Source organism: Bernardetia aquimarina (assembly GCF_042180575.1).
Classification (GTDB): Bacteria; Bacteroidota; Bacteroidia; order Cytophagales; family Bernardetiaceae; genus Bernardetia.
Genome location: NZ_CP170094.1, coordinates 3431371 through 3489041, shown reverse-complemented (window position 1 = coordinate 3489041; position 57671 = coordinate 3431371). Strand labels below are relative to the sequence as shown.

61 protein-coding genes (2 of these 61 only partly in view) are annotated in these 57671 nt (G+C 31.5%); 23 read left to right on the top strand and 38 right to left on the bottom strand.

What is annotated here, in order from left to right; all coding sequences use genetic code 11:
* A protein-coding gene (locus tag ACE193_RS14905) for a TraB/GumN family protein (protein WP_375559018.1) crosses the window boundary here: on the top strand, positions 1-1002 show its 3' portion. Its footprint begins 66 nt before the window's first position; only the last 1002 of its 1068 coding nucleotides appear in the window; the start codon falls outside the window, past its left edge; it ends in the stop codon at positions 1000-1002.
* A 22-nt stretch (positions 1003-1024) separates the two neighbouring features.
* On the opposite strand, the gene ACE193_RS14900 is transcribed toward ACE193_RS14905, so the two are convergent.
* The 4 genes from ACE193_RS14900 to ACE193_RS14885 form a co-directional block, all read right to left on the bottom strand.
* Entirely contained in the window at positions 1025-1369 is a 345-nt protein-coding gene (locus ACE193_RS14900; RefSeq protein WP_375559017.1) for a hypothetical protein, read from the bottom strand.
* 98 nt (positions 1370-1467) lie between these two features.
* The gene (locus ACE193_RS14895) at positions 1468-1848 is read right to left on the bottom strand and encodes an Hsp20 family protein (protein WP_375559016.1); all 381 of its coding nucleotides are present in this window, start codon (positions 1846-1848) and stop codon (positions 1468-1470) included.
* Positions 1849-2117: 269 nt separating this feature from the next.
* A complete protein-coding gene (locus ACE193_RS14890) occupies positions 2118-3944 on the bottom strand; it encodes a T9SS type A sorting domain-containing protein (RefSeq protein WP_375559015.1) in 1827 nt (608 codons plus the stop codon).
* A 185-nt stretch (positions 3945-4129) separates the two neighbouring features.
* Positions 4130-4843, bottom strand: a complete 714-nt coding sequence (locus ACE193_RS14885) for a M50 family metallopeptidase (protein WP_375559014.1) — start codon at positions 4841-4843, stop codon at positions 4130-4132.
* A gap of 304 nt (positions 4844-5147) precedes the next feature.
* Here ACE193_RS14885 and ACE193_RS14880 point away from each other — a divergent pair, with 304 nt between their 5' ends.
* From ACE193_RS14880 to ACE193_RS14870, 3 genes are all read left to right on the top strand, one after another.
* A complete protein-coding gene (locus ACE193_RS14880; RefSeq protein WP_375559013.1) occupies positions 5148-5705 on the top strand; it encodes an EF-hand domain-containing protein in 558 nt (185 codons plus the stop codon).
* A 112-nt stretch (positions 5706-5817) separates the two neighbouring features.
* The gene (locus ACE193_RS14875) at positions 5818-5991 is read left to right on the top strand and encodes a hypothetical protein (RefSeq protein WP_375559012.1); all 174 of its coding nucleotides are present in this window, start codon (positions 5818-5820) and stop codon (positions 5989-5991) included.
* Entirely contained in the window at positions 5943-6164 is a 222-nt protein-coding gene (locus tag ACE193_RS14870) for a hypothetical protein (protein WP_375559011.1), read from the top strand. Before ACE193_RS14875 ends, ACE193_RS14870 begins: the two co-directional genes overlap by 49 nt.
* 530 nt (positions 6165-6694) lie before the next feature.
* Here ACE193_RS14870 and ACE193_RS14865 read toward each other — a convergent pair.
* The 9 genes from ACE193_RS14865 to ACE193_RS14825 form a co-directional block, all read right to left on the bottom strand.
* Positions 6695-7192, bottom strand: coding sequence for a hypothetical protein (locus tag ACE193_RS14865; protein ID WP_375559010.1), 498 nt, complete (start codon positions 7190-7192; stop codon positions 6695-6697).
* Positions 7193-7209: 17 nt separating this feature from the next.
* Positions 7210-7527: an anthrone oxygenase family protein gene (locus ACE193_RS14860; RefSeq protein ID WP_375559009.1), complete on the bottom strand. Its 318-nt coding sequence runs from the start codon at positions 7525-7527 to the stop codon at positions 7210-7212.
* A gap of 8 nt (positions 7528-7535) precedes the next feature.
* A complete protein-coding gene (locus ACE193_RS14855; protein ID WP_375559008.1) occupies positions 7536-8657 on the bottom strand; it encodes a transposase in 1122 nt (373 codons plus the stop codon).
* A gap of 33 nt (positions 8658-8690) precedes the next feature.
* Complete coding sequence (locus ACE193_RS14850; RefSeq protein ID WP_375559007.1) at positions 8691-8888, bottom strand: hypothetical protein; 198 nt, start codon at positions 8886-8888, stop codon at positions 8691-8693.
* Between the two features lie 4 nt (positions 8889-8892).
* A complete protein-coding gene (locus ACE193_RS14845) occupies positions 8893-9363 on the bottom strand; it encodes a hypothetical protein (RefSeq protein WP_375559006.1) in 471 nt (156 codons plus the stop codon).
* Between the two features lie 11 nt (positions 9364-9374).
* The gene (locus ACE193_RS14840; RefSeq protein ID WP_375559005.1) at positions 9375-10139 is read right to left on the bottom strand and encodes an SDR family oxidoreductase; all 765 of its coding nucleotides are present in this window, start codon (positions 10137-10139) and stop codon (positions 9375-9377) included.
* 27 nt (positions 10140-10166) lie between these two features.
* Positions 10167-10430, bottom strand: coding sequence for a DUF4345 family protein (locus ACE193_RS14835; RefSeq protein ID WP_375559004.1), 264 nt, complete (start codon positions 10428-10430; stop codon positions 10167-10169).
* 101 nt (positions 10431-10531) lie between these two features.
* Positions 10532-10975, bottom strand: a complete 444-nt coding sequence (locus tag ACE193_RS14830) for a hypothetical protein (RefSeq protein ID WP_375559003.1) — start codon at positions 10973-10975, stop codon at positions 10532-10534.
* A gap of 125 nt (positions 10976-11100) precedes the next feature.
* Positions 11101-11976: an RNA polymerase sigma factor gene (locus tag ACE193_RS14825; RefSeq protein WP_375559002.1), complete on the bottom strand. Its 876-nt coding sequence runs from the start codon at positions 11974-11976 to the stop codon at positions 11101-11103.
* Between the two features lie 354 nt (positions 11977-12330).
* On the opposite strand from ACE193_RS14825, the gene ACE193_RS14820 reads away from it, so the two are divergent.
* From ACE193_RS14820 to ACE193_RS14790, 7 genes are all read left to right on the top strand, one after another.
* Positions 12331-13143: a sulfite exporter TauE/SafE family protein gene (locus tag ACE193_RS14820; protein ID WP_375559001.1), complete on the top strand. Its 813-nt coding sequence runs from the start codon at positions 12331-12333 to the stop codon at positions 13141-13143.
* Between the two features lie 102 nt (positions 13144-13245).
* Positions 13246-13647 carry a hypothetical protein gene (locus tag ACE193_RS14815; protein WP_375559000.1) on the top strand — a complete coding sequence of 134 codons (402 nt, stop codon included), beginning with the start codon at positions 13246-13248 and terminating at the stop codon, positions 13645-13647.
* Positions 13648-13806: 159 nt separating this feature from the next.
* Entirely contained in the window at positions 13807-14415 is a 609-nt protein-coding gene (locus tag ACE193_RS14810; protein WP_375558999.1) for a hypothetical protein, read from the top strand.
* 7 nt (positions 14416-14422) lie between these two features.
* Positions 14423-14692 carry a hypothetical protein gene (locus ACE193_RS14805; RefSeq protein ID WP_375563363.1) on the top strand — a complete coding sequence of 90 codons (270 nt, stop codon included), beginning with the start codon at positions 14423-14425 and terminating at the stop codon, positions 14690-14692.
* Positions 14693-14798: 106 nt separating this feature from the next.
* Positions 14799-15683, top strand: coding sequence for a gliding motility protein GldN (gene gldN, locus ACE193_RS14800; protein WP_375558998.1), 885 nt, complete (start codon positions 14799-14801; stop codon positions 15681-15683).
* Positions 15684-15759: 76 nt separating this feature from the next.
* Positions 15760-16677 (top strand): hypothetical protein, encoded by a 918-nt coding sequence (locus tag ACE193_RS14795; RefSeq protein WP_375558997.1) that lies wholly within the window; start codon positions 15760-15762, stop codon positions 16675-16677.
* A 143-nt stretch (positions 16678-16820) separates the two neighbouring features.
* Positions 16821-17075, top strand: coding sequence for a hypothetical protein (locus ACE193_RS14790; RefSeq protein WP_375558996.1), 255 nt, complete (start codon positions 16821-16823; stop codon positions 17073-17075).
* A gap of 84 nt (positions 17076-17159) precedes the next feature.
* Here ACE193_RS14790 and ACE193_RS14785 read toward each other — a convergent pair whose 3' ends face one another.
* Positions 17160-18575 (bottom strand): VWA domain-containing protein, encoded by a 1416-nt coding sequence (locus ACE193_RS14785; RefSeq protein ID WP_375558995.1) that lies wholly within the window; start codon positions 18573-18575, stop codon positions 17160-17162.
* Between the two features lie 84 nt (positions 18576-18659).
* On the bottom strand, positions 18660-18806 hold the full coding sequence (locus ACE193_RS14780; protein ID WP_375558994.1) for a hypothetical protein: 147 nt from the start codon (positions 18804-18806) through the stop codon (positions 18660-18662).
* 30 nt (positions 18807-18836) lie between these two features.
* On the opposite strand from ACE193_RS14780, the gene ACE193_RS14775 reads away from it, so the two are divergent.
* Positions 18837-19382: a GNAT family N-acetyltransferase gene (locus tag ACE193_RS14775; protein WP_375558993.1), complete on the top strand. Its 546-nt coding sequence runs from the start codon at positions 18837-18839 to the stop codon at positions 19380-19382.
* Between the two features lie 23 nt (positions 19383-19405).
* Here the strand turns inward: ACE193_RS14775 and ACE193_RS14770 are convergent, their stop codons facing one another.
* Complete coding sequence (locus tag ACE193_RS14770) at positions 19406-19828, bottom strand: hypothetical protein (RefSeq protein ID WP_375558992.1); 423 nt, start codon at positions 19826-19828, stop codon at positions 19406-19408.
* A 155-nt stretch (positions 19829-19983) separates the two neighbouring features.
* On the opposite strand from ACE193_RS14770, the gene kdsA reads away from it, so the two are divergent.
* The 4 genes from kdsA to ACE193_RS14750 all read left to right on the top strand — a co-directional run bounded on the left by kdsA (position 19984) and on the right by ACE193_RS14750 (position 22047).
* Positions 19984-20775 (top strand): 3-deoxy-8-phosphooctulonate synthase, encoded by a 792-nt coding sequence (gene kdsA, locus ACE193_RS14765; RefSeq protein WP_375558991.1) that lies wholly within the window; start codon positions 19984-19986, stop codon positions 20773-20775.
* Positions 20776-20844: 69 nt separating this feature from the next.
* The gene (locus ACE193_RS14760) at positions 20845-21303 is read left to right on the top strand and encodes a hypothetical protein (protein WP_375558990.1); all 459 of its coding nucleotides are present in this window, start codon (positions 20845-20847) and stop codon (positions 21301-21303) included.
* Positions 21300-21560, top strand: a complete 261-nt coding sequence (locus ACE193_RS14755) for a hypothetical protein (protein WP_375558989.1) — start codon at positions 21300-21302, stop codon at positions 21558-21560. Before ACE193_RS14760 ends, ACE193_RS14755 begins: the two co-directional genes overlap by 4 nt.
* Before the next feature lie 4 nt (positions 21561-21564).
* Positions 21565-22047: a GyrI-like domain-containing protein gene (locus ACE193_RS14750; RefSeq protein WP_375558988.1), complete on the top strand. Its 483-nt coding sequence runs from the start codon at positions 21565-21567 to the stop codon at positions 22045-22047.
* A 625-nt stretch (positions 22048-22672) separates the two neighbouring features.
* On the opposite strand, the gene ACE193_RS14745 is transcribed toward ACE193_RS14750, so the two are convergent.
* From ACE193_RS14745 to ACE193_RS14730, 4 genes are all read right to left on the bottom strand, one after another.
* Positions 22673-23140 (bottom strand): hypothetical protein, encoded by a 468-nt coding sequence (locus tag ACE193_RS14745; RefSeq protein ID WP_375558987.1) that lies wholly within the window; start codon positions 23138-23140, stop codon positions 22673-22675.
* Between the two features lie 39 nt (positions 23141-23179).
* Positions 23180-23788 (bottom strand): hypothetical protein, encoded by a 609-nt coding sequence (locus tag ACE193_RS14740; RefSeq protein ID WP_375558986.1) that lies wholly within the window; start codon positions 23786-23788, stop codon positions 23180-23182.
* A gap of 172 nt (positions 23789-23960) precedes the next feature.
* Entirely contained in the window at positions 23961-24350 is a 390-nt protein-coding gene (locus tag ACE193_RS14735) for a RidA family protein (RefSeq protein ID WP_375558985.1), read from the bottom strand.
* A gap of 117 nt (positions 24351-24467) precedes the next feature.
* A complete protein-coding gene (locus ACE193_RS14730; protein ID WP_375558984.1) occupies positions 24468-25661 on the bottom strand; it encodes an acetyl-CoA C-acyltransferase in 1194 nt (397 codons plus the stop codon).
* A gap of 268 nt (positions 25662-25929) precedes the next feature.
* Here ACE193_RS14730 and ACE193_RS14725 point away from each other — a divergent pair, with 268 nt between their 5' ends.
* On the top strand, positions 25930-26292 hold the full coding sequence (locus ACE193_RS14725) for a SnoaL-like domain-containing protein (protein ID WP_375558983.1): 363 nt from the start codon (positions 25930-25932) through the stop codon (positions 26290-26292).
* Positions 26293-26442: 150 nt separating this feature from the next.
* Here the strand turns inward: ACE193_RS14725 and pyrR are convergent, their stop codons facing one another.
* From pyrR to ACE193_RS14685, 8 genes are all read right to left on the bottom strand, one after another.
* Positions 26443-26976: a bifunctional pyr operon transcriptional regulator/uracil phosphoribosyltransferase PyrR gene (gene pyrR, locus ACE193_RS14720; RefSeq protein WP_375558982.1), complete on the bottom strand. Its 534-nt coding sequence runs from the start codon at positions 26974-26976 to the stop codon at positions 26443-26445.
* A gap of 47 nt (positions 26977-27023) precedes the next feature.
* Positions 27024-27551, bottom strand: coding sequence for a hypothetical protein (locus ACE193_RS14715; RefSeq protein WP_375558981.1), 528 nt, complete (start codon positions 27549-27551; stop codon positions 27024-27026).
* 55 nt (positions 27552-27606) lie between these two features.
* Positions 27607-28482, bottom strand: coding sequence for a glutamate racemase (gene murI / locus ACE193_RS14710; protein WP_375558980.1), 876 nt, complete (start codon positions 28480-28482; stop codon positions 27607-27609).
* 144 nt (positions 28483-28626) lie between these two features.
* Positions 28627-29025 (bottom strand): YraN family protein, encoded by a 399-nt coding sequence (locus ACE193_RS14705; protein WP_375558979.1) that lies wholly within the window; start codon positions 29023-29025, stop codon positions 28627-28629.
* 4 nt (positions 29026-29029) lie between these two features.
* A complete protein-coding gene (locus ACE193_RS14700; RefSeq protein ID WP_375558978.1) occupies positions 29030-29416 on the bottom strand; it encodes a hypothetical protein in 387 nt (128 codons plus the stop codon).
* 223 nt (positions 29417-29639) lie between these two features.
* On the bottom strand, positions 29640-30722 hold the full coding sequence (locus tag ACE193_RS14695) for a M42 family peptidase (RefSeq protein ID WP_375558977.1): 1083 nt from the start codon (positions 30720-30722) through the stop codon (positions 29640-29642).
* Between the two features lie 224 nt (positions 30723-30946).
* The gene (locus tag ACE193_RS14690; protein ID WP_375558976.1) at positions 30947-31537 is read right to left on the bottom strand and encodes a hypothetical protein; all 591 of its coding nucleotides are present in this window, start codon (positions 31535-31537) and stop codon (positions 30947-30949) included.
* A gap of 68 nt (positions 31538-31605) precedes the next feature.
* A complete protein-coding gene (locus ACE193_RS14685) occupies positions 31606-32097 on the bottom strand; it encodes an RNA polymerase sigma factor (protein WP_375558975.1) in 492 nt (163 codons plus the stop codon).
* Between the two features lie 312 nt (positions 32098-32409).
* On the opposite strand from ACE193_RS14685, the gene ACE193_RS14680 reads away from it, so the two are divergent.
* Positions 32410-32865, top strand: a complete 456-nt coding sequence (locus ACE193_RS14680) for a hypothetical protein (protein WP_375558974.1) — start codon at positions 32410-32412, stop codon at positions 32863-32865.
* A 148-nt stretch (positions 32866-33013) separates the two neighbouring features.
* On the opposite strand, the gene ACE193_RS14675 is transcribed toward ACE193_RS14680, so the two are convergent.
* The gene (locus tag ACE193_RS14675; protein WP_375558973.1) at positions 33014-33469 is read right to left on the bottom strand and encodes a DUF1569 domain-containing protein; all 456 of its coding nucleotides are present in this window, start codon (positions 33467-33469) and stop codon (positions 33014-33016) included.
* Between the two features lie 611 nt (positions 33470-34080).
* On the opposite strand from ACE193_RS14675, the gene ACE193_RS14670 reads away from it, so the two are divergent.
* On the top strand, positions 34081-36744 hold the full coding sequence (locus ACE193_RS14670) for a 7TM diverse intracellular signaling domain-containing protein (protein WP_375558972.1): 2664 nt from the start codon (positions 34081-34083) through the stop codon (positions 36742-36744).
* A gap of 80 nt (positions 36745-36824) precedes the next feature.
* On the opposite strand, the gene ACE193_RS14665 is transcribed toward ACE193_RS14670, so the two are convergent.
* From ACE193_RS14665 to ACE193_RS14655, 3 genes are all read right to left on the bottom strand, one after another.
* Entirely contained in the window at positions 36825-38087 is a 1263-nt protein-coding gene (locus ACE193_RS14665; protein ID WP_375558971.1) for an ABC transporter permease, read from the bottom strand.
* A gap of 120 nt (positions 38088-38207) precedes the next feature.
* The gene (locus ACE193_RS14660) at positions 38208-38519 is read right to left on the bottom strand and encodes a hypothetical protein (RefSeq protein WP_375558970.1); all 312 of its coding nucleotides are present in this window, start codon (positions 38517-38519) and stop codon (positions 38208-38210) included.
* Between the two features lie 354 nt (positions 38520-38873).
* Positions 38874-39989, bottom strand: coding sequence for a hypothetical protein (locus tag ACE193_RS14655; protein WP_375558969.1), 1116 nt, complete (start codon positions 39987-39989; stop codon positions 38874-38876).
* Positions 39990-40235: 246 nt separating this feature from the next.
* Between ACE193_RS14655 and ACE193_RS14650 the strand changes: the two genes are divergently transcribed.
* Positions 40236-41417 (top strand): DUF4126 family protein, encoded by a 1182-nt coding sequence (locus ACE193_RS14650; RefSeq protein ID WP_375558968.1) that lies wholly within the window; start codon positions 40236-40238, stop codon positions 41415-41417.
* 76 nt (positions 41418-41493) lie between these two features.
* Here ACE193_RS14650 and ACE193_RS14645 read toward each other — a convergent pair whose 3' ends face one another.
* The 4 genes from ACE193_RS14645 to ACE193_RS14630 form a co-directional block, all read right to left on the bottom strand.
* A complete protein-coding gene (locus ACE193_RS14645; protein ID WP_375558967.1) occupies positions 41494-43398 on the bottom strand; it encodes a M23 family metallopeptidase in 1905 nt (634 codons plus the stop codon).
* Between the two features lie 385 nt (positions 43399-43783).
* The gene (locus tag ACE193_RS14640; protein ID WP_375558966.1) at positions 43784-46060 is read right to left on the bottom strand and encodes a 7TM diverse intracellular signaling domain-containing protein; all 2277 of its coding nucleotides are present in this window, start codon (positions 46058-46060) and stop codon (positions 43784-43786) included.
* A 19-nt stretch (positions 46061-46079) separates the two neighbouring features.
* Positions 46080-47624: an FAD-binding oxidoreductase gene (locus ACE193_RS14635; RefSeq protein ID WP_375558965.1), complete on the bottom strand. Its 1545-nt coding sequence runs from the start codon at positions 47622-47624 to the stop codon at positions 46080-46082.
* A gap of 83 nt (positions 47625-47707) precedes the next feature.
* A complete protein-coding gene (locus tag ACE193_RS14630; RefSeq protein ID WP_375558964.1) occupies positions 47708-48502 on the bottom strand; it encodes a hypothetical protein in 795 nt (264 codons plus the stop codon).
* Between the two features lie 421 nt (positions 48503-48923).
* On the opposite strand from ACE193_RS14630, the gene ACE193_RS14625 reads away from it, so the two are divergent.
* The 3 genes from ACE193_RS14625 (at position 48924) to ACE193_RS14615 (ending at position 54374) form a co-directional block, all read left to right on the top strand.
* A complete protein-coding gene (locus ACE193_RS14625; RefSeq protein ID WP_375558963.1) occupies positions 48924-49421 on the top strand; it encodes a GNAT family N-acetyltransferase in 498 nt (165 codons plus the stop codon).
* A 255-nt stretch (positions 49422-49676) separates the two neighbouring features.
* On the top strand, positions 49677-51383 hold the full coding sequence (locus tag ACE193_RS14620) for a PKD domain-containing protein (protein WP_375558962.1): 1707 nt from the start codon (positions 49677-49679) through the stop codon (positions 51381-51383).
* A 174-nt stretch (positions 51384-51557) separates the two neighbouring features.
* A complete protein-coding gene (locus ACE193_RS14615) occupies positions 51558-54374 on the top strand; it encodes a TonB-dependent receptor domain-containing protein (protein ID WP_375558961.1) in 2817 nt (938 codons plus the stop codon).
* Positions 54375-54808: 434 nt separating this feature from the next.
* Here ACE193_RS14615 and ACE193_RS14610 read toward each other — a convergent pair whose 3' ends face one another.
* Positions 54809-56050 (bottom strand): exonuclease SbcCD subunit D, encoded by a 1242-nt coding sequence (locus ACE193_RS14610; protein WP_375558960.1) that lies wholly within the window; start codon positions 56048-56050, stop codon positions 54809-54811.
* A 205-nt stretch (positions 56051-56255) separates the two neighbouring features.
* A protein-coding gene (locus ACE193_RS14605) for an ABC-F family ATP-binding cassette domain-containing protein (protein WP_375558959.1) crosses the window boundary here: on the bottom strand, positions 56256-57671 show its 3' portion. 549 nt of this gene lie beyond the right edge of the window; 1416 of the gene's 1965 nt are visible here — the last part of the coding sequence; its start codon lies off the right edge, out of view — the gene reads right to left on this strand; it ends in the stop codon at positions 56256-56258.

Sequence of the window (57671 nt, the reverse complement as noted above, 5' to 3'; positions counted from 1 at the left end):
TTTGCAAAGGCGCAACTTCTTTGGGAAATAAGTGGAAATAACCTTAAACAAAAATCATATCTTTTTGGAACTGTTCATGTAGGCGATGAGCGAGTAATTGATTATGCCTCAAATGTTTATCCGTATATGGATAATTCATTGACGGTAGCTGGCGAACTAGATTTGAACTTTATGACCTCTATTTTAGCGATTGGTTATGTGATGTCGCCAGCAGATTCTACACTTTCAAAATTACTTACTAAAGAAGAGTATCAAGAAATAAAACCCTATTTAGCAAAAAAAATAGGAGAATTAGCACCTTTCTTAGATATGGTTCGTCCTGTTTTTATTATGGCAATGTTGCAAGAAAAGGAACAAGAAGAACTTGCAAAAGCTACAAATAAAACTAAAAAAGGAGAAAGTGCAACACTAGAAAAATTTCCTGCTTTGGATATGCACTTACAAAACCGAGCTAGAGAAAACGAACAAAACGTAATCGGATTAGAAACTGTAAAAGAACAAATGACTGCTCTCAATTCTACGCCAATAGACAAACAAGCAAGAGAGCTTTATGATTATATTGTAGAAAAAAATAAACTTCAAAATGAAGCTGTTTTACAAGATTCTGTCAAAGTAGAAGTCGATGTAGCTATTGTGGATGATGTAAATAAAAATGATACAACTTTGGTAGAATTACAAGATACAGCTAATCCAATGGAAATACTGATTTCACTTTATTTGAGTGAAAATATAGAACTATTACACGACCAAATTTCAGGTGAGTTTGAAAAAGAATCATATCAATCACTTATTGTCAGACGAAATATTGTGATGGTGCAAAGAATGGAAGAACAGATGAGAAAGGAACTTACAAAAGAATTTAAACAAGAAAATAAGAAAAGCAAGAAAAACACTATTTTTGCAGCCGTTGGAGCTGGTCATTTGGGAGGAAAAGAAGGAATGGTAAATTTATTAAAAGAAGCTGGTTATACACTTACACCTATATTTTTTAATAAAAATTAAAGAATGATTATCTACTCTAATTTCACAACAAAATGAGAGTAGTTTTTCTGAAAATAGGTTGTTTTAAATCATTTTCGCCTAGCTTTTCTGTACAAATAATTTGGTTTTCTGTACTTTCTACTTGTATCAAAAAATCTGTCGAAACTTCTACAAGTTCATTATTTGTTCCACCAAACATCATTCTCACTCCACTTGTTCGGATATAAAAAGATTTAAAAATCATAGAAAAGGAAATAAAACTACTTCCATGTCTATCAAAATCTCTATCTGTTAGACTTACTTGAATTTTTATTTTTTTGTCTTTCCATTTTTGAGTAGTTTTTATAATAGACTCTGTCCATTCGATAAGTTGTTGTTGTCGTGTCATTTTTTCAAGATATTTTCAAAAAACAAAAGCCTTCATTTTCTAAGAATATTCTTAAAAAAGAAGGCTTTTTTCTATATTTTGGTTCATTAAAATTAGATTCAGAAATCTATATCAATTTTTCTATTTTCACCTTGGTCTGCATTATCATTGAAGGGAGCAAAAACATGAAGCTCTCCATCTACATAACGAGCTTCTATTCCATTCGAATCTACATGAGGAAGAATTGGAAAGGCTTGCATAAAACGTGGGACACCTTCAAATTCGCTAATCTTGACTAAAGACATAATAATTAAATGTCCTTGACGAATTTCTATTTTATATGAATTTGGCTTTACAGAAGCTGCTGTCAGACGAAGTAAGTATCCATTTTCTTCTTCTGAAAGAAACATTTTTGTAGGAACAGTTCCTCCACTGGCTATATTTTCAGCTTGTGATTGTAAGGCAAGTTTTTTGGTTAAGGTTTTATCTATGGTCATCATAATTGTATATATTTTTAATGCTTGAACAGCTTATTATCTAAAGTTGGTTGATTCTACTAGAATATAATCAAAACTCAAACCAATTTTCATTCTTTGTTTTGGCAATCAAAATAATAAAAAAGCATTGTTTTTTAAATAAAAACAAACTTAAAATAAATAAAAATCAAACAAGCACTTACTAAATAATGCCAAAAAGTCAGTAGACTAATTATAAAATACATTTCCTACTGACTTTTTAACAGCATAACTTCTAAAATGTTTGTTTTTGATTACTGAACCACTATTTTACGAACAGCAATAGGCTTTTGATTATCAAAAAGAGTCACAAAATAAGTTCCTTTTGCCCATTTTGAAGTAGCAATAGGTTCAGTAATAGACTTATTTTCCACCATTATTCTACCCAAAACATCAGTAACATTTACTTTATAGTTTTTGATATTTTGATTTTCAAGTTTATAAATGAAACTCAATTTGTCAGAAATAGGATTTGATGCAATTTTGAAATAATTATCTCCACCCAAATCATCTTCTATTCCTGTTATTTCATCAATACTTGCAATTCTCAAACTATATTGTTTAGATGTAAAATCATCATTTAACCTTCCTAATCTATAAACAATCAAATACATTTTATCTGTGGAGTTTACATTTTGCACTTCAATTTTTGCATTTACTCCAGCACTAGGATAATTTTTGATAACTCTTACTTGTCCATTGGCTTGAAAACTCACAAACTGAATTCCTATTTCACTTGTTTCATCAGTAGGTGTTATTTCTACCTTGAATTCTTCTTGTTGTGTAGCCAATTTTATGTAGTCAGCCGAAAAGCGCATCAAACGTCTATTTCCACTTGCAGTACTATTCCAAGTTACTCCCTGTCCCGAAAAATTAATAGCTCCTTCAATTCTAACTGTTTCAGAGTCAATATTTTCTCTCAAATAATTGATATAATCAGTAGCACGAGCATAAACAAAAGGTCTTGAAGCAGAACTAGCTGACAAAACTACATTAGCTACAAAAAAATCTTCAAAAGCAGTATTCAAACTTACATTTTTGGTAAGAAGAGCAGCATTGAGTGCTTGTAATTCAGATTGAGAACGCATATTTTCCCAAAATGTCCTTACTACTTCTTTTCCATAATTCTCTCCTACATATTGAAAAAATATCCATGAGCCGTACCATTGTGTTGTAAAATCATTAAAATTAGGGTCATTATCATCCGAAAAATCATAATTTAGGGCTACATCTGGCGCACCCAAAACACTTTCTAAATACTGAAAATTATCATCTATACCTGGATAAATCACTTCTTCCATCCATGAAGCCGAACCCTCCAATGCAAAAGCAGAAGGCGAAGAAGCATTATAACCTAATTGAATAGAGTGAAAATATTCGTGTGCAGCAGTTACTTTAAGTGCATCATTTTCAAGACCAAAACCCTCATAATTATTACGCATTCTCAACACACTTGTACTTGCCTGTGTTTCGGTAGCAGATGAGTTTGGATTATCGCCTACTGTGATTTCAGGTGCAACATATCCATACAATCCCTGTTGTAAATCGGTAACATAGACATCATAAAAATCCTGTCCTCCTCCTTCTTCGCCATCACTTGGTGGTGGAATAAATCCCAAATTATCAATTTCTTTTTGATATACATTCTCAAATTCGGCAGCCATAAATTCTATATAATCTGGAATATCATTGGTATTATTATCCATTGAAGGAACTGCATTTGTTCCTGTTTTGTCGTAATGAAAACGAAAATGACGAGAATCTACTGAAAAACTAAGCGAAGGGCGTTCGTTGTAGGTTCTTAAAACTTTTTGAAGACGAGAAGTAAGTCGTTTTTTATTTTTTTCTCCTTCCAAAAGCACCAAAGAAAGACAAGAACGATGAGTGTTATCACTTCTATCTGTGTGAGAATGAGTAGAAGAAAGTGCCTCATTTAGTTTTTCTTCCCATTTGTTTGAAAACTCTGTATCTTCTTGAAATGACGATTGGGCGAGTGTAGTAGTAGTAAATGCACCAATAAACCCAAAAGCAATAGCTAAAGAGGAAAGTTGTAGTTTATTCAGTATAGGATAAAATTTCATTATATTGATAGTTTGAGTGTAATCTAAATAGAAGTAAATGCACAAAGTACATACGATTAGTCTAAAGGTATAAAAAATATGATTATTTTATCTGATAATATTTATATACTTATAAAAAAAACCACTCAATTATAGAAAGATTCTATAATTAAGTGGTCAATATTTTCTATTGATTGGATAAAAAGTTATTTCTTAAAAGCTATTTTCAAACTTACTAAAAGCATAAAGACAGCAAAAAGAGCTATTGCTCCTCCCCAAAACCAATACGGCAAGATAAGAAGGTTTGCAATCGCTTGTGTATCTGAAACTCCCATTTTTGCACTATCACTAAACATATAATCCCAGCTCAGAAAAGTACTTGCCCACGCTTGTACTCCAAGAAATTGAACTACAAATGGTTTGTATGAAGTCGGTAATTTGAATGCAAAAGCCATAATTAATGCTCCCCAAAGACTAACAGCAATAATACCAAATACGGAACGTACCAAAAAAACAACTGACACAAGTAAAACTCCTCCTAAAATACTCATAGCTATTTTTGAGCCTTTTTGAGTACGACCAGCCATAATCAAAATAGCACCTATAATGGGAGGCGACATCAATCCAGCAGCAGCTACACATGCTCTTGCAATCATATTAGAACTTGTAGTGGTAGCAACTCCTGAACCATCACTAGACATTTCTAATTGTATAAAGTCTCCTCCCCAAAGAAGTGCCATTAGTCCATGTCCCATTTCGTGAAACCAAGTTCCTAGAATATTGAACGGATAAATAATATAACGTCCATAAGGAACATTAAAAAGAACAACTGTAATGACAGCAGCAATTAAAAGTCCTGTAAGCGAACTATGTTGAACAGCTTGTGAGTTTTGAGAAGCTAAAGAGGCTGAATTTTTCATGTATATTTTTTTATAAAGAAGATTAAAACAGAATGATTGTTATTTTACTTAACAATGTATGGTATAATTTACGAAAAAAACACTTGAAAAGTTAGAAAATAAAGTACCCATTTTAATTTCTAACGTTTTTTTTGATGTTTTTGTGTTTTTTACACTTTTCTTACTACAAAAAACATCGTCTATTTTGATTTGTTGCTAATGAAATTCTATTTTTTTTCAAACAGACTTTTATTTTTTGAGTAACTTGCCTTATATTTTTCTAAAACCTTATTCTATCCTATCAATAAATTAAATCCTAAACTCAATGAATACACTTACTCCTCTTCAAGAACGAAAAGCTAAACGCATGTTTGAAATCTTTGACACCAACAAAGATGGAACTGTAGAAAGAGATGATTTTAATTTAATTTTAAATAGACTTGCTCAAGTTGTTCCTTTTTCTAAACAATCTGAAACGTATCGTGGACTGAATTATCTGTATCAAAACCGTTGGAAAAAAATGCTTTTCTTTGCTGATAGTGATAAAGATGAACAAATTAGTGCCGAAGAATGGATTGCCTATTGTAATTCATTGATAGAAAAAAATACGTATGAAGAAGATATTTTGCCAATTACTTGTTATGTAATTCGTCTTTTTGCAGACCAAAACAAAAAAGAAGATTTCAAAATAGACCTATCCGTTTTTGAGAAATTTTTTGATGCGTATGGAATAGAAAAAGAGCTTGCTCAAAAGGCTTTTGAAAAACTAGATGTAAATAAAAAAGGCTACCTAACTGAAGAACAAGTAACAGAATATTGGAGAGAATTTTATGAAAGTAATGATGAAAATGCGTTAGGAAATTGGTTTTTTGGAAAGTATTAGGAGAAATAATATACAAACTGCAATTCATTTATAATTATTGTAAAGTTTCACTAAGGTTATTTATAGTTTATAAAACTCCATTTTGGTTTTAACTACAAAACAAAATTAAATAATGCCACAAATTTATCACGCCAATGCTCAGACGAATCAAACTATTCGTCTTCAAATTCAAAACTCTACTCAAACGAATGCTACTTTAGCAGAGCGTTTTGGAACTTCATCCACTACTATTTCTAAATGGAAAATAGAACATTTAGTAATGATAAATCATCTGCTCCTAAAATGATTGCTTACGTTTTGAGTGAAGTGGAAAAAGAGCTTATCAAAAAGATAAGAACTTCTACTTGGATGTCTTTACAAGAAGTAACTGAGTGCATACAACAAATTAACTCTACCATTTCTAGAAGCTCAGTGTATCATTGTTTTGTCAAAGAGAATATCAATACTATCACCTACTGAAAAAACAGGAAGCTAAGAAATTTAAAGCCTATCAGTTTGGTTATTTGCATATTGATGTTACTTATTTCCCCAAATTAGACGTAAAAGCAGCTTATTTATTTGTTGCTATCGACAGAGCTACACGACTTTTATTTTATAAAAAATATGAAGAAAACACAGAGCTATTTATGGACGAATGTATAGTTTTTTTCTTTTTCAAATCAGTCATATATTGATTGATAACGGACTTGAATTTACAAATCGTTTTATTCGTTCAATAACGAGGAAATCTTTATCAAAAACCTTCTAAAATGGATCAAAAATGCAAAGAAAATAATATAGAACACCGTTTAACTAAACCAAGTACACCACAACAGTTTGAAACAAAAATAATAAATTTACAACAAAAATATAATCAAACTTCATAAACAACCTTATGAAACTTGACACATATATTATGTTTCTTCCAAAAGATGATTTTAGTATTCCTTCTTGATTTGTTTTCTAAGAAGACGAAAACAAACAGGCATAATAAGTTTAACTATACCTGTTTATTTCTTATATTTACTTCTTATATTTTTTATTAGACGATAAAAAATATAAAAATGACTAATGACATTTACTACTCCAATAGTTGTGAATGCCCACCACATCGTTCCTAAGTCATAATTATAAAATTCAATCGCAAATACTTGTGGAAAGGCTACTATAAGGTCTGTAAAACCAAAAATATTAAATACCCAAACCAAAGGAATTGCAAATTTCCATTTATTCTTTAAGGCAAAAGCAGTAATTAAAGCCAAAATAGCAGTCGTATAATCCCAAATTCCTACTGTAAAAGCTAAATCATCTGGAAAAGCATCATAAACTTGGGTATCTACCATGAAAACCATACCCAAATACCTCAAACCGTGAATAAGAACCATCGGCACAAGTGCATCATAAATATTGAGTTTGTCTAAACGAGGAAATACATACCACTTAAATATAAAATAAAAAGTGAACAACCCTGCTACGGATTGCATATTGAAAATAACGAAATTATCCATATTGATTTGAGTTTTGTTTAAATTGAATTACTTGATTTTTGAAAACCTAAAAGAGCAAAAACACCTGAACAAATAGCTACAACAACTCTTACCCAATGCAGAATTATCCAGCCTTGTAATTTGCTTGTAGCCGTTGCTGCATCATATTTCAACTCCACAAAATCCAAATTCATAGGCAAATGATAAGCTACCGTTTGAATATTGATAATCGTTAATCCAATAAAAGCATAGAGCCAATATTTTCTACTTTCAGACCCTTTTTCACTTTTAAGAAATACCCAAAGACTACCCAAAAAAGCAGGTAAAAGTGTAGCAGCTGTTACAGTACTGGACATGTGTTAATTTAGGTTGTATTTTGAGTTTTAGATTTTTGCACTAATTGGGTTATTATTTTTAATATTTTGTCTATAGAAGTAGCATAAAATACTACTTTTCCATATCCGATTCTAAAAACAGACTCGTAAAAGGATTCATTGTCTTTTTTTACTCTTTGTTTTGTTTTTACTCCTTCTAAGATACAGAGTAAAAAAGATGCAATTACTAATGCCATTAGAACACGAATTTTTCTTGGGTTTACCATTCCTAACTCCTCTAAATGAAATCCATTTGTTTTCAAATGTCTAAATAAACACTCTATTTTCCATCTGAGATAATAGATAGCACTAATTTTCTCCTTTGTTAAACGATATTTGTTGGTTAATAAAATGACAAACTTTTCACTTTCTTTTGCTGCTTGAGCATTATAAGAAATCACTATTTTTAGTTTTTTTGCAAAGTCAGTTTCAAATTCTTGGCTTACTAGTTTGCCTGATTTAGCTTTTTTAAGTAAGCTGTGGTATTTTTTAACTTCTAATTGATAATCTCCCTTACAAAGACGAATAATGTAAGTATATCCTTGTTCTTCTAAATACCTAAACCAAACTCTACCTTTATACTCTCTATCAGCTAAAATTGTAAATCTTTTTAAAAAAGGATATAACAATAAAGCCGATGCTAATAAACTTTTACGATGAGCAACAGTAGAACTACCTTTTCGTTCTAAATTGATCCAAAAAATAGGAATAGCCATTTTTCTATAAATAACACTTAAGACCAAAACATGATAGGTATATTCCCCTAATTGCCAAACACTACCATCCATAGCTAGATAGAAAATTTCTTTTTTTATGTCTTTTCTATTCAAAAAAGAGCCTATACTAAAAACTAGAATCAGCTTCCATAGTGTTTTTTGAACATAGACATCCAAAAAATAACGAGTAAGCCGTTTATAATGAGAATCAATTTGAACAGTAGGAGAATTTAAAAAAATACCTACTTGATTTTTTAATTTGTTTAGATTAACAGTTTCTTTTATCAGAATACAGCTAATAAGCAACAAAGTAGCGTGAACATAATGGATAGGAATATCTGAAAATTCCTTTGTATATTTGTTCAGCAGGACGGAATAGAGTTTTTTGGTTTTCACACTTCTAAATTAACTCTTTCTGTCCTTTTTTTGTCAAAAATTTAACTCATGTCCAGTACTATAAGCAGCTGTAGGTTGTAACAGTAGTGGAAAATCGATTTTAAAAAACTTCATAAACTCTATTGGGTCAAGCGATTGCCAGTACATAGCGTGGCTAAAACCTATATTTATCATATTTCCAGCAAAAGCTCCGATGCCAAGAATGGCAATGATTGAAATTGTATTTTTCATAATTTTATATTTTTTGAACGACTTGATTAATTTGTTTGAAACCTTTGAGAGCAAATACAGCAGCCATAAATACAGCAGCAAATCGCACCCAATGTAGTAAAAGCCAAATATTTAGTAGTGTCGTAATTTCTTCTGCCGTATATTTTAATTGAATAAAACCTAAATTGACAGGCAGATGATAAGCACTTGTAATGACGAAAGCTGCAATCATTCCACTCATTACATAAAGCCAAGTTTTTCGAATTTCTTTTTCATTTTTGAATCTAATAAACAAGACAATAGACGAAATTAAGGCAGGTTGAAGCATCAAGACAGTAGGCAAAATAAAATAAGGAAATTCGGCTGCAAAAACATTCATAAATGTAATCGGCTCAAGTGTTTTCCAAAATATTCCAAATCCTAAGCCCATAGCTAGTAAAATGCCTAAAGCACCAAAAATGGTCAAAACAGCTATTTCAGGTAGTATTTTTTTCATAATTGTCTGATTTATTTTTTAGGTATAGGTTCTTTATTAAGTTGATTGAAACCAAATTTAGGAGCTAATCGGCTTATAAATTTGAGTTGTGTAGAAATTCCAGGAGTAATTTCTTCTATTCCTTTTGAATATTCTTTCCAAAAAATAGCAGATAGTTTTTCAGTAGGCATCGGTTTAAGACTATCATCTGTTAGGTCGGCTTCTTTGGCTAAATGCGTATCTACAACAGGAGGCAAAAGTTCAATTACTTTTATATTGTGTGGTTTTAGTTGTGGTCGGATAGCTTGTGTCCAAAAATGAACGGCTGCTTTTGTGCCTGAATAAACAGGAGCTTGAGCAAAAGAAACATACGCCAAACTAGAAGAAACATTAACCAAAACAGCATTTTTGCTCTTTTTTAATTGAGGTAAAAAATAATGTAACATACGAATTGGAGAGTTATAATTGATTTCAATTTCAGAAAACTGTTTTTCCAAATCATTTTCTTCATTTCCTGTATCTAAAAGATTCATTATTCCTGCATTATTTATCAAAACATCAATACCTTCAAATTTTTGAAGTATATCGTCAGCCAACATTCTTACTTCTGCATCTTGTGTTACGTCGCTTTGAAAAATATGAATTTGTGGAAATTCTTTTTTTACTTCTTCTAATTTTGATAAATTTCGTCCTGTAATAATAACAGTATTATCATTTTCTAAGAATTTTTTGGCGAGAGAAAGTCCAATTCCTGAACCTCCTCCTGTAATTAAAACGGTTTGTCTTGAAGTTCTCATTTTTGAGTTTTTTATATGATAAAAAAATTAAAGACTACCTTGAGTGATTAGTTTATTATGCATCCACCACATAATCGGAGTCGGTATCAGTTCAAGTAAAATAACAGCAATAATTACAGGAGTTGGACGGTAATTAATCAATGCTACTGCCCTTACAATGCCACCAATAAAAAGAGCTATCATTAAAAATCGAAAAAGTGTCGTTTCGGATGGACTCCAAGCCACATAAAAAAAAGCAAGCGACAGAGATGCCCAAATAGCAGCTATAAATCGGTGTGAATTATCAGCCATAGGTTCACGTTGAAGTATAAGCTCCTGTCATGCCCAAAAATCCTGTTCCTACTGCAATGACACCATAGAGAATTAAAAAAATACGTATAAATAAAAGCATATTAGTTTGGTTTTGAAGGTGATTTTAAAAAACAATAAGCAGCAATAATAATAGGTAACGCAAATGGAACGTGTTGCAAAACATCTGTAAGTTGAGCATCTGGAACAAAGGTCGCCCACGTAATCATATCTACTACAATCACAAAAACCAAAGTAACAACGTGGAAATATCCAGCCAGTCGAAACTGATGCAAACCAAGTGCAAGCAAAACAAAAATAGGTGGAATTATATCTCCAACAGCTTTAAAAATAGCCGTAATTTTGGCAAATGAAATGGCTGCGTCCGAATCAGGAGTGATAGAAAACGAACCTTCAGAAGCAGCAGGATGTGCTATCCAAAAAATACCAATACCAATAAGCATAAAGGCAGACAGATAACTTGCCCAAACACCAATTCGAATTGTTTTGGGCAAGTTTTTATCAAGTGGGTTTTTAAAATTTGACATGTCTTTTACATTTTTTTGATACAGATGATTCTAAAACAGGGAGTTTTGAACCCTTTTTTATTGGTTAGACAACCGATGTATCAATGTGTAAAGACTTTTTGAAAAAAAAACGAAATTAATTAAAATTAATTCAGATTTAATTTATTTTTCCATTGTACATCATCTAAAATTTTGAGGATAAAGTTCTTTTTTTCAAATGTTGTTTTGAAGCTATGGTCTTGTTGTAGTTCAGCTATTTTTAATTCAGATTCATCGACCAAAAAATTAGCATCAAGTTCTAACTCTGCTTTGAAGGTAGAATATTCTTTTTTATTGAAAAGTAGATTTTTGGCATCTACCAGTCCATTTTCAGAAGCAAAAGTTACTTTTTTGTGGCATCTGCATGGGTTTGCTTTATTGACTAGTCCACATTTATTTTGCATAAAATTATACAAATCTTTGCGAGCCTTACTGAGTTTCATTCGGTAATTATCTTTACTAATTTCCATTACTTCAGAACCAATTGTGTGGTCAGTTCCAAATATTTCCCCAATAATATAAATCATACGTTGTTCTTTGGTCAGACAGAGTAGCATTCCTGATAGACATTGCGGATGTACTTCCCGAATAAGTTCTATTTTTTCTGCTTTTTCGTTTTCAGACAAATCAACACTAGGCGAATTATCAAGAAGATGACCTAATTCGTCAAAGTTACTCGCAAACTGATTGGAGAGCTTTTTTCTTTCATTGAGAAAATGATTTTTGATAATGCGATATGCCCAAGTACGAAAAAGACTCTCCTGTTTGAAAGTACCCAAATTAGAGATAATTTTAATTAATGCTTCTTGTGTAAGGTCTTCGGCATCAGCATCGTTTCCTGTCAATTTCCACGCAAGGTTATAAATAAAAGGTTGGTGTCTTTCGATAAGGTTTGTCAAAGCGACTTTACTTCCTTGCAAAATTTGTTCAATAAGTTCGTTATCAGAACTATCAGAAGAGTAGGTTTGTGTAAATGGATTCATTGTTTTTTTATTTTATAATAATTGAAAAGATAAATTATATAGACCAGTATTTTCGGTTTGGAATGGTTGAGTAGGATATTATTTTTTAATAATTTGTAACAAACCTAAGATAAGGACAATACATCTGACTTATACGATTAGACAAACAAAAATACAATGTGTAAAGACTTTTAAAGATAAAAGCAAAAAAAAGAGGTTTTGTCATTTTATCATAAAGTTAAAATCACTCTTATTTTTAACAATTTTTGGGCTTGAATTTGAATTAACTAAATTGCCTATTCATAAATAAGTAAAAGAAGTATTTTTATAAAAAAAATACAATAAAAAATAAGAAGAAAACAAATTTAGTAACAGATGGAAGAAATTTTAGGTTTTTTGATTGCGATTGTTGTAGGTTTTACGATGGGATTGTTAGGTGGTGGAGGTTCAATTTTGGCTGTTCCTATTTTTGTTTACATTTTAAATATTGAGGCTGTAATTGCGACTGGTTATTCGCTTTTTGTGGTGGGTGCTGCTGCGCTTGTGGGAGCATATAGGTATTTTCAACAAAGTTTGGTTAATCTTAAAATTGCTCTCATTTTTGGTGCGCCTTCGTTGGTTATGGTTTATTTGACTCGTGCTTATATTGTACCTGCTTTACCTGATCCGTTTTTGACTTTTGATTATTTTATTCTTACCAAAAATGCAGCTATTGTTGTCTTTTTTGCTATTGTAATGCTGATTTCTTCTACCATAATGATTCGAAAAGGAACAAAGCAACAAGAACAATCTCACATTCCGAAGGCTGTTTCTAATAAAGCTCTAAATGTTCCCGTTTTGATTTTGGATGCTACTTTGGTGGGGCTGATTGCTGGTTTGGTGGGTGCTGGAGGTGGTTTTTTGATTGTTCCCTCGTTGGTTTTTTTGGCTCGTATTCCGATGAAGGAAGCGATTGCTACATCACTTTTTATTATTGCTATTAATTCACTTTTGGGCTTTTTGGGCGATTGGCAGCAGCACGATATAGACTGGCGTTTTCTTCTTCCCTTTACAAGCTTTACCATTGTAGGAATTTTACTTGGAACTCATTTTTGTAAATATGTTCCTGCTGCAAAACTCAAACAGATTTTTGGTTATATGGTCTTGGTAATTGCCTTTTTTATTCTTTATAAGGAGTTTATACATTAAAAAACAGTCAAAATTTAGATTTTTAGTTGCTGCTATTTTTATAGGAAATAGAAAACAAGTAATTTTGTAGAAATATTTTTACAAGTCAATAAACAAACACCTATGCAATTCAGAATCGTAGCCTTAGATATTTTAGAATCAAATTTAGTTGCCCCTAGTCAAAATCTTCCTAAAGAAATTATATTTCAATTTGATGTTAATATCGAACACCGTTGGAATACGGATGATGAAATTTTTATAGTAGTTACTACTATCTCTATTTTCTCAAATGAAAAAGAACATTTGCTTTCTAAATTCAAAACAAACACTGTTTTTAAAGTAGAAGATTTAGCAAAACATGTCGATACAGCCAATAGCAAAAATAATATGCCAACTGATGTAATTTTAGATTTGAATGAACTTGCAATCTCTACTACTCGTGGGGCATTATTTTCATTCTTGAAAGGAACTTATTTACATAACGCTATTTTGCCAATTATTAATCAGACTATTCCTGTTGAATAAATAGAAATTAAAAAGCGAAATATTGAAAACACCTAACCACTAGAATATACCTAGGTTAGGTGTTTTTTTGTAGAAAGAATAAGAACCTATACTAAAGAAATAATCATTCGTTATTAAAATTGATTCGCCTTTTTTTTCTAATTTTTGATTTCTATTTTCATGAAACTTTCTACTTCTATTATTTCTTGTGTTTTGCTTATTTTTATACTCGTTTTTTCTTTTTTACTTTCTTCTTCAGTAAAAGCTCAAACAGTTTCTGATTCTTCAAATCAGCATTTTAATCAAAATAAAGTCTATGAAAATCATATTTCCTATCAAAAAACAGTTTGGCGAAGAAGTTCATTAAAAGAAAAACAAAATCAACCTTTTTTTGTAAAAGGAAACGAAATTACAAAACTCATGATTGATGCTGTTAAGTTAGGAATCATTCAGCCTTATCAAAATGATTCTTTAACCACTTATCTTTCTTTAGAAGAATTTTTAGAAAATCTACATTATGAAGAATTAAATTTGACAGAAGAAGAACTAATGATGAGTTGTTGGACAGGTTTTAAGACAAAGAATTGGAGTACGGAAGATAGTATAGATTCGAAAAATAAAATAAACCAAGAGAATAAAGTTATTTCAACTGAATATCAAGCTAAGCAGTGCTACCTACTAGAAACCAAGACAATTACTTTTTTTGATAAAAAACGTAGCAGAATGATACATGACATTCAAACCATTAGCATTATTCTTCCTGCTGAAATGAACAGAAACAGGACTTGAAAAAACGATTGCTACATTTTCATATAAAGAACTTGTTCAAAATCTTTTCAGAGATAATTCTTCAGCTATTTATTACAATCAGAGAAACAATCAAGCTCACCGAAACCTAGAAGAAGCCTTTGATTTGATGCTATTGGGTGGAAGACTTATAAAATATGCCAACGGACAAGATGAGCATATCATAGATATTTATGAAGACTACAATCAAGCTCTATTGATGGCGCAGAATTATGAAGCTACTATGATAGAATATGAAAGCAATGTATGGGAAAATTGAAAAATAAATTTCTACTATTTTTGTCAGAATTAAAATTTCGATACAATAAAACAAAGAACATCCGTTATAAGGGTATAATCAACAAAACAAATTAACTTTTATAGCAATGAAAAAATCAACAAGAGCAATTTTGTGGGCTGGACTTTCTGTGTCTTTATTTTCTTCTCTTTTTACCACTTCATTTTCGAATGCCCAAGAATATGGAAATTATGCCAATGATGGCTACAATCATAATTCGGTTCGCCCTATTCACGAATCTCATATTATGTATCAAAAAAGTCTTTGGCACAGAATTTCGTTAAAACAAAAGCAAAACCGTCCATTTTTTGCAACAGGAAACGAAATTACAGGAGTTATTATTGATGCTGTGAAGCTCGGAATTATTCGTCCGTATCAAAATGATTCTTTAAAAACTCGTATGAGTCAAGAGGACTTTTTGAGTAATATTCAGATTCCTAGTGAAGATATACAGTATGACGGAATAGAAGCCGATATTTTTAATCAACAAAATGATGTATGGGATGGTGATGCAACTTGGGGAATAGAAGATGAAGCTATGGGAGTTACTGCACAAGAATTTTATGCTAATCAACTTTACTTATTAGAAATCAAAACAAATATCCTTTTTGATAAAACTCGCAGCCGAATGATAAATGATATTCAAACGATTAGTATTATTATTCCTGCTGAAATGAATCCTCAAACAGGTCTTGAAAAAATAGTTGCTACATTTTCTTACAAAGAATTAGTACAAAATCTTTTCAGAGATAATCCTTCAGCTATTTATTACAATGAAAGAAACAATCAAGCTCACCGAAACTTAGAAGAAGCCTTTGATTTGATGCTTGCAAATGGAACACTTATCAAATATGCCAACGGACAAGATGAGCATATTATGGATATGTACAATAATGAGCATGAGGCACTTTTGGCTTCCCAAAACTATCAAGCTAATATGATAGAATATGAGAGCAATTTGTGGGAAAACTAGAATTTTAGATTTTATTTTAGCCCCTAAGGGGTTTTGAAAACTCTTAGGGGCTGTTTTGATACAACAACAACCAATTATGAAAAAGCTATTTTATATTTCTTTTACTTTATTACTTGTCTTACTTTTTGTGAGTACAAGTAATTTTTGTTTGGCACAAAGCGCACTAAGTCCAGAAATAAGTCCAAATGAGCAAAATATCCAAACTGAAAGATCTCAAAAAATTACTCAAGGTAAAATACAGGATGAAATAAATCCATTTTCTTTACATCCCATTCCAAAATCACATATTGCTTTCCAAAAATCGCTTTGGTTGCAGGTTTCTTTTCATCAAAAGGCAAATTTACCTCTTTGGTATGCTGGTCATGAATTATCTACGTTTTTGATAGAAAATGCTCTAAATGGAAAAATTACAGCATATAAAGATGATAAACTAGAAAATATTTTGTCAAAAGATGAACTTTTGGAAAGCCTAAAAGCAGAAGAGAATTTTGAGATTAATTCTGATACAAATTTTGAAAATGAAACAACTAGCTTTGCCTTTGATTCTGATAATTTTAATAAGATAGATTCAACACAAAAACTAATAGACTTTTCAGAACTTTCTGTTTTAGAAATAAAGGAAGATTATATTTTGGATATTCAACATTCAAGAATGGTTCATGATGTGATTGCTTTTACACTTATTCTTCCTGCAAATAAAGATAGATTTACAAAAAAAGTAGTTTCCTTTTCGTATAAAGAAATTATTGAAAAATTATATCGTCCACTCAAAGAAGATTATGTAGTTATTGAATCCACAAAAAGCAACGGACATATTCCTAATTTAGAAACGCTGATTGACTCTCGTTTTTTTCATGGGTATATCGTAAAGTATGATAATTTTAAAGATGAGTCTTTTGAAGACCAATATGAAAATAAAAAGAAAGCTGCTAGTAGGTGTATGCAATACCACGAAAAACTGATTGAATTTGAGGCTTTTCTATGGACATATTAAACTTTGAGAATTAAAATGAATAGCAAATTAAAAATAAGGTTACTTTCAGATAAATCACAACTTCAAGAAATTTATAATTTGCGAGTAATTGCTTATGAAAATTCTGAACAGTCAGAACATATAAATTAAAACTCTATACCCAAATGGTTGGTGAATTTGAAGATTATAGTTCCTTGATACCACTTGAAAGACCTTTTGTATATTGGAGTAGTCTTGTTGTTCATCCAAATTATAGAAGAAGAGGAATTAGGATAGAGTTAGACAAAACACGAAAATCAACGATCATAGAAATATCACGATGCCAAAACAACCTCAAAATGCTTGGAGAATATACAATACCTGTTTCTTTTCATAAAGAAGTACAACCAGAAATTAAATGTAATCGAAGAATAATCTAATTTATTCTTTCTTACTTTAATTGAAAATCTAAAAATCCCTTTATTCTATTGATTTAATCTACTGAATAAAGGGATTTTTTTGTTTTAGAAACTAAATGATTTTTCTGTTACTTTTCCTTTTTCTATCGTAACTGTAAAAACTTTAGCCTCACCTTTAATTTTTACAGGCTTTATGGTTATTTCATAAGTTCCTGTATTCAAAATAAACTCTCTTGGATTGCTAGATGCAGAGGTATAAGTGCGTTGTCCTGCAACTGATTTCTTTGTTTTGACCTCCTTTATTGTAACAAGGGCATCAATAAGTTCATTATTTGAGGTTGCACCTACTTTGAGTATTCCTGTTTCAAAATGATGAGTTACTGATGTTGTTTCTTTTGCTTTTACTTCAATAGTATCTGATTTATATGTTGTTTCTAAACCTGAAATTGTCAGAATTTGCATTTCTACATAATAGTTTCCTGCATTAACTTCTAATGAAACTGTTCTGCCATACGTTCGTTTGTGCGCTGCAACTTTTCCAGTATTTATGTCATACACTTTTACCATTGTATCCCAAAATTCATCATTATTATAAGAATTAACTTCTACATTTCCACCATCAAAACTAACTGTTTTGTGTGTTATTTCAGTATTTGAAGAACTTACTTTTATATTATTCAGAACGATTGCAGCAATTTTGCTTCCTTCCAAAGGCTGAATATGTAAATCATACTCTCCTTCTGGAAGATAGAAAAATGAAGTATCTCCATACGTCCGTGTAACACTTATACTTTTTTTGGTTTTTACATCAACTGCTTTTAAATAAGCATCAACAGGTTGTCCATTTTTGGTAGTATAGATTGAGAAATTATCTTTTGGTTTATCGACTGTTGAAGTTGTGGTTTCTTGCAAAATTTCACTAAGCTCTTCAGCATCAGCAGCATCATAATACCTTCCATCTCCACTTTTTGCAGCACATTTGAGTTGTTTGGTTTCTTCTTTTTTAAGTCCAAAACCAATAATATGAAGTTTGAAATCAATACCTTTTGCTTTAGCATCTTGTACTACTTTACAAATATCACCATCACAAGATTCTATTCCATCAGTTACTAAAATAATTGTTGCTTTTTCATTAGAAGTTGCAATTTTATCAATGACTAATTGAGCTGAATAAGCGAGTGGAGTTCTTCCTAAAGGCTTAATTTTCTTTAGTGTTTCTTGTATGCTTTCTCTGTTTTCTATTTCAGTAGCTACTACAAATTCTACATCTTGACAATCCTCTTTGTTTCGATGTCCGTAGGCTACTAAACCTACTTTTTGTGTAGCTGGAATTTGATTAATTGATTTTGATAAAACTTCTGTGGCAATGGTTACTTTTGCTTTTCCTTTAATTTGTCCCCACATCGAACCACTTGCATCATAGATAAATATGATAGGAGATTGTTTTTCATTTTGAGCAAAACCATTCAGAAAAGGAAATAAAATGAATAGAAATAACAAGCTAATTTTGATAGTCTTCATAATAAAAATAAATTTGGTGATTTAATTATTTCTATAACGGATTAAAATTGAGCTTATTTTTTAAATTAAATATCAGTTTTAATTTTAGCTTGTCTTTTGATAAACAGCTTCTTTCCAATATTCTAAAATAGGGTTCATTTTTTTGAACCATAAATTAGGTACTATCGTCAGTGGAACACCGACAATAGCAAAAATAGCCGTTTTTGGTGTCCCCACTAATAACAAATACACCCATCATACTTTTTACAAAACCACCAAAAAATGAATAGCAATTTAGAAATTAAGTTACTTTTAGATACATCACAACTTCAAAAAATTTATGATTTGCGAGTAATTGCCTATGAAAATTCTGAACAATCAGTTCATATAAATAAAACGCTATATCCAAACGGTTGGTCAGATGAGTTAGATGAAAAAGAAGACGTTTTTCATTGGATAGTTAGGGATAATAATAAACTTGTGGCATCGGCTAGGCTTGTCGTTCTTGAAAATCTCAATGAAACAGATGGCGAATTTGAAGAGTATAGTTCTTTGATACCACTTGAAAGACCTTTTGTATATTGGAGTAGGCTTGTTGTTCATCCAGATTATAGAAGAAAAGGAATTAGGATAGAGTTAGACAAAATGCGAAAATCATTTTTATCTAAAAATCCACACATCAAATTTGCACTTACTAGTGTAGTCGAAACTCGCAAAAAACACCTTTTACAGCTTGGATTTGAACATTTAGGAGATACTATATGCGATTGGAATGGCACAACTAGAAAGTTTTGTTTGTTCTTATACAGAAATACAAAGACAGTTTAGAGCAAATTCAATATGATGATAAATTATTTCTCTAATTGTTCTTTAAGCCACTCATAAGCCTTTTCTTCATCTTTTACTACAGTATATTTATAAGGAGGTTTTTGAATAGCAAATATAGCTTGTAGTAAAAATTTGTGCATTGACGAATCAGTAATATGAGCTGTTCCCTTACAAAATTTAGAAACGTGAGCTTGATTTTCTTTAAACCAATTTCCTACTTTTATTCTAAATTCAGTTTTTAAATATCCTGCGTTAGAAAGATCTAAAATTATGGCATAAGGTTGATTTTGTAAGAATACTTTGCCTGCATGTTTTATATACTCTTCAAATTCTTCGTCTGTTGGCTTTTTATCTTCAAGTTTTATAGATACATAAGGGAAATTATCTGTGTTGATAGAAAAATACTCGTTCGAAAAATTATAATCCTCAGCTTTAAATTCATTCATACTATTTTTTTTGTTTAAAGGGAAAGTAAAATTAAGTACTTCTTCTTGTTGTTGTAGTAATAACAAACAAATGAGCTAAAGTTTTTGAGATAGGAATTTTTTATTTTACGTATTTTTGTACTTATTGAATCCTCCACTCCAAAAAACACAAAACTATGACACTTTACGAACGCCTACAAAAAGAAACTTTCCTTATTGCTGGTCCTTGTGTAATCGAAAATGAAGAACTACTCTTCGAAGTAGCCGAACACATGGTCGAACTCTCCAAAAAAATGGGTTTTCTTTATATTTTTAAAGCCTCTTTTGATAAAGCTAACCGTACCTCAATGGAATCTTACCGAGGACCTGGATTAGAAAAAGGTTTGGAATCTCTAGCCAAAATAAAAGCAAAATATCAAATTCCGATTACGACAGATATTCATGAAGCCTTTCAAGCTGAAATTGCTGCTCAAGTAGTTGATATTCTTCAAATTCCTGCTTTTTTGTGTCGTCAAACCGACCTTTTAATCAAAGCTGGCGAAACTGGAAAAATTGTAAATATCAAAAAAGCGCAATTCCTAACAGGCAGAGATATGGTTTATCCTGCAAATAAAGTAGAAAGTACAGGAAACAAACAAATTATGCTTACCGAACGTGGAACAAGTTTTGGAAATCATAACCTTGTCGTTGATTTTAGAAATATTATTGATATGAAAGAAATGGGTTATCCTGTCGTGATGGATGTAACACATTCGGTTCAAAAGCCAAGTGCTAATAATGGAACAACAGGAGGAAATAGAGAATATATTCCTTATTTTTCGAAAGCAGCAGCAGCTATGGGTGTAAAAGGATTTTTTATGGAAACACACCCTAGCCCAGATAATGCTCTTTCTGACGGTCCTAATATGGTAGAATTAGAAAATATGGAAGGCGTTTTGAAAGAAACATTTAATCATATTATGGTATAAAATTATTTGTTACTGTTTCAAGTACTGATACTTGAAACAGTACTTTTTTTAGCAATATTTTTTAGAAAAATGAAATTTTATACCTTCCTAATCAGTCTTATATTCATTTCTTGTTCTTTACAGAAAAATGAAAATAAAATCATAGCTCAAGAAATTGAAAAAGTAAATACAGACTCATCCAAATTAGAAATAGCAAAAAAGAGAACTCCAATTCAACAACCCAAAACATGGGAAGAGAAACAAGATTCTATTCGAAATACCATTCTCAAATCAAAACCAAATGCTACTCTAAAATCAAACTTTTTTCAAGAATTTTATATCAAAGGTTTTGTAAAGCAAGTAGATGATAAGATTGAATTTGATTTACCTTTTGATCTTCATAGTTTTGATTGTGGCGCACCTGATTGTTATTCTACAAAGCTAAATTTTACTATTCCAGCCAAAAAACCTGTTAAGTTTCCGAAGCAAATTACGTGTGTTTTTTTAGAAAAAGGTTGTGATATTGAGAATGAAATAAGCAAAAAATGACTTTTCAATTAGTTGAAAACTCTCCTAATTATGTCAATTATTATTCTGAAAAGGATAAAGCAAATTTGATTTTGATAGGAAATAAACAAAACTCAAATCTATATTATTTTACAAATGTAAATCCAAATTCAATAAAGGTAAATTTGATAGATAAAATTTTGAGTGAATATGATGAGGAAAATCTAGATGCCATTGTTCCTTACAGAAGTTCAAAAATGCTAACCAATGAGTATGAAAATTTTACAGAAAACAACTAAAATAATGAAACCCCAAATAATAAGTCTTCCTCAAAAAAAACTAATGGGACAGTCTATAAAAATGTCCTTATCAAACGATAAGACTATGGAATTATGGCAACGTTTCATGCCTCAAAAAAAGACAATCCAAAATTCTATTGGAACAGATTTGTATTCTATTCAAATTTATGATGACGCATTAGATTTTAAAGATTTCAATCCCACAACAGAATTTATAAAATGTGCGATGATTGAAGTTACTGATTTTGAAAATATACCTCAAAATATGGAAAGCAAAGTACTGGAAGGAGGATTATACGCCATTTTTTTATATAAAGGCTTGCCTAAAGATTTCCCAAAGATGGCACACTATATTTTTGGAGTTTGGCTACCAAACTCAGATTATCAATTAGACCAAAGAGAGCATTTTGAAGTCTTGGGAGAGAAATACAACCCCACAAATGAAAACTCAGAAGAAGAAATTTGGATTCCAATAAAGCATAACTAAAAAGAGATTCGGTTTTAAATTACCTAATCAAAATTTAGAACAAATGACAAAATTGCATTTATCACTTAAATTCAAGTTCTATTAAAATAATAAGGAAAGATTACGGATTACGAATGCAATACATTGATTATCAATCGTTTGTATTCGAAGATATATATCTTAATTAATTTCTGTTCCTAAGCATAAAAAAATCCCTTTCTTTTATAAAAATGGAAAGGAATTTCTCAATGATATTTTAAAAAAAGTGTAATTAAATAGCTAAAAAATAAGGAGTTGTAAAAAATAAACTTTTCTCTTAGTTAGAAAAAAATTCAACACACTTACTATTCAATTTTTACTTTCTAATTAATAGAATTTCTTAAAAATAAAGCTTCTGTTAAAAAATTTTGAGAAGAGGAGTTATTTCTCAATACAGATTCTTTTAGAAATTCATATTAATTTTTGCTTACTTGTCTTATATAATTCAAAGGCTTTGCCAATGCCAAAAATAAGTAGAATATTTCCAAATTATTTACAAAAAGCGTATTTAAAGCTCAAAAAAGGTATTTTTGTTTTTTTACAGCAATTTCTAATTATATAATTTTTCCCATTTTGAAAAGGGTATTTTTTCATTATGAAAATATTATTACACTTTCTGATCTTTTTTTTGTTCTTCTACCTTTAAATTTTTGAAACTCTTATTCATAAACTTATCAAAAGTTTCAAATCCTTTGTATTCCTGTTTACTAATTCCTACTTTTTTTAGTTTTTGAGAGGTTGAGTTTTTAGAAAAATGAAGTTCAATGATTTTATAGACATCATTAAATGTTTTTATTTCGACAGCATTCCACCTTTTTAAATCTTTAAAAAGCCATTTCTTTTTTGGTAAAACTAAATAAGAAATTATCAATTCTTTTTTAGAAAACCCAATAGAAGTAGGCATAGTAATAATTTTGAGCAAGAGCAATACCACTATAATTATGGCAATTCCGATAATCAAAAACTTCCAATTTGATTCTAAAGAAAGCGACCATGCAGCAATTCCGATAATTCCTACACAAAAAATAGAAAGAGAAAAAAGAGTTTGAAATTTGAAAGAAAGTTTGTTATTCATAACTGAATGCGTTTTTTAAATGATTATGATTGACCTACTTTATTCTTCTTCATCTGTTTCTTCATCTTCAAAATTTTCTAGTTTTTCAATCAAGTTAGAAACAGAAGCTATCGTTTTGACAGGCATGTGATGATATTCTGGTGGCAAAAGTTTATCTACATACAAAAGCAAAATATCTAAATGTACAAACATTTCTTCAGCATGAGGAAGTAATCTTTCGCCATGAGGAAGCAAAATTTTACAATGAGGAAGCAATTTTTCAACATGTGGAAGTAGTATATCTTTATACTTCAAAAGTAAATCTGTGTAAGGCAATAAATCATCTAAATAGGGTTCAAACAAATGAAAATAAGGCAATAGTTCTTCTGCATGAGGTAAAAGCTGGTCGGAGTATGGAAGCAGTTTTTCAGCATGAGGCGCAATTTGGTGTGCATAAGGCAACAATTCATCTTTATAAGGCAACAATTTTTCTATATGAGGCGCAAGCAAAGATGATTGAGGTAATAAACTCTTGGCATGTGGCATAAAGTCATCTGCATGAAAGAGCAAACGAAAACTATGAGGTAGCAAAGAAGGCGCATTTTTTAGAAGTTGGGGCGCATTTTTAGCAAATCCTTTTAATAAATTTCTATATTTTTTATTAGCCACTTTTTATGAATTGTAAATTATTAGTGGTGAATTATGAATTATCATAAATAACACTAACTAAATTTAGAAAGAATTAGTTTTAATAAAAGGATAGGAAGTATTTAGACTTTGTTTAGACCCTAAGAATCTTAAAGAACCTTAGGGTTTAAAAATAAGAGCAAAATTACAAAAATTATTCCTTTGCAGCCACACAAGAAATTTCTACACGCACATCTTTTGGCAAACGAGATACTTCAACGGTTTCTCTTGCAGGAGGATTTTCTTTAAAATATTCGCCATACGCTGTATTAATAGCTTGAAAATCATTCATGTCTTTTACAAAAATTCCACATTTGACAACATCCGAAAATGAAAGCCCAGCAGCTTCTAAAATCTGTTTCATGTTGTGCATTACTTTATGAGTTTCTTCTTCTATGCTTTCTCCATTTTGTCCTGTTATTTTGCCACTTTTTGCATCCATTGCAATTTGTCCAGAAACAAAAAGCGTATTTCCATTCCAAACAGCTTGACTATAAGGACCAATAGGAGCAGGAGCATTTTCTGTAAATACAATTCTTGACATAATTTTTGGGGGATTGGGAATTAGGGATTAGGAATTGGAAACTGGGAGTTAAGAATTGAAGATTAGTTAATTATCTATTTCCTAATTCCCATCTCCCAGTTCCTATTTATTCTCTAGTTACTTTTTCAAGTTTTCAATAATGATTGCCGAAGCACCACCACCACCATTACAGATAGCAGCCAAACCGTATTTTCCATTATTCTGACTCAAAACATTAGAAAGAGTAGTTACAATTCTTGCTCCCGAACAGCCGAGTGGGTGTCCTAAAGAAACTGCACCACCATTTACGTTTACAATCTTAGGGTCAATATCTAATTCTTTATTAAATGCCATCGTAACAGCCGAAAATGCTTCATTTACTTCGAAAAAGTCAATGTCATTCTTTGTAAGACCTGCACGTTTTAGAGCTTTTGGAGCTGCGATTGTTGGTGCAGTTGTAAACCATTGTGGTTCTTGTTCTGCATCTGCAAAATCTACAATACGAGCGATTGGAGTAAGTCCTAATTCTTTTACTTTTTCACCACTCATAAGTATTGCAGCCGAAGCACCATCATTAATTGTAGAAGCATTTGCTGCCGTAACTGTTCCGTTTGGACTAAAAACAGCTCTAAGTGTAGGGATTTTGTCAAATTTTACTTTTTTGTATTCTTCATCTTCACTTACCACAACAGGGTCGCCTTTTCGTTGTGGAATTTCTACGGCTACAATTTCATCTTTAAACTTACCTGATTCTGTTGCATTTTTTGAGCGAGTATAAGATTCAATAGCATAAGCATCTTGTGCTTCACGAGTAAAGTTATATTTTTCTGCCGTTTTATCAGCACTTACACCCATAGCAGAATTATCATACGCATCGGCCAAACCATCACGCATAAGTCCGTCGATAAGCGTTCCGTGTCCGTAGCCATAACCACCAAAACGAGCTTTATCTAAATAAAAAGGAATATTTGACATACTTTCCATTCCTCCAGCAACAACTACATCAGAATGCCCTAACATAATACTTTGAGCAGCAAACATCATCGCTTTCATACCCGAAGCACATACTTTATTGACAGTAGTACATTGTACAGAATAAGGAAGACCAGCCAAAACAGCAGCCTGACGAGCAGGTGCTTGTCCTAAATTTGCTGAAATCACATTGCCCATATACACTTCTTGTACTTCTTTTGGGTCAAGATTAACTTTTTGTAATGCTCCTTTTATTGCTGTTGCACCAAGTTGAGTGGCTGCAACGGCTGCCAAAGAACCATTAAAGCTACCAATTGGAGTACGAACTATCGAAACTAAATAAACTTCTTTGAGTGTCATATAAATATGCTTTTATTGTATAAATGTTGTATTGAAAAAACTACTGGTATGTTGAAAAATACAGTACTTGAGTAGTCTGCAAGTTACAAAAAATGCCTCATTTTTATTGAATGATTAAAAAGAGTTTTGATAAAAAATAAAATCAAAGTGTTAAATTTATTAGCATTGCTATTTTTGTTAGCTTTTTAATTCTATTTTTTTTATCTTGTCATCAGTTTCTACCAGCTACTATCTATCATAAATTAATTTATTAAAAATCATTTCAATCATGACAACACAAGAAATTGCAAATCGTTTAGTAGAGCTTTGCCGAGAAGGAAATTATGACCAAGCTCAAAAAGAATTATATCATCAAAATGCTTTCAGTATCGAACCTGAAATGTTGCCCAACAACAAAGTACAAGGAATGGAAGCCATTGGAAAAAAAGGACAAGAATGGGCAAATAATTTGGAAGAAATGCACTTTGCAGAAGTTTCTGAACCGATTGTAGCAGGAAGTCATTTTTCTTGTACAATGGCTTTTGATGCTACTTTTAAAGATAGAGGAAGAGTAAAAGATGAAGAGTTGGCAGTCTATAAAGTAGAAAATGGAAAAATTACAGAAGAGCGTTTTTTTTATTCTATGGGCTAAATCATATTTCTTATCTTAAAAATTGAGTTTGTTCCTAACTCCTCTATCATTGAATGCTGCTTGCAAAAGATATAGAGGAGTATTTTTTCTGTTTTGAAAATGATATATCAAAATTTCTACTATATTTAAGTCATATTGATTCTCTTCTTTTTAAGAAATAAGCCAAATTTTATCTTCTTTTGCTCCTTCTTGTGTCCATTCTACTTCTATATGTTCAGACAAAATTGTATTTACACTTTTCCCAATATAATTGGGAGCAATCGGCAAATCTCGTGTGTATTTTCGGTCAATCAAAACCAACAAATCTACTTTTTTAGGTCTTCCAAAAGCTGCCATCGCACTTATTGCTGCACTTATTGTACGCCCAGTATAGAGAACATCATCTATCAAAATGACTTTTTTATTTTCTATCACAAACGGAACATCAGTCATATTTGCTTTTAGAGGTTCGTTTCTTCTTCTAAAATCATCTCTATAAAAAGTAACATCTAACTTTCCAAAAGGAATTTTTTTATTCAAACGAGTTTCCAAACGCTTATGAATGCGCTCTGCAAAAAGTGTCCCTCGTGGCTGGATTCCCAAAAGAACTGTATGCGAAAAATCTGAATAATTTTCGATAAGCTGCTCACAAAGACGGCTTACTGTAAGGTCTAATAAATCGGAGGAAAAAAGTAGTCTTTTCATTTTTAGTGATTAATTATTAGTGATAAGTGAATTTCACTATTTCGTCTTTATTCAATTCTTTCAAATTCTAATCCGTAATATTCTGTTTTTCTATCAACAAATGGAGCAATCAATAAAAATGCTATTTGTAATTCAGCCATATCAGCTATCAAATTTCCATTTTTTGATAAGCAAATTCTAGTATTAGTTACTCTAGTTCCAGTTGCAAAAATATATGTGTTGACTTCTACAAATTTCTTGATAAACAAATAATCTCTTCTTACTTTGAATTTCAAAATTTTTGATTTTATACGAGTTGTATCTCTATACAATTCCATTTGCAGATGATTTTTGTCAATCAATTTCAAATCTACTTTATATCTTTCTGCAAAACGCTCTTTGTTAGGAGAATTTTCATTTACTAAATAATGTAAACCTATTGATAAAGTATCTTTACTCACACCTCCAAAAGTTCCTTCAAACTTTTTTAAATCATTTTTTGATAAAACCTGTCTATTTTCTGACAAAGAATCAGTTTTAAAAGTAGCACAAGAAGTAAAAGCCAAAATAAAGAAAAGTAAAATGATATTTTTCATAAGGAAATTTGTATTCAACTGATGACTGGTAACTGTTTACTGATAACTGTAAAACCTACTCCCAAAGTTTATACAACTCCAATTCCACTTTTTTTCTAAAAAATATCTTTGTTGTTTCTTCGAATGATTTGGTAAGGTCAGAAACATAAAAAATATCTTCTTTTGTAGAATAAGGATTTAATAAATTATTTTGTTCTAAAAAGATACGAACTTCTTCAGCAACAATAAAAGAACCATCAATAATTTCTACTTTATGCGTAAAATTTTCTTTAAAAAATAAATCAATATCTTTTTTGATAAGAGGATAATGCGTACAACCCAAAATCAAACCTTCAATATTTTGTAAAGATTCGTCAGATAAATATTCAGAAATAACCGATTTACTAATCGTATTATTAAAAAAACCTTCTTCAATCATAGAAGCCAAAAGAGGCGTAGCAAGTGACGAAAGATTAATATTTTTATTTGTTTTATCTATTTTTTGAAGATAGGCATTTGAGTTTATCGTTTGGCGAGTGCCGATAAGACCAATATTTTTTCCTTCAAAATTAGTTGCTACATAATTTATAACAGGCTGAATAACATCAATTACCTTTGCTTTTGTGGCTGTATATTCTTTTATAAGTTCGAAAGCTGCTGAAGAAGCCGAATTACAAGCAAATAAAATCACTTTACAATGGTGTTTCAAAAGAAAATCAACGGCTTTGATAGAATACGACTGTAAAGCTGCCGTAGATTTTTCTCCGTAAGGCAAATGTGCCGTATCTCCAAAATAGATAATTTTTTCGTGTGGCAAAAGTTCTTTTACAGCATACGCAACCGTAAGTCCACCAATTCCACTATCAAAAATGCCTATTGGATTTGTGTTTTTGGTTTCTTGAAGATATGTTTTTAGAGAATTTTGGTAATTTGATTCGTCGTTTTTTGACATTGATTTATAGAAGTGTTTTTGTTGGTGTCGCTATGCTAAAACACCAACAAAGGCAGAGAATGGTTTTATGAATAGAGAGTGTAAAAGTACAACTATTTTACAAAAACTCTAGGGGTCTTGGAGACTCTTGGGGTTTAAATTTCACTAAAAAGCATCTTCTAAATGCAAAATTTCTTTCAAAATATCCTTTTCAAAGAGAATTGAAATAATATCAAACTGAATAAATCCTTTAAATTCTTGATTTAATGCTTCTTCGTATTTCTCTAAAAAAAGCTCGGCTGTTTGGGAGATTTTTGAGGCTTGTGCTTCGCTTACAAATTGTTCTGGGTTTCCAAAATCATCATTTTTTCTTGTCTTTACTTCTATAAAATGAATGACGTTTTCTTTTTTTGCTATAATATCAATTTCGCCATTACTTCCTTTTCCTGCTCTAAAATTGGTTTCTAATTTTTCAAATCCTTTTTTTATCAAAAAAATCAGTGCTAACTCTTCACCTTTTTTTCCTATTGTTTGTTTTTGAGTGAGTTGAGATTTTTCTTTCATAAAATTATCGTTGTCTGACATCTAGCGAATTAAAACTTATTTTTTCAGGAATTTTTCCTTGACAAGGACGATAAGCCAAAAGTGTAACCGAATGACGTGGATAAATGGCTGTTTGTATTCTTCCCTGTAACTGCATTTTACTTTCTCCTTCACATCTAAAAGAAGGTGTAAAACTTACTTTTACTTCATACGTATTTGTATTTCGAAGACGTACTAGAGTATTATAACGAGTATCATACATCGAACTTCTATGCTGAATATAAAACTCTACTCCATTTTCTTTCTGAAATAAAGCCCAACGATTTACAGGAATTGGGTCTTTTGATATGGAACTAGAAAGACCAAAAATACAAAGTAAAGAGAAAAAAAGTAAAGTAAAATTGAATTTCATGTGTTGTTATTGGCTTAGTAGTATTTTGTATGTAAATGGTAGTCCTTGTTATAATTTATTCAAGATATGATTATAATAAGGCAAGATTTACTAATTACTTGATTATCAGTAATTATCAAGTAGATAAAAATGCAAAAAATAAGCCTAATTCCAATTCTTTTCTATAAAGATTTTAAAAAATAAAACTGGTTCAGTTATAATATCTGAACCAGTCAAGTATCATTTACTTAATATACCTAAAATCTGTTCCTGCTTTAAGGCTAATTACACTCTGATAAATAAGTTCGATAACTGCCTCTACATCTTTTTTAGAAGCTGTTTCTACTGTTGTGTGCATATATTTTAGTGGAATAGAAATAAGAGCAGAAGCCGTTCCTTTTCCTGAATATGCAAAAGCATCAGTATCTGTTCCTGTCGAACGCCCAGAAGCCATACGCTGAAATGGAATTTTATTTTTATCAGCAGCTTTAATAATATGCTTTAAAAGATTGTTCTGAACAGCAGGACCATACGTAAGACACGCACCACGTCCACAACGCACATCACTTTGTTTGATTTTATTATACATTGGAGAAGCTGTATCATGACAAACATCGGTAACAATCGCTACATCTGCCTCAATAGTACGAGAAATCATTGTTGCGCCATTCAAACCCACTTCTTCTTGCACAGCATTTACGATATACAAACCAAAATCTAGTTTATCTTTATTTTTATGGATTTGACGTGCCACTTCTGCAATCATAAAACCACCAATACGATTATCTAATGCTCTTCCTGTCCAAAAATTATCATTCAATTCCATTAGCTCATCTTCAAAAGTAGCTACACAACCGACATGTATTCCTAGTTCTTCGACTTCTTTCTTAGTTGTTGCTCCTACATCTAAGAAAATATTATCAACTTCTGGAAGTGTATCAGCTTTTCCACGTTCACGTACATGAATCGCAGGCCAACCAAAAACACCTTTTACAATGCCTTTATCTGTATAAATATTTACACGCTTTGAAGGTGCAATAACTGCATCCGAACCTCCATTTTGTTTGACATAAATATAACCTTCCTCTGTAATATAATGAACAGTCCAAGCAATTTCGTCGGCATGTGCTTCAATGACTACTTTATATTTTGCTTTTGGATTAACAACAGCGACAGCACTTCCGTACGTATCCGTAAAATAAGAATCTGTATAAGGCTTGATATAATCTAACCAAATTTGCTGACCACTTTGTTCATAACCTGTTGGAGAAGAATTATTAAGGTAATTGAAGAGAAACTCACGACTTTTTTTATTCATTTTTGCCATTATGCTTTTTTTAAATGTTTTAGTTCTTTTATCTTGAAGATATAATTAGCAATATAATAAATCTAACGGCTATGAAAAAAGTTTTTTGCTTCTCTATTTTAGTTTTTATTTTTTTTGGAATTGCTCAAAATCGTTCTTTTGTTGGTAACATCAATAATAGCTCTTTTTGTTATCGCTAGTGTCTCCAATAATTTAACCCATGGAAAGGTGATAAATAAATCTCTTTATTCTTCTAAACCCTCAAGTTCTTTTAACTCTTCCTTTAGCTCATTAACATAGTTTCCATACAGGTTCTTGATATACCACTTTGTTACAAAATAATAAGTAGGAATAAAAATTACTGCACCTGCTACAATGAGTAACATTTTGGTAAGTGTAAGACTATCTAAAGTTACATTTGTCCAAAATAAAGGAAGAATACTGGCAAAAAGTCCTAATGCAAGCGAACCATATAAATATACTTTTAGGTACAAATCAAGTGTTTTGATAAGATGTTCTAAGGTTTTTTTTAGATTATCTTGTAAATTTATTTTTCTAATTTTATAATATTGGAAAGTGTACCACCCCAAACAAAGACTCAATACAAATAGTAAATAAGGGATAATAAAAGGCGAATAAAACCAATGTTTGTTGAGTATAAAAACGACACCTATCACAAGTGTTAGACTGCTCTCAATCCAAATACTACGTTTGATTTTAGAAATAGAATCTTTTGCCTTTCCTTGTAAAAGTTTACGAATTTGGTCATTCTCAAACACAGGTTCGGATTGTGTTTGGAGAGCCTGCCAAGTAGATTTTAAATTGTCTATATCCATTTTTTATGCTGCTTATTTTATATTTTCTCTGAAAAATATTTTTTATTGTATTATTTTTATTCCCTATTTTATTGAGGAATTTTTTCCATTGTTTCTTTTAGTTTCTTTTTGATACGATTGATTTTTACACCTACATTCGTTTTGGTAATTCCGATAATTTCAGCAATTTCATCATAACTTTTTTCTTCCAAATAGAGCATAATAATTCCCTTTTCTACCTTGGAGAGTTTCTGAATAGCTAATTGAAGATTTTTGAGCTGTTCTTCTTTTTCGGTATCGGGAGGTGTATCTGGAAATTGAAGTGTAGAATCGGAAATAGAAAACTCAGAAGGCTTACGTTTGGTTTTGCGAAGACGAGCAATAGCTGTATTGAGTGCAATCCGATACATCCAAGTAGAAATTTTGGAATCTCCTCTAAATTTGGGGTACGACTTCCAAAGCTGAAACAAAACTTCTTGAAATAAATCTTGCCTATCATCTTCAGAATCGCAGTACATGCGACATACTTTGTGTATGATACCTTGATGTTTCTGAATAAATACTACAAAATCTTTTTCCAAAATGAGTAAGGATTCAATTAAAAATTAAAAATTACGAATATAAATTACTGACTACGAACGACTTATGGTATATATAGTAGTTTAATTAATTTCTGTTCCTAAAGAAGAATTTCTCTTAATTAAGAGGAAAATAAAATTAGCCCAAATTTTACATTCAAAAGTACTAATTTATAGAATCAATCTACGAAAAAGACAGAAAAAATAAGGATTTTCACAAACTTTCATTTTTTTTTGAAAGAAATGAAACCTCTATTTCTTATCTTCGTTCTATAACCATAAAGCAATTTTAATTTTATCTCAAAACTGATTTCAATGATGATTTCTCCCTATAAAAAACCTTTGCTCCGTATTGACTTAGCCATTCAGATTACTTTTTTAGTAATTCTTTTTGGAGGTTATGGAATGACTTTTCTGGCTTCTCAAATTGATTCTTTAGAAGGCTTTGCTTTTTCTTTTTTCTTTCCCATTTTAGCTTTAGGAATTTTGGCTTTTCTAAATCCTGTCATGAATGTTTTACATTTGATTTTAGGAGATTACTCTGATGAAGCCCACAAACTTCGTAAAAACTATACGTTTGCTATTTTGGGTTATGTAATTATTGGAATAATAGGTTTTTTGCTGCTTCGTATTCCTGTTTTTTCATTTCTAAATAATTTAGCAATACTTTATTTATATGGAATAAGTCATCTTTTTGCTATTGGCTATGTTTATATTACTATTTTGGAAAACAAAACACAGAAGATCGTTGAAAGAAGATTGTATTACTAATATTATGAAATTTACTCATACAAAAAACAGTATTATGCAGTAATTACCCAAAAGCTATTTTTATTCATACTTTATTAGATTTAATTCTTTATAGTTTTGTGTTTAATAAAATAGTAAGATTAGATTTCTAATTCTTCTGATGGTTTAATTATACACCAAATTGCGACAAGTGATGGTCTAAATGTTTGTAGAACATATTATTCCATTCTGTTTTAGAAAGTTTCCCAAAAGAGTGTGATTCTTTGTTATCAAAATAACCTTCCCCTAATTCTTGTGTTTTTTGAATATGTTCAATCAATCGTTTTTTTTCTATTTCGAAAGTACGCTCATCTTTTATAATGAATTGAGGTGCAGTTTGCCCATTTTTACTAAAAGGGGTTTCGCCTACAACTTTATTTTTTACAAATGTTTTTAAAATAAACCTCAAGAAAGCATTTGGTTTGGGGTATTTGCCTTCTTCATATACCATTTCATACGTTACATTACAATGAGCAAGCATTTTTTCGATACTCATTGTCCCCCAAAGAGGTTGAGTGGAGGGTGTTAATTTTTCTATACGATGAATAGTTTCATCCATAACAGTTTTTTCAAAAATATTTTTCATTATGTTATTGATTGAATAGAACTAAAAGAATTTTTTTGCTAAAAATAAAAGCAATATACTCATTTTTCTTTAAAAAAGAATCATTAAAAGCATTTTTAATGCTAATCAAAATAGTTACTTTATGTCTTATTGAAAATACCCAAACTCTCATTCATAGAAATAAAGTAGTCGTTGGTAGAAATAGCGAAATTAATACAAAAAAATAATAGAAAATGATCTAATTTTTCCTTAAATTTAAGATATTCAATTTAAAAAGAGCATTTTTTGTAAATTTATAAACCATAACTAAACTATATGATTCTGCTAAACTTGAAAATAAGTTTGGTAATAAATCAAAAAAGTTAGTATCTTTTGGCTAGGTTTACAATAAGAAAAATCCAAAAGAACTATTTTATAAGAAGTAGTTTTGTTACCTTAAAAACTTCTATTTTGATAGTTCTTTTCAAATAAGTATATTTTTTATATTGTTTTATTTATCATTTTTAAGGCTAAATACACTCATTTTGCCAAATCATTTTTTTAGAAAAAATTATTCTTCATTCAATTTTAACTTCAAAAATACTTCATTTTTGAAGGTTTTTTGCTTTTGCTTACTTTTTTTAGGTAGTTTTTTGTTATCCTTTTCAGTTCAAGCACAGGTTTTTGATTTGAATGATTCGACTAAAGTTTATCCGTTAGGCGAAGATGTATTTGTTCTTCCAGACTCAGAAGGGACATATACCATAGATGACGTAAGCAGAACTGACAAAGTAAAAGACTTTAGACTTTATAAAGATGTAAAGCCTGTTTATGGAGATGATATTGATATTTACTGGGTTCGTTTTACATTAAAAAATACATTTGCTTCTCGTAAACTATATCTTCTAAAAGCAAAAGATGCAGAAGTAGCTTATCTTTATACACCTACTACCAATGGCATTAGTTATATACGAAGTGAGGATGGAATTATTTTTCCTCATCATAGTAGAAATATAAAAATTGATCGTTCGGCTTGTTTTGTGGTTACTTTGGATAGATTCGAGTCCAAAACTTTTTTTCTTCGTATAGAACATCGTACAACATTTGCCAAACAAAACAAACAGCTTCTCAATACATTAGAACATCTAACCATAGAGGATTTGGCTCGTGGTATTGAACTTTCGAAAGAACGTCGTTATTATCAAGGCTTTTATTTAGGAGCAATGGTACTTTTGGCTCTAAATAGTTTGTTTGTTTCTTTTCTTTTTAATGATAAGCGTTATTTGTATTATGTTGGTTTGTTATTTATGGCAGCCATCCTCAACATGATTTTTGAAGAGTATTTGATAGAGTTTTTTATTCCTAATAACCCTACTCTAAACTGGTTATTGACTGTTCCTATTACAGCTCTTCTTTGGTTTTTTTATACCTTATTTTTTAGAAGTTTCCTAAATCTAAAGAAGGTAGCTCCTTTTTGGGATAAGTTTTTTATTGGTATCGCTGGTCTTTGTTTAGTCATATTTGCACTCACTTTTGTAGATTTATACAAAATGCAATGGATGGTATTTTTACTTGTATTTACTATTACGATTGCTTTGGTTATTAATATAGGAGTGGTAATAAAATTCAAACATCGTCCTGCATCTTTCTTACTAGCTGCTAATGTTGTTTATTTTGGAGGCATTTTGATTTTTGCTTTAGCTCAATTAGAGTTTATTCCTAGAAGTTATTTTACCATGCATGCTTCTCAAGTAGCTGATATTCTTTTGGGTTTATTTGTTTCTTTAGGATTGGCTGACCGAGTAAATTACCTTCGTACAGAGATAGAACGCCGAAACGAAGAAAACCGAGCTTTGATAGAAGAGCAAAAGACAAAGTTAGAAAAAGAAGTAGCCGAACGTACACGAGAAATTACCAAAATAAATATGGAACTCGTTACACAACAAGAAGAGGTTACACGACAAAAAGAACAAATTGAAAAGGCAAATGATAATCTCAAAGGACAGCAAGGAGAACTCCGAAAAGCCTATCAAGATATTAATCTTTTGAGTGATATTGGACGAGATATTACAGCTTCTTTAGATATTGGAGTGATTATAAATACAGTTTATAAACATGTCGATGAAATGATGGATGCTACTGTTTTTGGCATCGGAACCTATAATGCAGAACGTGAAATGATAGGTTTTAGTCATTTCTATAAAGAAGGCGAAATGGTTCCGTATAGAGAAACTCCTATTAATGATGACCGACTTTCTACGTGGTGTGCAAGAAATAAAAAACCTGTCTTTATTACTGATTTTGATGAAGAGTATTCTCAATATTTAGAAGAAAAAGCTCGTGGTGTTTTGGTAGAAGAACGAAATTCTATTATCTATTATCCTTTGATTCAAGAAGAAAAATTATTAGGTGTAATTACGGTACAAAGTCCACTCAAAAATGCGTATTCTCGTAATCATTACCGTATTTTGGAGAGTTTGGCAGCCTATATTACGATTGCACTTTCGAATTATGATGCCTATCAGACTATTCAATTAGCTAAAGATGAGATTGATAGAAAGAATTTACAAATTACAGATTCATTGCGTTATGCAAGAGATATTCAAGGTGTAATTTTACCTGGAGAGCGTCGTTTTAAGCGTATTTTTAAAGAACATTTTTTACTTTATAAACCAAAAGACTTTGTTTCAGGAGATTTCTTTTGGGTAGAAGAATACGAAAACAAAACGTTTGTTGGCGTAATTGATTGTACAGGACATGGCGTACCAGGGGCATTTATGTCACTTATCGGAACTATGCAACTCAATCAAATTCTTTCCAAAACCCAAGAACCATCAGAAATTTTAGATAACCTTCATATCGGAATCAAAAAAGCCTTAAAACAAGACATTTATAATAATGACGATGGAATGGATGTATGTCTGTGTTCTATTGAGCATTTGGAAGAAATAAATCGCTACAAAGTAGTTTTTGCAGGTGCAAAACGTCCTCTTTATTATGTAAGTGAAGATGTATTACATCAACTGAAAGGAACTAGAAAAACGATCGGAGGAAGAAGTAAAAATGACAAACCATTTGAGCAAGAAGAAATTTGGCTTAATGAAGGTGATACACTTTATTTTACTACTGATGGATATGTTGATCAGGCTTCTCCACGTCAAAAGAAAATAGGAACAATGCAACTACTTACTTGGCTAGAACAAATAGCTCCACAAACAATGGATAAACAAGGAGAGTTTTTGAAAGAAGAACTCAATAGACATCAACAATATGTTGAACAAAGAGATGATATCACTCTTTTAGGAATAAGACTTTAATAAAGTTAAGAAGTCAGAGGTAAATGTGATTTCTTATTTTGTATTACTTCTTAAATCTAACTCATACTTCTGACTTTGTATTAATCTGCTCTCAAAGCTACAATAGGTGCAATTTTGGCAGCTTTATAAGCAGGAAAAAAACCAGCTAAAGCTCCTGAAATTACAAGCAATCCGATAGCTACCAAAACTACATATAAATCTACTTCTGGATTTCTGAAAAAAGAATCATCTCCTCCTCCATCTCCTACAAGCATTTTCATTCCCATAATAGCAGCAACTCCTAAAGTAAGTCCAAAAAATCCAGCTACTGAAGTAATTACAATTGCTTCACTTACAATCAAACTAACAATAGAATAAGGTGTTGCACCAAGAGCTTTTCTTACTCCAATTTCTTTTGTGCGTTCTTTTACAATGATGAGCATAATATTACTTACTCCAATAATTCCTGCCAAAATAGTCATTAGACTAACTACCCAAACAAAACCACGAATAAACAGAAAAAGCATCTGAAATTTTTCAAACTCTTCTACATTATTGCGTACTCTAACAGCTCTATCATCCTCAGGTGAAAATTTATGACGAGCTGCAAAATCTTTTTGAATTGCTTTTCCAATCGCATTCGATTCTTCCACAGAAGCATTGCCTACTGTAATCATTAATTGATTAATTTTATCTTTTCCATTGAAAGCAAGTTGTGCAGTTGTGATGGGTAAATACATATATTGCATCTCTCTTTCATTCCCATTATCAGAAAAAACTCCTACTACTTGAAAAGGAATATCTCCAATACTAATCCACTTTCCTATTGGAATTTTTTCGTTGTCTTTAAATTCTTTAAACAGTTCTTCAGCAACTAATTTTCCAATAACAACTACTTTCCTTTTTTTATCTAAATCAGTTTGATTAATAAAACGACCATTATCCATCAATGTATTTTCTAGATATTTGTGGTCTGGATGGACACAACGAGTATTATAAGATGAACTTTTGTCTTTATATCTTGTAATAAAATCTCCTCTCAAATAAAATCTTCCTGTTTTATATTCTATTCCATCTATATTTGCTAAGGCATCATAATCTTGATTTTTGAATTGGATCTGACGACCAACAGGCATTCCTTTATAAGCTATTGAAGTTTGTCCATCATAAAGCCATAAACTATTTACAGCGTCATCTCTAAAATTATGTTCTACGCCATTTTGCAGTCCTTTTCCTGCTCCCAAAAGCAAAACAAGCATAAAAATCCCCCAACCAACGCCCAAAGCAGTTAGTGAAGTTCGAAGTTTATGCCTAAAAAGTGTATCAATTATTTCACTCCATTTGTCAGTATCTATTATTCTCATAGCATTTATTCACACAGACTAGGAAGTCTGTGATACGTTTTGATTTTTATTCTGTTACAATATAAAAAAGTCTTATTTGAAATTTGAATAATACAGTATTTTTAACGGAATTTAGTTTATTTAGAATAATTTAAAAACTGCCCAAGCTGCCATTCCCAAAACTAAAAGTATAAGCATCCAAACATACCAAGGTGCAATTCTTTGGTTGGGTTTTGAGAAAGGTTGTTCGCCTTCAATATCTCTATAAAGTTGAAAATAAGCACGTCTAGCACCTGTCATTCCTTCCAAAATTTGCTTATGTTTTTTGAAAGATTCTGCTAGTTCTTTATCTTTTTCTAGTTTTTCTTCAAAAGCAATTTTGTCTTTTTCTGACAGTGAATCTGATAAATAATCATTGAATTTTTGTGTGAGAGAAGAGTTTGATGAGTTCATGATTTAAATACTATTAGTGATTGATTTTTATACTGAGATTTATTTTGAAAACTAGCACAATAAAGCAAAAGTTAGAACTATGTGAGTTTTTAAACTGTTTAAAAAAATTGCAACTAATAATCTAACAAGCAAAAAATCAGACAATCTAAAGACTGTCTGACTCATATCATAATATATCTAAACCTTCATACTACTAGACTTTTTTAATAATTTCAGTAGGTCAGTCTCATAGAACAGACTATTTGTTAGTCATTTTTTTTTACTTTTAGCTTCAGTAGATGGTCTACTGTTTGGGACTGACCTATTATTTGAAAAATGTTTGGTAATATGGTTTATCTTATTTTTGAGAAAAAATTAGTTTCTTAAAAGAGCTGCAATTTCTTTTTGTCCCCCCATTACTTTTTCGGCATCATCTACAAAGACTTTTCCTCCATTTTTGAGTGTATAAAAAGCAGCTTCATTATAAAGACATTCACTACCTTGATTGGTTCTGACTTTGTAGTTTTCTTTATCAAATTCTCCCCAACGGTGTCCTTTTCCCACAAAAAGCGTATCTACACGACCTTCATAGGCTGCTTCTACCACATCAGCAATTTCTGAAACGGTTGGTTTTGTTTTAGAATTATATTGTTCCATTTTCTTATTTCTATCTTCTGAAAAACGAAGTGAAATAGTAGGATTGACAGCATCAAAAATTTCTTTTTCTGAATGATTATCAAAGTTTTTGGTAAACTGATGTGCAATCAAATTTGGATATGTATTAGCTTCTTCATAAATAGCATGCATACGTTCATCACCTACCAAAACCAAAGGAACATAACTTCCACCTGTATTAATAGCTGGGCGAATGGCATCATCTATTTTTCTAAAAAACTCCAAAACAAACTCTTTTTCTCGGTCTTCTATTGGTGCATTTGCGTGAGTTGCATTTCCTGTATAAGGACGACCTTGCACCTCTTTTTCGACTTCATAAAACTTAGTAACTTCACTAATATCCTGTGGCATATCACAAACAATAGGCGAAATACGTCCATTGGAAACCATAAAAGCAGCAGGTTTGTGTTGAGAAAGACGCAAGATATAATACATTTTATTATTATCTTCCATTTCTTTCATAAGCTCCTTTACATGCATGCGCCCATTTACGACAGCATGAGCTTCTACTTCATAAGGAATGGAAATAGTTTTGAAAAAATTATCTCCCACAAAAATACCTAATCCTTGCTTTTGATTTGACCAAAAATTGCTATCTTCTAAAAGATTGTAAACAGGTTTTAAAAGCTCTTTAATTTCGTTTTCTAAAAGTCCTTTTCGAACAAGTTTTTGTTCAGCTTCTTTAATTTGATTTTTTAGATTAATTTTGTCGTGTCCTTCTTTTACTTCGTGTCCTTTTTGGTGAGTAGGAATATAAATACTAACACAATTTTTAAATTCTTTTGAGGCAAGTTCTATTATTTTGTTACGATTCATAGTATAAAAATTAAGATTAAAAAATGGAATCAATATAGTTATATTGATTATTATACTCTATTATAACAATAAAATAATTATATTGTTCAAAAAAACACAAAGTAAAATATCTGATACAAGGTTTTTGATAAATATCAAATTAGATTGTTTTTTTTTAGTATTTTAGGAAAAGATACATCATTTCTCTACAATTCATTATAATTGTATTTTCCTTCTTACCTCATACTTTACATTTCTTACTTTACTATGAGTTTAGCCGTTCTTTTACACGCCATCGGAACTATTCCACTTTTTGCTTCTCGTGCTTTTTTGCCTGCTTTTCTGACTTCATTACTTTTTAGGTTTCCCAATCTCTTCTCTTTTTCAGAAATTGATGCTCCTTCTGCTGACCTTTTTATTACAAAAACCCCAGTTATTATTGTCCTTGGTATTTTGGCTGTGCTAGAAATATTGGCAGATAAAAATACAGATATAAAAGCTCTTTGGTTACAAGCAGAACCTTTTTTGAAACCAATTATTTACTCAATAATGCTTTTGGGTGTAGTGGATAGTGATTCGGAAGCAATTATGCAAGGAATTTATCAAGCTGGGATGGGAGAATATGTCATGATTTTCTTTACGGCTGGAGCTGTTTATGGACTGACAATTTTGAGAGCTTCCATACAACAATGGCTTTTAGAGATTGATGGTGATGGCGACCTTTTTCTTAATTTTATTTTTTCTAGCATTGAAGATACATTTGTTTTCTTTGGTTTCTTTTTACTATTATTTTTTGGAATAGGAGCTGTGATTTTCTTTGGAGTTGTAGTAGGCATTCTTTATTTATGGCAACGAAAAATCAAAGCAAATGAAGAAAAACAAAAAATTACTTGTTCATCTTGTCAGCACAAAAATCCTCCTTTTGCTTTAGAATGTAGCAACTGTCATATTCCACAAAATGAAATTTATAAAATAGGTTTTTTAGGACAGAAAAAAGAAGAACAAATAAGCAATGAGACCAATGTTAGAAAAAAACATACACTAAACCTGCTGACCCAAGAACGATGTGGATATTGTGCCGAAAAAACAAATAAAAAAGTATGTCCAACGTGTAGAAAAGAGCATATTCTGAATAGTTCAGAAAATAGAAAAGCCTATATCCGATTTGTACAAAAACGCTATGCACTTTGGCTTCCTTTGAGCATCGGACTTGGTTTTATTCCAATTTTGGGAATTGCAATTGCTGTTTTGGGAGCGAATTTATATGTTTTTGCACCACTTAAAAGACAAATTCCTACAATAAAAGCAGTCGGAGTACAGATTCTGACCAAATTCTTAATTTTTTGTGTGATATTTTTTGGTTCGATAGCAGGATTTATCTTAGCACCTTTGTATTGTTCTATTCGCTTTTTTATGTGGAGAACTGCCTTTGTGAAACATTGGAAATAAAAAAAATATCAAACCGTTTTCTAAATGTTGTTGTTGGTGTCGCTATACTAAAACACCAACAACTGTTTGATTGAAATTAATAAATTGTAGTTGTATAAACCTCTTTATTTCCTGCATTATCTATTACTGTCAATACAAACTCTCCTTTCAAATCTTTCATTTGGTCAGACATTTCGGAAGAAATTGTATTCCGTTTTTTATCATAATTCATCAAAAGCCATTTTCCATCAATAGTAGCACGAAAAGAATCTATTCCTGAACGATTATCAGAAATTTTACATTTGATACTTTGTGAGTTTTTGCTAGTTACTTTGATAGTTGGTCTTTCAATATCTTCTACCAAACGGAATGTTCCCAAGTTACGTGTCTTAAACTCAAAGATATTCCCCTTCCATTTTCCACCAGCAAAACCCAAACTTTTACCATAGACAGAATAAGCATGAACTTTTGATTTGTTTTTGATAGAACTTGGGTTTTGAGGTTTTAATTTTATTGTAATTGATTTTTGAAGAGCCAAATCAGTATGATCAATTACAAAATCATCGTTATCTGAACTCTTCTCTTTTGTTTGAAAAGCTAAGTAAGTAGTATCATACAATGCACCATTTGGAAAATAAATATCGAAGTCTTTATGATAAAATGAAAAAGATGTTTTTGAAGGAACTTGTGCCATAATATTGGGATAAATTGTTGTTCCATTAGGCAAAATCAAAGAATCAGGTAACCCTATTCGTAAGTCCCAAAAAAATGTTGCTGTACTTCCCACTTCAAATTGAGGCTTGATTTTATAAGCTAAATAATCTACACAAACTTCAGCTTCTTGCTTTTGGTCAGTAGTAAGTCCATTAAATATCATATAATTTTCTTCAATTTTATAGTCATTGAGTTTCACAGGATAACTTTTAACTGCTTTTTGATTTTTATCTCCTATAATTTCAAATTCTGTATTTGATTCATTTCCATAGGCATCTGTCATTCTGATTCTGACTTGATAGGTTTTTCCATCTTCTATAAATAACTTTCCATTATTCTTGGAAGCTGCATAAAAATGTAAGCCTTCTCCACCATCAGGCACATAACATCTTCTATATCGTTTTCTTGTTTTGACATAATATTCATAATTCATATAATTATTCATGTGTCTTTGATTGGCAAATGAAATTCTATCAAAATGCGCTTTAAATGTCTGTTTTTCATTGACAAAAACTTCTATCTCATCCATTCCATAACTAAAATAAACACCATCAGCTTTATCTTTTGCATCAATTTCTAATCCTATCAAACCATAAGCTGTCATTTTTGGGATTCTAAGTCCATATTTATTTTTTCCTGTCGAATATGCTCCTACAATTTCTCTATTATATTCTCCTTTTATCATTGCATTTTTTTCTAAAGGAATAAAAGCCACTCTGTCCATAATAGGCGCAACATGGTCTTTTATTTCATCAAAGCCATAGTCCAAAGGATTCAAAGCTCGTTCTGCTTTATCACGAATTTCGAAATGTACATGAGGACCTCCAGACGAACCACTATTTCCAGAAAGAGCTACAATTTCTCCTTTTTTGACAGGAAATTGAGAGGGCGAAAGATATAAATCAACAGTAAAACTCTCTCTTTGATATTGAATTTTTCTGACATAAGCAGCAATTTCTTTATTAAACTCACTCAAATGTCCATAAAGTGTTGTTGTTCCATTTTTATGTTTAATATAAATAGCATTTCCATACCCAGTAGCTTTTACTTTTACACGAGCAACATAGCCGTCGGCTGCTGCATGAACTGGCAAACCAATTCGGTTATTAGTACGAACATCAATTCCCATGTGAAAATGGTTGGAACGTAATTCTGCCATTCCACCTGAGAGTGAGTTGGTTGTATTTGGATTAATGGGATACATATAATCTCCTCGTTTTTGGGCAAAACTAAAAGGAGAAAAGAAAAAGTAAATTATAGATGCAAGTAAAAAGTAAGTAGGCTTCAATGTAGAATAAGGAATTTTGAGGTGAAAATATAGAATGATAGTGTTTGTGTTGTTCTTTAACGCTCGGTATTATAATTTATGTATTTATCAGTCTATACTTCTTTATTAGCTGATTTGCGAACTATCTTGTCAGTACACCTTCAAGGTGTCAGACAATTTAGACCAACATAGCTGTCTGACACTCTGAAGTGTCTGACAGGAACATAAAGCAAGAATAGAATACCGAGGTCACGTTATTTAGAGAAGTGATGTGAGAATACTTTGTAAAATAAGTAAATATAAAGTTATCTATCAATCAACTTTATAGATTTGCTTTGTGTTTTGAAAAAAAATAGTGAACCCTTTGAGAGGCTCACTATTCAATCAATTATTTATAACTACAAACTTACGAAATACGCACACCAATAACAGCAATATCATCACGTTGCGCTTCTTCGCCTTTATGTTCATCAAACTTTTGTTTGATAATATTTCCTTGTTCTTTCATTGAGAGAGGTGCAATATCGTGCATTAATTTTTTGAGATTATGAGAACCAAATTTTAAATCTTTTTCATCATTTTGGTCTGCATACCCATCACTACATAAATAGAAGCTATCTCCTTCTTCCAAAATAAGCTCATTTACTTCAAAATCTCTTCTTTCTTTTTTGGAATACCCTCCTATACTTTGGCGTGTTCCTCTTATTTCTAAAAGTTCTTGTTTAGATTTTTTATAGTGATATAAAGGACGTTTTGCGCCAGAGAAAAGAATTTTGCATCCTCCATTTGGTAAATACTCTAATACACACAAACCAACATCCATTCCGTCGTCATTGGTACTATTTTCTTGTTTTAGAGCTTTTTGAATAGTAAGATGAAGCTCTGCCAAAATCTCATCTGGAGCTTCTAATTCATTTCTATCAACAAGTGCATCAAGCGCAGCCGAACCAATCATAGACATAAATGCCCCTGGTACACCGTGTCCTGTACAATCTGCCACAGCAAGATAAATTTTTCCTTTAAGGTCTGTCAGCCAATAAAAATCTCCCGAAACAATATCTTTCGGACGATAGAAGGTAAAATAATCTTTCAAGTGACTATCCATTCTTTCTTCAAAAGGCAAAATAGCATCTTGAATAGTCTGTGCATAACGCAAACTATCTGTAATACTTCTATTGGCTTCTGCAATGAGTTTATTTTGTTTTTTTACGGTTTCTACGGTAGAATATAGCTCTTCATTGGTAGTATTAAGTTCTTCATTCGTAGCCTTGACTTCTTCATTAATAGACTCTATTTCTGCCGAACGCTGCTCAATAGTATTTTTTTGCTGCTGAACCGTTTCTAGCATAGCATTGAGTTCTTCATTGGTAGAATTAAGTTCTTCATTAGAAATACTTAACTCTTCGGTAGCTTCTTTGACTTTTATTTCTAATACTTTATTCTGTTCTACTACTAATTTTTCATGTGCTATTGTTTTTTCTAATGCCTCTTTCTGTGCTTCTTCTTTTTGTCTTTTATAAACATTGATTCTATCTGCAAGAGCAAAAGATAATAATACTACTTCTATAGCAGAGCCTATAATTGCAGAGTTTTGAGTAAGTGGAGTAGAAGGTAATATTCCTAGAACTTGCGACATGAAACCTATGATTCCTACCAAATAAAGAAACCATGCTAATATAAAGAAACGAGCTATTTTTACCCCTTTAAAATAAGTGTAAAAAGATAGAAACAATAAATAAGGAGCAATAAGCAAAGAAAATATCTGGGCTAGAGGAGCACTTATAGAATATATTCCTAGAAAATTAATAATAATAGCAATTATAAAAACTCCTATCAAAACATAAGCAGTAATATATGTTTTCTTAAATTGCTTTTGCACATTCAAGAAACTCATTGCAAACAGTAACATAAATATACAAGTGAATGCAACAATAGTAGGAATATAGTAATTTATAATTGGAAAATTACCCCAAATAAACTCAAAGGCATAACCTTTAAAATTACTATACAACAACAACAAAAAACTCACATACGTTATGTATAACAAATATGTTTTATCTCTAGTAGATATAAATATAAAAAAATTGTAAAGAATCATTACTATCAAAAAACCAAAATAAATTCCATATAAAACATCATATACATGATTTGTTTCGGTAATTTTTTGATGAGTAGCTATTTTCATAGGTAGCTCAATAGGATATTCACTATTGATCTTGAAATAAAAAGTCTTGGTCTGATTCTTATTATCAAACCCAAGTGGAATGACAAAATTATTAAGTTGTACAGAACGAGCATAGAAAACTTGTTTTGCACCTAACTGTAATTTATCATAATTAGTATCAGAAGTAGGATAGAAAAAAACTAAACTATCTAGCAAAGGATTGGCAATCTCAAATAATAATTCATTATCTTTTGTACTTTTTATAGTAAACTTTCCCCAAATAGTAGAAGTTGTATTTGCAAAGTTAGGAATATCTTGTTCGACTTTTTTGAATAAAGTATCTGATTGAGCAAGAATACTCTCTAATGTATAAGAATGCTTTTTATCCTCAAAAAATGTAACTTTCCTTCCATCCAGTTCTATCAATTCAGTATCATCAGCAAAAACAACTGTGTTCTGTGAATAAATAGAATAAGAAATGAAGTAAATTAATACTGCTATTATGTATTTTAGTTTCATATATACAAAAGGTCTGAAATTATATAATATATCTATTTTTGGATAAAATATTATTTGGATCTATATTCTTTTTTAATCTCTGAAGAAAAGCTAGATTTTCTAAATTTAACTTGTTAATCAAATCCATAGACTGAATACCTAGTCTATAAGGAGCATAACCTTCTGAAATAAATGTTTCCATAATTTCGTTATGGCATTGCATGGCTCTTTCTTCTTCTCCTATTTGTTCTCTGTCATAACAAATAGCACCTGTGATGTCTATTGCTCTCTCTGAAACAAATAAAAAACCAACATTAGGTTCTAAATTATATTTCAAGCTAGTTGATTCTACAATATCTATTGCTCTTTGTACATCTTTCTGTGTTTGAGGTATAATAGGACAATACCATAATACACCACACAAGTCTTGATGAACATTTGTTTTTTGTGCAAACTTTTGAGGTTTTCTCCAATAACACATATCTAATGGTTTGTCTGAAACATAACCTCTTAGTACAGATATATCATAGAAAAAATCAACTTTTTCTTTCTCTTCATCTGTTTTAGCTTTTATTGCACTATTTTTATCGTAAAATACTAAATTTTTTGTGACACTTCCAATAGATTTCCTAATTATTTTTCTATCAGCTTTGGCATGTAGCTTACTAAGTGAATAAATCCCTCCAAAACCTATCCACTTATTTCCCACTCCAATAGATTCTCTAAGATCTTTTCTTATTTCTTCTGACCATTCTAAATCAGTTGGCTTTTGTGTGTTAAGAGCTATTAGTCTTGTATCACTAAATATTCTTAAAGAAGCCTGTATTCCTCTTAACCGTAAATCTTTCCAAATTTCTGCTATAGTTCCACATTCTTTATCAGATGCCACTTCAAAATAAAAAGTTTGGAAGAAATCAGATTTAGGTTTTAGCCAAAAAGTAAGTTTTGTAATCACTCCTAAATTAGACTGAGTAAACAAACCATCAAGACTTGCTCCTATTCCTCCTTTTGCAAGAGGTGCTATCTTATTATTTTCTTGGTAAGCATTATATCCTGTCTTTATAATTTCTCCAGTAGGCAAAACTACTTCAAAACCACAAACATTAATAAATCTATCAGCATACATTCCCATACCATGACCTCGTTCAGCTGTATTTCCTACAATACTTGCTTGTGGTGTAGAACCAATACTATCCATCATAAGATTACTGTAACTATTTTCTAAGTATTCAAAAACTTGTTGAAAAGAAACTCCAGCTTCTACAGTAATATATGCCATTTCCTCACTAAAATCTATGATTTTATTCATCTTTGATAAATCTATCAAGATACTATCTTCACTAGGAGGAAGAGATGAGCCTAAACCAATATTATTTCCCCTACTCACTACATATACAGAAGTTTTGTATAAGTTAGCATATTTGAGACATTTTGATAATTGATTTGTAGAAGTAGGATATAATACAGCTTTTATCTGTGTAGAAAATTCAAAAGTAGCTTTACGTAACAAATCACCAGTTGTTGTTGCAAGCTCTATATTTTCTTCTCCCAAAATAGATTTACATTGATTGATAAATTCTTGCATTCTGAAAAATTATTTTTAATAAAAAAAAACCTTTCACAATATACATCATGAAAGGCTAAATCAAAAATTAAATTTAAAAAGTGTTACATCATTCGTAAATCATATATAATATTAGTTTCTCTAGTAATACCAGTTTTTTCATTCTTATATTCTTCTGAAAAAAACTGTTTAGGATGACTTCTAAGCCAAAGAATGAACTCTTTTTCTTCTTGTGGCAAAGTATCTAGATTAGAAGAGTCTTCTATTTGCATCAATGTAGATACATAGTTGGTTTTAGGAGGGTAGTTAATTTCACCATGATTACCAATATCATCAACTACTTGAAACCCTAGGCTATCAAAAAAAACTTTAGTATGCTTTGGAGGCATGGCTAATAAATTTTTTATTCCAAGTTTAGAAGAAAAAACTATTACACTACGAAATAAATGAGTAGCTAGTCTTCTTTCACTAAACTTTTTATCCACCCATAAGCCACAAAGTTCCCCAAGTATATAATTATATTCATGTACACGAGAAGTAATACTAGGAATAGCAGACTCAACAGGAATAGAGTGAGAATCATCTACTTTATCTAACCTCATACTAGCACCAACCTCTCTAAATCCTGTTATGTTATTAACTTCTGTATCCATATCCTCTACAATAAATAGGTATGAACAAGAGTTCTCCCACCATTTTGATTTAGAAGAGTCAATATCTTTAGCTAAACCAAACTCTTCCAATACTTTAGTATGTTTAGCTTGACACTCTTGTGCAATTTCAGGATAATCCATTGCATGCAGCACACGAATACGCAAATTCATTTTTTGGGGAATGATAGAAGTAGGTATTGTTGTTTCTTTCTTTATCTGTTTTTGTGTAAGAGTAGCAGTTGCCATAAGAGTAAAATTTAAGGGGAAAAAAATGTTGTTTTCTTGATTAATGGGAATACAAAGGTAATGAATCTTAAAACGCTGTAAAACAAGCAGTTACAAAAACTGACATTTTCTTAGAAAAATTACATTTTAAATAACTGATTTTTTATTACTCCCATTAACAGCACTTTAAAAAAAAGTATAATTTTTAACAAAATAGTACAATTACGAGTGATTTTTAAGAAAAAAAGCCCCTTTTTTTAGGATTACACTATATTTGGCATATGTAGCAAATTACAAAAGATAATTTTTATTTGTGAGAGAAAAGAGACAAAAGTACTATTTTTGGACAAGTTTGGGTATTATTTTGAGAAAGCAACCAAACTTGGTATTTTGTATTTAACTTTGCTACAAATTCAGAATAAAACACTATTTACCAAAAAATATGAAAATTCTAGAAACAGAAAGATTACTTATAGAAGAAGCTAACTTGAATGATGCTTCTTTTTTTCTTGAATTATTAAACAGTCCCAATTGGCTAGAATTTATTGGAGACAGAAATATCAAGTCATTAGAAGATGCAAGGAAGTATGTACAAGAGTCTTTAATAGATAATTACACAAAAAATGACTTTGGGTTCTATAAAATGAGCTTAAAAAAAAGTAATGAAGCTATTGGAGCAGTTGGTTTTTTAAAACGTGATTATTTAGATTTTCCAGACATTGGATATGCTATTTTACCAAACTACGAAGGAAAAGGATATGTAAGTGAAGCTGCTCAGGCAGTTTTTGAATATGGAAAAAATAAACTGCATCTTAAAGAAATAGTAGCTTTTACGACAGAAGAAAATTTGGCTTCTCAAAAAATACTCTTAAAAATAGGTTTACACTTTATAGATAAAAGAAGTGTGGAAGGAGAAGAGATTTTATACTATTCTACTTGAATAAGTTACCTTTGAAAGTAATAATATAGCTCCTAGTAGATAACTTATAAAGCCTCTTTGTAAATTCAATGTGAATTGTTTGTTACGTAACTCAATGTTAATATTGAAGCAATTTAGTAGTAAAGATAAGATTGTTCCTTTGCAGCAAGTTAAAGAAAACGAAACAAAAAACCTTTCGAACAACTACTAAAAAAACAACTTAGAATTTGTTCTAAATTGCTCAAAATCAATTCACTAAGATTAACATTAATCAAAATGAAATTACAAAATTTCTTTCAATTAGCATTTATTTTTCTATTTGCAGCCCTTGTATTAGTAAGCTGTAAAGATGATGAAGACGACAAAAAAATGCCAGAGGCTAGTTTTACATTTAGCCCTGCAAGTCCTCAAGTTGGCGAAACAGTAACTTTTACAAACACAAGTAAAGATGCAGATTCTTATACATGGTCTGCCACAGGTGTAGCAGTTAATTCTGATCCTTTCTCTTCAACAGAAACAAGTCCAACATTTACATTTACTACTGCTGGTAGTGTTGAGGTAACTCTTACAGCTACAAACAGTGAAGGAAGTAACTCATCAACTCAAACAATCACAGTTGCAGAACAAGGCGATGGTGGTGGAGATGGAGGAGGAAACACAAACAATCCACCTGCATCTAACTATACAGCTACAACTGATGCTGCAACAGGTCTTACAGGTTTCCGTATTGCACCAAGCACAGAAGGTATTGGAGATGTGGCTGTTACTTGGACTGCAAATAATGTTTGGATTCTTGATGGTTTTATTTTTGTAAATGAGGGACAAACACTTACTATTGAAGCAGGTGCAGTAATCAAAGGTAGCACAGGACAAGGCGAAAATGCTGCTGCTTTAGTTGTTGCTCGTGGTGGTAAAGTTATCGCTGAAGGTACAGCTACTACACCTATTATTTTTACAGCAGAAGCTGATAACTTAAACGGAAATCTTGGTGCAGACGAAAGTGGTCTTTGGGGTGGTCTTATCATCTTAGGAAAAGCTGGTCTGAACTCAACTCCAGGTGAATCTGCTATTGAAGGTATCCCAACTACTGAAACTCGTGGTCTTTATGGTGGAACTGATGATGCTGATAACTCTGGTGTTTATCGTTATATTTCTGTTCGTCATGGTGGTTCTGATATTGGTGCAGGTAACGAAATCAATGGTGTTACTTTTGGTGGTGTAGGTACTGGAACAACAGTAGAATACATTGAAGTTTATGCAAACAAAGATGATGCTTTTGAGTGGTTCGGTGGAACTGTAAACGCAAAATATCTTGTTGCAGCAGCTTGTGGCGATGATAATTTTGATTACGATGAAGGTTTCCGTGGAAACGTACAATTCGGACTTATCTATCAACGTCCAGACCTTGGCGACCGTGGTGGTGAGCATGACGGTGGTACAGACCCAGAAGATGGAACTCCTTACGCTCTTCCTCAATTTTTTAATATTACCTCGGTAGGTGCTGTTGTAGCAAATGATGGAAACCGTGCGCTTACTTTCCGTGATAATGCAGGTGGAGAATATCACAATAGCGTTTTTGTAAGCTGGGGTAAAGGTATTGATATTGAATTCTTAGCAAGTGGTGAAAGTAGCTATAAGCGTTTCCAAGCTGGAGAATTAAAATTGATGAACAATACTTTTGTTGATGTTGCTGGTAATGATGCTGCTGAAATATTTGCTATTGCAACAGTAGAAGGAAAAGAACCAACAGATGCTGAGTTAGTTGCTGCTCAAGCTGATGTATTAGCTTCTTTTGCTGCAAACGGAAATACAGTAGGTACTTTAGGATTATCTCGTAGCAACCTTGTTCCTTCGGAAGCAGGTGGAGCAACTTCTACTCCTACAAATTCTTTCTTTACAAATACTTCATATAGAGGTGCATTTGCAGTAGGTTCTACACCTTGGTATGCAGGATGGACAGCGACAGAAGGATTTATTCAATAAAAAATAGCGTCTAGTACGCTGAATACTAAAAGCAGCTACTCATAAAAAGTAGCTGCTTTTATATTGTTTCAAATTGCTTTTTAACGCAATATAAAACTTCATTAAAAAAATAAGTAATTCAATCTTTGCCGTTGTTGGTGTCCTCACCAACGACAAACTAACAATAAATAAGTAATGAAAATCAATTTACTAACTCTACTTGCAAGTATATTTCTTGTATTTGCTACTTTCTCTTACTCATCAGCCCAATCTACAAAGGGTACAATCAGAGGCTCAATCAAAGATGCAGGTAATGGAGAAGAACTCATCGGAGCTACCGTCGTAATCGTAGGCACAACAACAGGTTCGGCAGCCGATTTAGATGGAAAATATTCAATTTCAGTAGAAGCAGGAACGTATGACCTTCAAGTTTCTTTTGTTTCTTATCAATCAAAAACAATCACAGGCGTAGAAGTAAAAGCAGGCGAAGTAACCGTAATTGATGCCGTTTTAGGAGAAGATACGGCTATTTTAGATGCTGTAGTAGTAAGCTCAAAAGCAGAAACAGCCTCTACAACGGCAGTTTTGGCAGCACAAAAAAAATCAGGTGTTGTACAAGACGGTCTAGCATCTGAACAAATTGCTCGTTCGGGAGATAGAGATGCAGCAGCAGCCATTACAAGAGTAACAGGCGTTTCGGTAGAAGGTGGAAAATATGTATATGTACGTGGATTAGGCGACCGTTATAGCAAAACAACTTTAAACGGAGCAAATCTTCCTAGTCTTGACCCAAATAGAAATTCAGTGCAAATGGATTTATTTCCAAGTAATTTGATTGATAATATTGTTGTTTCAAAAACATTTTCTCCAGAGCTTTCAGGCGAGTTTGCAGGTGGGAATGTAAATTTAGTTACTAAAGATTTTCCAGATAGATTTACTTTTCAATGGAACTCTTCTTTTGGTTTTAATGACCAAGCAAGTTTTAATAAAGATTTTTTGAGTTATGAAGGTGGAAAAACAGATTATTTAGGTGTTGATGATGGTACTCGTGAAATTCCATCTATTGTAGCCGATGGTCTTTCTACGGATAGAGAGCAGTTAGCAGAAGAGTCAAAATCGTTTGGAGAAGGTTTTGGGTTTGAAAACAAATCGCCTATGATGAATCAATTTCATTCGGTGGCTATTGGTAATCAGATTGATGTGTTAGGTCGTCCTTTTGGTTTTGTTACTTCACTTTCTTACCAAAGAAATTTTAATTATTTTGATGATGGAGTTACAGGACGTTATAATCTTCCAAGTGCTGATAGTGAAGAGTTGAATCCTGCTTTTGATTTGCGTAGTGAAAAAGGAACAGAAACAGTTTTGGCAGGTGCAAACCTTAATATGGCTTACAAAATTGCTCCTACAAGCAAAATTGCTTTGAATTTAATGTATAACAGAAGTTCTGATAAAGTAGCTGATTTTAGAGAAGGACGTTGGAGTGAAGAGGTTTTTGGAGAAAATAATATCTACCAAACAAATGTTCTTCAATATTTAGAGCGTTCTATCGGTTCGGCACAGCTTAAAGGAAAACATACTTTAGGAAAAAGAAATATAGAAATTGAATGGCTTTCGTCATTAGCTCAATCTACTCAAGATGAGCCAGATTTGCGTTATTTTTCAAGAGATTATATCCAAACTGGAGAAGAGCGTGTTTATAATATCAATATTGCTGCTTATCCTGCACCTTCTCGTTATTACCGTGATATGCTGGAAACAAACTGGGATAATAAAGTTGATGTTACTATTCCTTTCACAACAAAAGCTGGTGATAGCAAAATAAAATTAGGTGGTGGATATTTGATGAAAGAAAGAGATTTTAATGAGCAGCGTTATGATTATGGTCGTTTGACTGGTTTTAATGTTTTAGATGATTTTACAAGAACAGGAGATACAGATGACTTTTTGAAAGATGTTGGATTTTTAGAAAGTGGACAACGTGGAATGACTATCATAGATGCCACTCAGCTTACAAATAGCTACACAGGAACACAAGAAGTAATTTCTGCGTATGCCATGACAGATTGGAGAATTGCTGGCAAACTTCGTTCGGTAATGGGACTTCGTTACGAAGGAACAAATATTACTACAACAAGTGATAATCCAGATGTTGAAGTGGGAGAGATAGAAACAAACGATATTTTGCCTGCCTTGAATCTTATCTATGAATTGAATGATAAGGTAAATCTTCGTGCTTCGTATGGCAGAACGCTTGCTCGTCCTACTTTTAGAGAGCTTGCTCCTTTTCCTAGTTTTGACTTTATTGGAGATTTTATCTTGATTGGTAATCCAAACTTGGAGCGTACTCTTATTGATAATATTGATTTGCGTTTTGAATCGTATCCTGCTTTAGGAGAAATTATTTCAGTAAGTGCTTTTTATAAGCGTTTCCAAAATCCTATCGAAAGAGCATTTAATCCACAAGCTGCAAACGGAGAAGTTCAGTTTCGTAATGTAGATGCAGCAACGGTTATGGGATTAGAATTTGAAATCCGTAAAAGATTGAATTTTACAAAAGCATTAGAGCGTTTTAGTGTAGGTTCGAATCTTAGTATTATGTCTTCAAAAGTAGATATTGACCCTAGAGAATTAGAGCTTATTCGTGCAACTGACCCAAACCGAAAATCTACTCGTTCTATGTTTATGCAATCGCCGTATGTAGCCAATGCATTTGTTTATTATGATATTGAAGAAAAAGGAATTAGTGTCAGTACTACATTTAATGTATTTGGAAAACGTTTGGCTTATGTTACTCAAGGTGGACAACCAGATGTATTTGAAGTCGCTCGTCCTTCTTTAGATATTGCATTCAAGAAAACAATGGAAAGTGGCTGGGGCTTTAGCTTCCGTGCAAGAAACTTATTGAACCCAGAATATAAAATGGTTCAAGAATTTAAAGGACAAGAATATACGTATGGCTCATATAAAATAGGGCGTACATTCTCATTAGGAATTACTTATCTGATTGACTAATTGAAAATCTCTGATTTTTGATTTTTAAAAACTTAAAAACAGTTCTAACATTTTGTTAGAACTGTTTTTTTTTAGGTTCTTTGACAATTTTTGCACCTACTCATTTTCGTCTATCATTTGATATTTTGAGAATTGTAGGGAAAAGACACGTCTTTTCCTACCCAGTAGGAAATTTTATACTCCAAATTAAACTATAAACGGCTATTTTAGGAAAAGGCGTGCCTTTTCCCTACAAATAAAAATCACTAGATATGACAAAATGAATAACATTCAAATATCTCATAATTAGAACAAAGTGCAAAAATTGTCAGAGAACCTTTTTTTATAATAAATTTTGAACTTGTAAGATTATCTTAATGGTCTAAAAATGAGTTGAAACTTTGTGATTTGATTTTGATAAAAAGAACACTACCTAGGTCTTCACTTTTTAACCTCTATTCCTCACTTTCGCCATTTCTGACTTCTTCAAAAAGCTGCATAATTTCTTCATTTGGTTCTTGTCCATTATTTTGCTTTTTGAAAAAATCGACAAACAAATCACCAATATTTCTTGAATAATCCATTTCAGATTCAGATTCGTTATTTTTTCCTTTTATACGTGGAATAATTGTTCCTATGATGCCTCTATGAGCAGCATATAAAAGTTGTGCATCAGCAGCAGAAAGAAAATTATCTGTTTCGATAGTCAGTTCTATTAAAGAAGGTTTTGGACTATTTTGGTCTTCATTGAGCCAATTTATGGCTTCATTTACTTCTGAAAAAGTCTTTCGTTTTAATTCTTTGCAGCCTGTCAGTTCTATTTTTTCATACTTGACTGGTTCTTTTTTATTAGCAGGTTTTGCATCCAAAAGAACAACATGTTTCTTTTGAAACGCCTCTGAAAAACTATACGCCAAAAGACTTCCACTATAAACAACAGGAAAAGGCTCTCTTTGTGTAGAATGATAACGATGCAAATGTCCTAAGGCAACATACTGAACTGTTTTAGGGAAATTTTCTGTATAAATGGGCTGTGCCGAACCCACCAAAATAGATTTTTCGTCGTCTGATTCTTTGGGTTGTGTTTCGCCTTTTTTCATGACAAATAAATGTCCCATCAAAATATTGATTCCATTTTCATCAAGATAACTTTCAGCTTGCTTTTGCCAAAGGTCTTGTAAAAAATCTCTTAATTCTTGTTCTTGATTATCTAAACTAAAATAAGTTTTTAATCTTAGTTCGTTGGCATAAGGGGTAAGCAAAAGTCGCAATGGACATTCCCAAGAAAGCATCATAAGTTCTAAAAATCCCTCTTCACTTCTCAAAATTTCTAAGCCGTTTTCTAGTTTTATTTTTGGGAGTTTGTCATTTGGATAACCTAACAGAAAAATTCCTAACTCACTTCCCCAAACACTAAAATTAGCAATATATTGAGCCGAATCGTGGTTTCCTGCAATCGCCACAACAGGACGAGAACCATTTTTAGAAAGACGTTGAAGTGTCTTTAAAAATAACTGATTGGCTTCATTGGAAGGCAAAGGAATATCAAATAAATCTCCTGCAATCAAGACAACATCTACATTTTGAGCATCAGCAATCTGACAAAGTTCGTCTAAAACCTGTTTTTGTTCTTCCAAACGAGGAAAATCACCTAGTTTTTTTCCTAAATGCCAGTCTGCTGTGTGTAGAATTTTCATTTTTTTCTGTATGGTATGATGTCGTTGGTGAGGACACCAACAACGGCGAGCGATAATGTTATTTTGTAGGGAAAAGGCACGCCTTTTCCTATGATACAGTATTTTTATTCGACTGAAAAATACAAAATAGTAAAGGAAAAGGCACGCCTTTTCCCTACTCTGACATTTAATTTTCTAAATGAGTTTACAATTTACCATTCATATATTACTTCAAATCTTCTACTTCAAGCATTGCATCTTCCCATTCAGAAGTTCTTGTTTCCAAACTCTTTTTGAGAGAAGCGTGTTTTTTAGAGAGTTTTTCGGCTTTGTCTGGGTTTTCGTAAGTGCTTGGCAAGGCAAGTTCTTTCTCCAATTCTTTAATTTCTGTTTCTAACTTATTGACTTCTTTCTCTACATTTTCAAGGTTACGTTCAGTTTGACGGACTTTTCTTTGAAGTTCTTTTTGCTCTTCCTGTGAAAGATGTTGATTATTTTGTTTACTATTTTTATACTCTTCTTGTTTTGCCTGCTTTTCTTCTTTGGCTTTCTTTGCTTCTATTCCGTTTGATTTATTTTCTTTCTCTTCGGCATCTCTAAGCTGTTTCCAATACTTGAATTCGTCATACGTACCAGGGTAAACTTTAATTTTGCCCTCTTCAATCCACCAAATTTTATTTGCTATACTTTGAATAAAATGACGATTGTGAGAAACCACAATACAAGTTCCTTCATAATTATTGACAGCCTCTATCAAAATATCAACCGATTTCATGTCCAAGTGATTGGTAGGCTCATCAAGCAAAAGGAAATTTGCTTCTGAAAGCAACATTTTTGCAAGTGCAACTCTTGATTTTTCGCCACCTGAAAGAACACGTATTTTCTTAAAAATATCATCTCCAGCAAATAAGAAACAACCCAAAACAGCTCTTAATTCTGCTTCTGTTCGGTCTGCTCCTGCGCTTCTGAGTTCTTCTAACAAATCATTATCTAAGTGTAAGGCTTCTAATTGATGCTGTGCATAAAATGACTGCCTTACGTGATGTCCTTCTTTGAGTTCTCCCGAATTATAGCTTTCTGCATCTGCGAGCATTCTCAAAACAGTAGATTTTCCTTTTCCATTTGCACCAATTAAGGCAATTTTATCGCCTCTTTCTATCATGGCTTCTGCTTCATTTAAAATTTGAAGTTGTCCATAACTTTTTGATACATGGTCTAATTCGGCTACTATTTTTCCAGATGGTTTTTGGAAGGTAAAACGCATTCTCATTGTCGGAGCATCCGATTCTACAGCTTCAATTCTTTCTACTTTATCTAGTTGTTTTACTCTTGATTGTGCTTGTTTTGCCTTTGATGCTTTTGCTTTAAAACGCTCAATAAAACGTTCTGCTTCTTTTATCTTTGATTGCTGATTTTCATAGGCTTTTTGTTGCAAATCGGCTCTTAATGCTTTTTCTTCTCTATAAAAATCATAATTTCCAGAATAACGAATCAAATCTTGTCCCCAAACCTCAACAATTACATTACAGCAATTATTCAAAAAATCTTGGTCGTGAGAAACAATCATTATCGAACCTTCATAGTTGGTCAAATAACTTTCTAACCATTCAATCGAAGGCAAATCCAAGTGGTTGGTAGGCTC

Bases quoted from the DNA above. Each gene is read 5' to 3' on its own strand.
- ACE193_RS14900 (WP_375559017.1), bottom strand. From the start codon at position 1,369: ATGACACGACAACAACAACTTATCGAATGGACAGAGTCTATTATAAAA.
- ACE193_RS14895 (WP_375559016.1), bottom strand. From the start codon at position 1,848: ATGATGACCATAGATAAAACCTTAACCAAAAAACTTGCCTTACAATCA.
- ACE193_RS14890 (WP_375559015.1), bottom strand. From the start codon at position 3,944: ATGAAATTTTATCCTATACTGAATAAACTACAACTTTCCTCTTTAGCT.
- ACE193_RS14885 (WP_375559014.1), bottom strand. From the start codon at position 4,843: ATGAAAAATTCAGCCTCTTTAGCTTCTCAAAACTCACAAGCTGTTCAA.
- ACE193_RS14880 (WP_375559013.1), top strand. From the start codon at position 5,148: ATGAATACACTTACTCCTCTTCAAGAACGAAAAGCTAAACGCATGTTT.
- ACE193_RS14875 (WP_375559012.1), top strand. From the start codon at position 5,818: ATGCCACAAATTTATCACGCCAATGCTCAGACGAATCAAACTATTCGT.
- ACE193_RS14870 (WP_375559011.1), top strand. From the start codon at position 5,943: ATGGAAAATAGAACATTTAGTAATGATAAATCATCTGCTCCTAAAATG.
- ACE193_RS14865 (WP_375559010.1), bottom strand. From the start codon at position 7,192: ATGGATAATTTCGTTATTTTCAATATGCAATCCGTAGCAGGGTTGTTC.
- ACE193_RS14860 (WP_375559009.1), bottom strand. From the start codon at position 7,527: ATGTCCAGTACTGTAACAGCTGCTACACTTTTACCTGCTTTTTTGGGT.
- ACE193_RS14850 (WP_375559007.1), bottom strand. From the start codon at position 8,888: ATGAAAAATACAATTTCAATCATTGCCATTCTTGGCATCGGAGCTTTT.
- ACE193_RS14845 (WP_375559006.1), bottom strand. From the start codon at position 9,363: ATGAAAAAAATACTACCTGAAATAGCTGTTTTGACCATTTTTGGTGCT.
- ACE193_RS14840 (WP_375559005.1), bottom strand. From the start codon at position 10,139: ATGAGAACTTCAAGACAAACCGTTTTAATTACAGGAGGAGGTTCAGGA.
- ACE193_RS14835 (WP_375559004.1), bottom strand. From the start codon at position 10,430: ATGGCTGATAATTCACACCGATTTATAGCTGCTATTTGGGCATCTCTG.
- ACE193_RS14830 (WP_375559003.1), bottom strand. From the start codon at position 10,975: ATGTCAAATTTTAAAAACCCACTTGATAAAAACTTGCCCAAAACAATT.
- ACE193_RS14825 (WP_375559002.1), bottom strand. From the start codon at position 11,976: ATGAATCCATTTACACAAACCTACTCTTCTGATAGTTCTGATAACGAA.
- ACE193_RS14820 (WP_375559001.1), top strand. From the start codon at position 12,331: ATGGAAGAAATTTTAGGTTTTTTGATTGCGATTGTTGTAGGTTTTACG.
- ACE193_RS14815 (WP_375559000.1), top strand. From the start codon at position 13,246: ATGCAATTCAGAATCGTAGCCTTAGATATTTTAGAATCAAATTTAGTT.
- ACE193_RS14810 (WP_375558999.1), top strand. From the start codon at position 13,807: ATGAAACTTTCTACTTCTATTATTTCTTGTGTTTTGCTTATTTTTATA.
- gldN (WP_375558998.1), top strand. From the start codon at position 14,799: ATGAAAAAATCAACAAGAGCAATTTTGTGGGCTGGACTTTCTGTGTCT.
- ACE193_RS14795 (WP_375558997.1), top strand. From the start codon at position 15,760: ATGAAAAAGCTATTTTATATTTCTTTTACTTTATTACTTGTCTTACTT.
- ACE193_RS14790 (WP_375558996.1), top strand. From the start codon at position 16,821: ATGGTTGGTGAATTTGAAGATTATAGTTCCTTGATACCACTTGAAAGA.
- ACE193_RS14785 (WP_375558995.1), bottom strand. From the start codon at position 18,575: ATGAAGACTATCAAAATTAGCTTGTTATTTCTATTCATTTTATTTCCT.
- ACE193_RS14775 (WP_375558993.1), top strand. From the start codon at position 18,837: ATGAATAGCAATTTAGAAATTAAGTTACTTTTAGATACATCACAACTT.
- ACE193_RS14770 (WP_375558992.1), bottom strand. From the start codon at position 19,828: ATGAATGAATTTAAAGCTGAGGATTATAATTTTTCGAACGAGTATTTT.
- kdsA (WP_375558991.1), top strand. From the start codon at position 19,984: ATGACACTTTACGAACGCCTACAAAAAGAAACTTTCCTTATTGCTGGT.
- ACE193_RS14760 (WP_375558990.1), top strand. From the start codon at position 20,845: ATGAAATTTTATACCTTCCTAATCAGTCTTATATTCATTTCTTGTTCT.
- ACE193_RS14755 (WP_375558989.1), top strand. From the start codon at position 21,300: ATGACTTTTCAATTAGTTGAAAACTCTCCTAATTATGTCAATTATTAT.
- ACE193_RS14750 (WP_375558988.1), top strand. From the start codon at position 21,565: ATGAAACCCCAAATAATAAGTCTTCCTCAAAAAAAACTAATGGGACAG.
- ACE193_RS14745 (WP_375558987.1), bottom strand. From the start codon at position 23,140: ATGAATAACAAACTTTCTTTCAAATTTCAAACTCTTTTTTCTCTTTCT.
- ACE193_RS14735 (WP_375558985.1), bottom strand. From the start codon at position 24,350: ATGTCAAGAATTGTATTTACAGAAAATGCTCCTGCTCCTATTGGTCCT.
- ACE193_RS14730 (WP_375558984.1), bottom strand. From the start codon at position 25,661: ATGACACTCAAAGAAGTTTATTTAGTTTCGATAGTTCGTACTCCAATT.
- ACE193_RS14725 (WP_375558983.1), top strand. From the start codon at position 25,930: ATGACAACACAAGAAATTGCAAATCGTTTAGTAGAGCTTTGCCGAGAA.
- pyrR (WP_375558982.1), bottom strand. From the start codon at position 26,976: ATGAAAAGACTACTTTTTTCCTCCGATTTATTAGACCTTACAGTAAGC.
- ACE193_RS14715 (WP_375558981.1), bottom strand. From the start codon at position 27,551: ATGAAAAATATCATTTTACTTTTCTTTATTTTGGCTTTTACTTCTTGT.
- murI (WP_375558980.1), bottom strand. From the start codon at position 28,482: ATGTCAAAAAACGACGAATCAAATTACCAAAATTCTCTAAAAACATAT.
- ACE193_RS14705 (WP_375558979.1), bottom strand. From the start codon at position 29,025: ATGAAAGAAAAATCTCAACTCACTCAAAAACAAACAATAGGAAAAAAA.
- ACE193_RS14700 (WP_375558978.1), bottom strand. From the start codon at position 29,416: ATGAAATTCAATTTTACTTTACTTTTTTTCTCTTTACTTTGTATTTTT.
- ACE193_RS14695 (WP_375558977.1), bottom strand. From the start codon at position 30,722: ATGGCAAAAATGAATAAAAAAAGTCGTGAGTTTCTCTTCAATTACCTT.
- ACE193_RS14690 (WP_375558976.1), bottom strand. From the start codon at position 31,537: ATGGATATAGACAATTTAAAATCTACTTGGCAGGCTCTCCAAACACAA.
- ACE193_RS14680 (WP_375558974.1), top strand. From the start codon at position 32,410: ATGATGATTTCTCCCTATAAAAAACCTTTGCTCCGTATTGACTTAGCC.
- ACE193_RS14675 (WP_375558973.1), bottom strand. From the start codon at position 33,469: ATGAAAAATATTTTTGAAAAAACTGTTATGGATGAAACTATTCATCGT.
- ACE193_RS14665 (WP_375558971.1), bottom strand. From the start codon at position 38,087: ATGAGAATAATAGATACTGACAAATGGAGTGAAATAATTGATACACTT.
- ACE193_RS14660 (WP_375558970.1), bottom strand. From the start codon at position 38,519: ATGAACTCATCAAACTCTTCTCTCACACAAAAATTCAATGATTATTTA.
- ACE193_RS14655 (WP_375558969.1), bottom strand. From the start codon at position 39,989: ATGAATCGTAACAAAATAATAGAACTTGCCTCAAAAGAATTTAAAAAT.
- ACE193_RS14650 (WP_375558968.1), top strand. From the start codon at position 40,236: ATGAGTTTAGCCGTTCTTTTACACGCCATCGGAACTATTCCACTTTTT.
- ACE193_RS14640 (WP_375558966.1), bottom strand. From the start codon at position 46,060: ATGAAACTAAAATACATAATAGCAGTATTAATTTACTTCATTTCTTAT.
- ACE193_RS14635 (WP_375558965.1), bottom strand. From the start codon at position 47,624: ATGCAAGAATTTATCAATCAATGTAAATCTATTTTGGGAGAAGAAAAT.
- ACE193_RS14630 (WP_375558964.1), bottom strand. From the start codon at position 48,502: ATGGCAACTGCTACTCTTACACAAAAACAGATAAAGAAAGAAACAACA.
- ACE193_RS14625 (WP_375558963.1), top strand. From the start codon at position 48,924: ATGAAAATTCTAGAAACAGAAAGATTACTTATAGAAGAAGCTAACTTG.
- ACE193_RS14620 (WP_375558962.1), top strand. From the start codon at position 49,677: ATGAAATTACAAAATTTCTTTCAATTAGCATTTATTTTTCTATTTGCA.
- ACE193_RS14615 (WP_375558961.1), top strand. From the start codon at position 51,558: ATGAAAATCAATTTACTAACTCTACTTGCAAGTATATTTCTTGTATTT.
- ACE193_RS14610 (WP_375558960.1), bottom strand. From the start codon at position 56,050: ATGAAAATTCTACACACAGCAGACTGGCATTTAGGAAAAAAACTAGGT.